Origin of the sequence: Massilia soli (genome assembly GCF_016809835.1) — a bacterium.
GTDB classification, from domain to species: Bacteria; Pseudomonadota; Gammaproteobacteria; order Burkholderiales; family Burkholderiaceae_D; genus Telluria_A; species Telluria_A soli.
On record NZ_JAFBIL020000002.1, the window covers coordinates 225,546 to 282,790 of the forward strand.

Consider the following 57,245-nt stretch of genomic DNA (forward strand, 5'->3'; position numbering starts at 1 on the left):
CGGCGTCTGCCGGCCCGTTCATCTTGATGACCAGGCGTTTTCCCGCCAGCGCTGCCGCCAGTCCGCCCGAGCCGTGCAGTTCGGCGTCAAGCGTGCCGGCCACCGTGGCCAGTTCGGCAGCGCCAGGGCCGCGGTTGCGCAGCGTGGCGTTGATGACCGCAAGGTGCGACGCATCGAGGTCGCCCGATCCGGACAGTTCGGCATGCAGCGCGCCGGTGCTGCCGGCCAGGTCGATATTGCCAGGACCGGACATCCGCACGCGCACATCGCGCGCGGCCAGGCCGCTGACCGACAAGTCGCCCGAGCCATGCACCTGGCCGTCGAATTTTTTCAGCTTGCCGGCGATGCAGCCATTACCCGGGCCATGCAGTTGCGCGCTGGCCGCTTCCACCGCCAGCGAGCAGGCTTCGAGGTCGCCGGAGCCGTGCACTTCAGCGCGCAGGTCGCCGGCGCTGCCTTCAATGCGCGCGCTGCCGGGGCCATGCAGGTCAACCGTGGCGCTTGCCAGGCGCAGGCGCCGCGCTTCGAGGTCGCCCGAACCGCTGACGCGCGCCGCAAGGGTGCCGCTGATGTCGGCGATGCTGACGTCGCCGGGGCCGGACATGGTTACGTTGGCGCGCACGGAGCGCATCAGGTGCAGGTCAAGATCGCCGCTGCCCGAGCTGTCGATCTGCAGTTCGCGCACCGCGCCGCTGGCGCGCACATCGCCCGGCCCGGTTTGCGAGATGACCAGGCGCTCGCCGCTGACCTGGTCGATTTCGACATCGCCGCTGCCCGAGTTGACCAGTCTGGCTAGCATCGGCGTGGTGATGTTGATGGTGACGCGTTCGTGCACCTTGTTGATGCTGAAGCTGAAGCCGCGCCGCTTCACCGGGCGCACCACCAGGGTGTCGCCGCTGACGAAGGCCTCGACGTCGGCCAGGTCCTTGCGTTGGCCGGACATGCTCAGCGCACTGCGTCCCTGCGCCTTGATGATTACGCGATAAGGGCCGGCCAGTTCGACCGACGTGAAGGCGCCGACCTGGCGCTGCACCGAGACCACTGGCGTGTCGTCAGGCGCGGCCTGCAGCGAAGGAGCGGCGAGGAGGCCGGCGGCGATGGCGACGGCGAGACTGGTTTGCTTGAGCATCGTTTTCATGTCTTCTTTTCGTGATGGGCCTGGGCGAAGCATGAGAATAGGGCAGCATCGCATCCTGCGCGACAGGAAACCGACAGACGTACGAAAACGTGGCCTCAAATGCAAAAGCGGCGGATAAACCGCCGCCTTCGATTCACCGGCGCCGCGCTCGCGGCGCGGGCGCTTAGTTCTTGTACTGCTCCAGTTGCACGGCCAGCGTGGTCTTGTGGTTTTTAACGAACTCGACGGCTTCGGCCTTGACGGCGGCGCGGTCGGCGCCCGAGGCGCTGCGGATGGTAACGGTCGGCAGGTTGAGCTTGTCGGCACTGACGCTGTTGGCGGCGGCGGTCGCTGCTGCCGCAGTCACGGCGGCGTTGGCCAGCGGCGCGTCGGCGGCGAATGCGGTACCTGCTGCGACGAACACAACAGCAGCGGCGAAGAATTTGGTGGCTTTCATGGTGTTTCTCCCTGTGAGTGAATGGCATCGCGGTATTGCTCGTCCAATGAACCCAGTCTACACATTGCGCAGGCAGCAAAAAAGGCGAATAATCGCAATGCTCCGTTGCGTATGGCGCAATAATCAAAGGACAATATGGACAGACTGCAATCAATGCGTGTTTTCGCCAAAGTGGTCGAAATGGGCAGCTTCGCCAAGGCGGCGGAGTCGCTCGACCTGTCGGCCACGGTTGTCACACGCAACCTTGCCGATCTCGAGACCCACCTGGGTACCCGGCTGCTGAACCGCACCACGCGCAAGCTGTCGCTGACCGAATCGGGGCAGGTGTACCTTGCCCGGGTGCGGCAGATTTTGGCGGATATCGATGACGCCGACGCCGAGGTGTCGTCGCAGTCGCGCAATGCCACCGGCACGCTGCGGATTTACTGCCATCCGGCGTTCGGCCAGGCGCAGCTTGGCCGGCTGCTGCCGCTGTACGCGCGCGCGATGCCCGATGTGGTGCTTGATGTGACCTTGTCGGACCATGGCGTCGACCTGGTGCAGGAGGGCTTCGACATCGGCATTTTCCTCGGGGTGCAGAAGTTCGACAGCAGCATGGTGGCGCGCAAGCTGGCCACCTCGAACCTGATCCTGTGCGCTTCCCCGGACTACCTGGCACGCCGCGGCGAGCCGTCCGCGCCGGCCGACCTGTCAAGCCACGACTGCCTCAACTTCGCGTATGAGCAGGTGCGCCACCACTGGCCGATCCAGTGGGACGACCAGCACGTGAATGTGCCGATCCACAGCCGGATGATCTCGAATAACGGCGGCCTGCTGCGCGATGCGTCGCTGGCCGGCATGGGCGTGGCGATCCGCTCGTCGTTCACGATCGAGGACGACCTGACCAGCGGACGGCTGGTGCAGCTGCTGAAGGGGCATCACCTTGGGCAGACCTCGGTGATGATGGTGTACCCGAGCCGCCGCCTGATGTCGTGGAAAACCCGCACCTTCATCGACTTCCTGGCCGCCCGCTTCCCGCGCCCGGAATGCGATCCGTGGCTGGCCGACGCCGAGGTCACCGGGCCGGCCGGGCCGTCTTGTTGGGCCAACCGGTAGCGGCAGGGGTGCCCGGGTGTCATAATGGCGGCAATGGCGCGGGCCCGAAGGCGCTGCGCGCGCAAGTGGAGAAAACTGCAATGATTCGTTATTTGGGGACGCATAAGAACCCGGACGGTGCAACTGTCTACGTATTCCTCGTAAACGGCTTGCAGAAGGAAGTGCGCGAAGGCGCGCTGAAACAGCACCCGGGCTGCTACGAAGCCTTGCCCGCTGCGGCCAAAGCCAAGATCGCGGCGAACCGTCAATGGCTGTCCAAGCTGTAGCAAGGCGCCGCCTTGCGGCGCTGGCCGTGGCGCTGGCCGGCTGCGCGCCGCCGCTGCTGCTGGCCGCGCCATCGACCTTCGGCCCGGTGATCGGCAGCGCGCTGCTGTGCCGCAGCCATCTCGATAACGCATACTTCCACTCCTGGCTTACCACTGCCTTCGGCCCGTCGTACAAGCATGAAGGCGGCGCCTACTGGTTCAAGGCCGAGGGCAGCCTGTGGGGCGCCCAGGTCACCGACATCATCGTCAGCGATGACACCACCGACCTGGTGTTCGTCGGCGCAGTTGCCGAAACCACGCCCGACAAGCTGGAACAGTCGATCCGCTCTGCCTCCGGCGTGCGCCATCTTGCCGCGGACAAGTCGGCCTTCCCGGTGCGCCGCTCGGTCCCGGGCAGCAGCATCGTCTACTTCAACGACAAGTCCAAGATTTACTGCGCACGCTACAAACCTTTGCATCCAACGCGCCAGCCGCCAGCCAGATAAGCATGTACACCCAATTCTTCAATCTGACCCAGCCGCCGTTCTCGATCGCACCCGATCCGCGCTACCTGTTCATGAGCGACCGCCATCGCGAGGCGCTTGCGCACCTGCTGTTTGGCGTCGGCAGCGGCGGCGGCTTCGTGCTGCTGACCGGCGAGATCGGGGCGGGCAAGACGACCGTGTGCCGCTGCTTCCTCGAACAGGTGCCCGAGCACTGCGAGCTTGGCTACATCTTCAATCCTCGCCTCAGCGTCGAAGAACTGCTGCAATCGGTATGCGAAGAATTTCATATCGCGCTGCCGGAAAGCGCCAGCGTCAAGGCGTATGTCGATGCGATCAACCGCTATCTGCTGGACTGCCACGCGCAGGGCAAGAACAATGTGCTGGTCATCGACGAGGCGCAGAACCTGTCGCCCGGCGTGCTCGAACAACTGCGCCTGCTGACCAATCTCGAAACCAGCGAACGCAAGCTGCTGCAGGTGATCCTGATCGGGCAGCCGGAGCTGCGCACGATACTGGCCGAACCGGGACTTGAGCAGCTCGCCCAGCGCATCATCGCGCGCTACCATCTTGGCTCCTTGTCGGAAGACGAAACCGGCAGCTATGTCAGTCACCGCATGGCGGTGGCCGGCGCATCGGGGCCGCCGGCGTTCCCGCCCGCGCTGACGCCGCTGATCCAGCGCCTGTCCAAGGGTGTGCCGCGCCGGATCAACCTTCTGTGCGACCGCGCGCTGCTTGGGGCTTACGTCGAGGGCACGCACCAGGTAAGCCGCGCGATCCTGCGCAAGGCGGCATCCGAAGTTTTCAGCGAAACCGATACGCCGGCGCCGAAACGCTGGGCGATGCTGGCCGGGGGAGTGCTCGCTGGCGCTGCGCTCAGTGCCGCCGCCCTGCAGTTAATTCCATCGCAGCCGCGCGGCACACCGGTGGCAGCATCGCCGGCGGCGCTGCCCGCGAAGCCTGCGGCTGCGCCAACAGGCCATGCGACGCCGGAGCCTGCGCTGCGCGAGCTGGCCGCGCTGTGGGGAGTCGCGCCTGGCGCCGGCGACCCGTGCGAGGCCGCGCAACAGCAGGAGCTGCGCTGCCACCAGGGCAAGGGCGGTTTGTACGAATTGCGCCAGCTTGACCGTCCGGCGGTACTGACCTTGCGCGACGGCCCGCAAGAACGCCACGCGGTGCTGGTTGCGCTGGACGACGACAAGGCGACGCTGGCGGTCGGCGGCGTGCGCCAGCAGGTGAGCGTCGCGTCGCTGGCGGCGCGCTTCGACGGCAGCTTCACCACCTACTGGCGCGTTCCGCGCGCGTTCCGCGACCACGTCCCGGCGGGCGGCGCGGGCGCCGATGTCGACTGGATCGCAGCGCGGCTGGCGCAGGTCGAGCGCAGCGCACAGCCGGCACAGGGGCAGCTTTTCGACGCGCCCATGCAGCAGCGCCTGCGCGCGTTCCAGGCGGCGCAAGGCCTGAAGGCCGACGGCATGGCCGGACCGCGCACCTACATGCGCCTGAACCAATTGGGTGGCGTCGCCGAACCGCGGCTGCTCGCCAACCGCAAGGAAAAATAAGCCGATGTCATACATCCTTGAGGCGCTAAAAAAGGCGCAGGCCGAACGCGAACGTGGCTCCGCGCCGACCATCCATGCAACCACCATTCACGCGGCGCCGGTGCGCTTCGCAACCAGCCGCAAGCCGCTGCTGATCGGCCTTGGCGCCGGTGCGCTGCTCGCTGGCGTAGCCGCGTTTGCGATGCTGCGCCAAAGCGCGCCGCAGCAGCAGCCGGTCGTCGTGGCCGCGGCAGCGGCGCCGCAGTCGCCGGTCGCGGCGCCCATGCCGCCGGTCGCGGCGCCCGTGCCGCCGCCGCCGGCTGTCGTTGAAGCGCCCAAGCCCGCACCCAAGCCTCCTCCGGTGGCAGCGGTGAAACCGCCGCAACCAGAACCGCAGCCCCAGCCGAAGCCGGACCGTGTCGAAGCGGCGCGGGCGCCTGAACCTGCGCCAATCGAGGACACCACGCCGCCGCTCAGCCAGCTGCCCGAAGCGATCCAGCGCGAAGTGCCGAAAGTCGCAGTCGGCGGCTACATCTACTCGGCCAACCCGGCTGACCGCCTGCTCCTGATCGACAAGGTGCTGCGGCGCGAAGGCGAGGAGGTGGCGCCCGGCCTGGTACTGGAACGGCTGCTGCCGAAAGCGGCGGTGATGAACTACCGCGGCTACCGTTACCGCCTCCCTTACTAGAAAGCGCCGAGATGCACAATGAAACGCCGCCTGGCCAGGTGCTGGGCGTGGTCGGATGGTCCGGCAGCGGCAAGACCACCTTGCTCGAATACCTGGTCGCGCAGCTGGCTGCGCGCGGGCTGCGCGTCAATGTGGTCAAGCACAGCCACCACGACATTCCACTGGAGCCGCCGCACAAGGATAGTGCGCGCCTGCGGATGGCCGGCGCGGCGGAGGTGATGATCGCCTCGCCATTCCGGGTCGCCATCATGCGCGAACTGCGCGGCGCCGCCGAGCCGCCGCTGTCCGAGCAACTGCAGCGCCTGGCCCCGGCCGATTTGACCCTGGTCGAAGGCTACAAGTGGGAGCCGATTGCGAAGCTGGAAGTGCATCGGCCGTCACTGGGGCAGCCGCCGTTGTATCCAGCCGATGGCGGCATCGTGGCCGTCGCCAGCGATGCCGCGCGGCCGCCCGGCCTGCGCGAGGGCCTCGAATGGCTCGACCTGAACGACGCGCCGCAAATACTGGCCTGGCTGATGTGCCGGATGGGCTAAAGTTATCGCGCCTTGCGCCGTTACCGAGGGATAGCCCCACCTACGGAGAATGCCATGGATGTCACTTCAATTGCAAAATTAGCAACATCGATCGCTGAAACCGGTAATCGCCAGGAAGTCCAGGCCGCGGTAATGAAGCGCGCGATGCAGATCGAAGGCTCGGTCGCGACCCAGCTGATCGACGCCATCAAGACCGCGCAGCCGGTGCAGCGGCTGCCGTCGAACCTCGGCAATAACATCAATACAACGGCTTGAGCCTGCTACAGTCGGAAATCGCGGTAAAATCCGCCATCCAACTCAGGAGAGCCCCATGAATAAACGTCAAGCAATGATCGCCGCTGCCCTTGCCGGCATGTGCGCAGCTGCAAGCAGCACCGCTTTTGCCCATAACCATGGCGAAAAAGGCGACAAGGCCGCTGATGTCGAGAAGGAAAAATGCTACGGCGTCGCGAAGGCCGGCGCCAACGACTGCGCCAGCTCGAATGGCGCGCACAGCTGTGCAGGCCAGGCCAAGACCGACAACGATCCTACCGAGTGGAAAAAAGTCGCCAAGGGCACGTGCGAAAAGCTCGGCGGCAAGCTGCCAGAGAAAAAGTAATACGCCACCGTGACACCCAACCAGCGCGCAGTCTCGGCGCCGGCTCTCCAGGCCGGCGTCGGGCTGCGCGCTCCGCATTACCGCGACGTCCTTGAGCAGCGGCCGGCAGTGGGCTGGCTCGAAGTCCATACAGAAAACTTTCTTGAGCGTTCGGGCTGGGACTGGCATGTCCTGACCGAGCTGCGTCGCGACTATCCGGTCAGCCTGCACGGCGTCGGGCTGGGCCTCGGCTCGGCGCGCGGGTTTTCCGAATCCCATCTTGAGCGAGTGCGCGCGCTGGTCGCCGCCGTCGAGCCAATGCTGGTGTCCGAGCATCTCTGCTGGGGCGCGGTGGGCGACCGCCACCTGAACGACCTGCTGCCCCTGGCGCTGGACAAGGCCGCGCTCGACTTGCTGTGCGAGCGGGTAGGGCGGGTGCAGGATGCGCTCGGGCGCCAGATTCTGCTGGAGAACGTCTCGACCTATGTGCGCTTCCGTTGCGACCAGATGAGCGAAGCGGAATTCATGGCGGCCTTGTCGCGGCGCACCGGATGCCGGCTGCTGCTGGACGTAAACAACCTGTACGTCAACCAGTGCAACCACGGCGAGGACGCGCTTGCCGCCATCGCCGCCATCGCACCGGGCAGCGTCGGCGAAATTCACCTGGCCGGGCACATGGTGACCCCGGCGGCCGTCATCGACCACCATGGGGCCGAGGTGGCGCCCCAGGTGTGGGCGCTGTACCAGGCTGCGCTGGCGCGCTTCGGGCGCGTTCCGACACTGGTGGAGTGGGATACCGACGTACCGCCGCTGGCAGTGCTGCTTGGCGAAGCCCGCAAGGCCGACGCGATCGCGGCGGCGTTCGCGCCGCTTGATGCCCCTGTTCCGGTGCCGGCGCTGGCGGCCACCATCGCGGCACGCGACTGCCTCGCCGACCAGCAGGCCTGGTTCGCCAGGGCGCTGTTCGACCAGGCGGCTGAAGCCGATGTGCTGGCGCATTTCAACGACGCCGGTGCGGGCCGCTTCGGCCTGTACCGCGGCAATCTCACGGTCACCTGGGACAAGGTCCTGTCCGCTGCCTACCCGGTCATCCGCCGGCTTGTCGGCGAAGAATTTTTCACCGCGCTGAGCCGCGCATACGGCATGGCCAGCCCCTCGACCGATGCCGACCTGAACAATTTCGGCGCCGGTTTCGCCGCTTTCCTCGCGCACTTCGAGCACGTTGCCCAATTTCCCTACCTGCCGGACATGGCGCGCTTCGAATGGGCGCTGCACCGCAATCATTTCGCGCCCGATGGCGCAGTCGTCACCGCGGCGCAGCTCGCTTCACTCGACCCGCTGCGTTTCGAACGAGCGCGTGCCCGTTTGCATCCTGCCTGCACGATGTTCGAGTCGCCCTGGGCAATTATTCCGCTCTGGCAGGCGCATCAGGCTGGCACCGAGGCCGCCTTCCCGCAAGACATGGCCGCGCCCTCGTTCGGCATCATCGCCAGGCCGCGCTGGAAGAGCGAGGTCGCCGCCATCCCCGCCAGCGCCCATGCCGCGTTGATGGTACTGGTCTCGGGCGGCACGTTCGGGGCCGCGCTGGATGCGGCCTGCGCGCTCGATGAGGACGTCGACGTGCCCGCCCATCTGGCGCAGTGGATCGCGCTCGGTGCGTTCGGTTCGCTGGAAGAGGGATCTTGAGGATGCGGCGCCGGGCCCTGGCGCCGCACGGGACTTGCTGGAACGATTCAGTGGAACGCGCGCAGGATGCGCGCTTCGCCGCTCTGGTCGGCGTGCTGGACTGCGGCGGCATTGGTCGCTTCGATCATCCGTGACAGCTGGGCGTCTTCGAAGCGCGCCAATTCCTCGGTCGCGGCATTGAGCGCATTGGCGAGCTTGGCGCGTGCGTTCTGGTAAATCACACTGGTGTACTGGTCGGTGTTCTTGAGTAGTTCCTCCGCATTTGCGATAACGAGTCGCAGGTCTCCGATGAGCCTTTCCTGCGTCTGAGACCTTTCTTGAGGGCTATTCATGGCGGCCTCCTCCAACGGTTGATCATGGTTACAATATAAACAAGCAAGAACGGCTGAGTTTGTCTCCGCGCAAATGAATGCGGGCACTTATTCTTGGGCCAAACACCCGCCAGATTCCCGCCTTGTTCCCTCGTTACCCCGTCAACCGCGACGCGTCGCCAGCGCTTACTGCACGCGAATACGCACGTCGCCGACACTGACGGTCTGGCCCGAGCGGATCTTCGCGGTCTTGCGCAATTCGCGCTTTCCGTCGACGGCAACAACACCGCTCGCGACCATGTTCTTTCCGGCGCCACCGCTGTCGCACAAGCCAGCCAGTTTCAGCAGCTGGTTGAGCTCGACGAACTCGCCTTCCAGATCAAAAGTGACGTTTTGCATTCTATCCTCGATTAAAATTGTTGGTTTTTTGATACTAAATCATGCTGATTGGGCAGGATGGGTCATGTCCATCGGAACGATCCACTGGCCAAATTCCTGCTCCGTGACGTAGCCCAGCGCCAATGCCGCTTCCTTCAGCGTGGTGCCTTCGTGCTGTGCCTTCTTGGCAATCTGGGCCGCGCGATCATAGCCGATGTGCGGCGCCAGCGCAGTCACCAGCATCAGCGAGCGCTCCATCAGCTCGCCGATGCGGAGGCGGTTCGGCTCGATGCCGCGCGCGCAATGTTCGTCGAACGAGCGCATGCCGTCGCCCAGCAATCGCGCGCTCTGCAAGAAATTGTGGGCGATCATCGGCTTGAACACGTTCAGCTCGAAGTTGCCGGACGCGCCGCCGATGGTGATGGCGACATCGTTGCCGAACACCTGGCAGCACAGCATCGTCAGCGCTTCGCACTGGGTCGGGTTGACCTTGCCCGGCATGATCGAGCTGCCCGGCTCGTTTTCCGGAATCGTGATTTCTCCCAGGCCCGAGCGCGGTCCCGACGCCATCCAGCGCACGTCGTTGGCGATCTTCATCAAAGCGGTGGCAAGCGTCTTGAACGCCCCGTGCGCGGCGACCAGCGCATCGTGGCCAGCCAGCGCGGCGAACTTGTTGGGCGCGCTCTTGAACGCCATCCCGGTGCGCGATCCCAGTTCGGCGGCGATGCGCGGCGCGAAATCGGGATGCGCGTTGAGGCCGGTGCCGACCGCGGTGCCGCCGGCGGCAAGTTGCAGCAGGCCCGGCAGCGTCGCCTTGATCATTTGCTCGGCATACTCGAGGTGCGCGACATAGCCGGAGAATTCCTGGCCCAGGGTCAGCGGTGTCGCGTCCTGCAGGTGGGTGCGGCCGATCTTGACGATGTCGTCAAACGTGCGCGACTTGACGGCCAGCGTGCTGCGCAGTTGCACCAGCGCCGGCAGCAGGTTCTTGACCACCGCCTGGGCGGCGGCCACATGCATCGCGGTCGGGAAGATGTCGTTGGATGACTGGCCAAGGTTGACATGGTCGTTGGGGTGCAGCAGGCGCGCCTCGCCGCGTTCGCCGCCCATCAGTTCGGAGCCGCGGTTGGCCAGCACTTCGTTCATGTTCATATTGCTCTGGGTACCAGAGCCGGTTTGCCAGACCACCAGCGGGAACTCGTCCGGATGCTGGCCTTCGAGTACTTCCAGTGCGGCGCGCATGATGGCCTCGGCCTTGTCGGCTGGCAGCAGGCCCAGCGACCGGTTGACAGCGGCCGCGGCGCGTTTGACCTCGGCCAGCGCGGTGACCAGTTCGGCCGGCATGCGTTCGCTCGAGATGTGGAAATGCTCCAGCGAGCGCTGCGTCTGCGCGCCCCATAAACGGCCTGCCGGCACGGCGATCGGGCCGAAACTGTCCTTCTCCATCCTGGTTTCCATGATGTTTTTCCTGTTATAAAGGGTTTTTGCTAAAGAGTTTACTCCAACGCTCGTTAATGTCGTCAGGGCCGCAAATTCGCGTTGCCACACTTTAGTCATTGGTCCAGATTTTATGCTTCGTCCTTGCCTCGCTGTTTTCCTACGCGCCGCCGGTATCCTGGCGCTCAGCGGTTCGCTGGCCAGTGCCTTTGCGGTCGAGCTTGGCGAGGTGGTCGTGCGCTCGCACCTCGGCCAGCCACTGGTGGCCGACATCGAACTGACCAGTTTTGCCGACGGCGCGATGCTCGACGCGCGCCTTGCCCACCCGGACGTCTTCAAGGGCGCGAACCTTGCCGTCAACCCGGTGCTGTCGAATGCGCGCATGGCGGTGACGCGGCGCGATGGCCGTCAGTTCCTGCGGATCACATCCGTCACGCCGGTCCAGACCCAGTACGTCCACCTGTTTCTTGACCTGGGCGAGGGCGGGCGCCGCAATGTGCGCCAGGTCAGCCTGCCGCTGACGCCTGATCCACGCCCGGCGTCACCGCCGCCTGCAGCTTTGCCCGTTGCCGCGCCGGTACAGCCAGTCGATAGCAAACCGGTCGCGCTTGTTGCGGCGGCTGCGCCCGCGCCGAAACTCGCGCCGCCTGTCGTCAAGCCGGTCGAGAAGCCGGCCGAGAAGCCGGTCGAGAAGCTGGCCGAGAAGCCGGTCGAGAAGCTGGCCGAGAAGCCCGCCAGCAAGCGGCCACTCGGCGCTGTCCCGGCCGCTGTGCCCGCTGCCTCCTGCCCGAAACCCCGCTACAGCGACGAGGAGGTGCGGGCCTGCGCAACGCGCGATTACAAGAACGCCATATTGTCAGCCCAGATCGTCGAACTCGAAGAGAAGGTCAAGGCCTTGCAGGCAGCGCTCGACGCGCCGCCCTTTGCCGCAGCCCCGGTGCTGCCGAAAGCCGTCGCCGCCAAGCCTGCCACGCTGGCGCCGCCGCCGATTCGCACCGTTGCGCGCAAGAAGGACAAGCCAGCCCCGGTGGAAGAGGGCGGCTTCCCATGGATGTGGCTGGGCGTCGCACTCGCCGCACTCGCCGCTGCCGCCGCTGTGGCGGCGCTCGTGGTGAAGCGCCGCAAGAAGGTCGATGTCGTCGCCCCGGTGCGGCCTAAGAGCAATATGATGGGTCGGCTGCGCGACGCGCTCAACCGTGACAAGCGTCCCGGCGAACGGCTTGAGCCGGTGGATGAGGCGTAAATGGTGCAACTTAGTTAATCTTAAGAAAAAATCAAAAATACTTTGTGCGTGCTCTGCATGAGCGAAAAATCTGGGCTATACTCTTTTCATGGTCTTTAAGGCCGATAACAGGGCATGGGCCTGGCGCAGCCACCACCGATAGCGTGGCGCGACAAACAGGTGACCGTTGAAGAAACGCCTGTCCTGGAAGCTGACTGCAAGGCAACGACGTCTCGCAGCCGCCGGATGCAACCGGCAACGAGGCGACACCAGGAGATACCTGGTGTTCGCTCTCCAGAATTCCTTCCCGTAGCAATCCCATTGTGTGATGCGCCAGCCCCTCCAGGGGCTGTCAGCCGTCGTCCGGCTTCAGCATGCCTTTCGCCCATAAAAAAAGCGCCCGCAGGCGCTGTCGATGTCTCGGCAGGGAAGGGCTTAGTGCGCCATCACATCCGACAACTGCCAAGGCTCGGTGACTTCGCGGATGGCGCGGTCGTTCGCCATGATCTGCTTGATCAGGTCGATCTTGCGCAGGCGGGCGGCGCCTGCCAGTTCCGGAACGCCGGTCTCGACACCGGCAGCTTGTGCTGCACAGGCCTTTTCCATCGCGGCCAAGCCATTCCAGTCGGCGGTTTTTGCGGCGCCTGCCATCTTGGCAGTGAGGCCAGCAATATTTTCGTACATCGAGAGGACTTCGTTGGAGGTCATGGGACACCTGGCCGATAGTGAGCGGATTACCGCGTGTCCCTCTATATCGGTACCCGTTTAGGAAACTTTAGGCGTTTTTTGAAAAAAATTGAAAATAATTGGCATTGCCGGTTTTATTGCTAATTAATCAATTCTTCCAGCCCTGCGCTGAGTTCCGTCAACGGCGGCATTTCCCCTAGCAACTCGCTTGGCTCGAGACCGAGCATCGCCGCGACTGCCGAGGGCACCTCGCCGGCCACGTCGTCCGGCGCTTCCCTGGCTTCGTTCAGCTGTGCGCGCCAGGCCGCGAGGTGAATGACCGCTGCCAGCCGGTCAGGAGGCGACCCGAGCAGCGGAGCGGCGACATCGCCGATCGTGTTGGTAAATACACTCGGGAATTTCCAGCGCTGAGCCAGGCCGGCGCTGACGTCGTAAAAGCTGAAGCCCAGCGCGTCGAGCTCATGGCGCATTCGTGCCGGATCGTAGGGTCCCGCCAGCTGGTCCAGCCTCTGCGCCTCGGCCGGCATGCCGGCGTGGATGATGACGAGTCCGATCGCATGCATCAGCCCGATGGTGAACGCCAGTTCGGCATCGTCGCCCGTTTTGCGCGCAATCCAGCGCGCGCTGCACGCGGTATTGAGGCTGTAGCGCCAGAAGCGGGGCAGGTCGAGGCCGGGCGGCGGACTCTTGAAGCCATTCACCAGTCCGCTGCTGATGACCAGCGTACGCACCGTCACAAATCCGAGCATGCGTACTGCGTCGTCAACGGTGGCAACGCTGCGCGAGACATTGTAGTAGGCCGAGTTGGCCAGGCGCAGCAGCTTTGCGCTCAGCACCGGGTCGGCCGACAGCGACCTGGCGATGTGCGCCGCCGGGACGCCGGGGTCGTCAAAATGTTGCAGGAGGTCGGCGAGAACCTTGGGCGCGGTCGGCAAGGCCTTGGGATTATGGAGCAGTTCATCCAGCGTCATTACGGCTCTCCTCGTTGTCGCAGCCACGTTCCCTTGACTATATCGCGCTTTCTCGCGGCGCGGTATAGCCTGTGGCAGCGCCGGCGTATTCCGCGTTTTCTGCATTCTGGCGCAGGATTTTCGCATCCTGTCGCAATTGCGTGGGTTGCCGCCCGCGCCTTCGCATACAGTGCAGTCTGGGGCGCTGCGGCATGTGGCGCGACCGTACAATAATAGAGAGGCGAGATGAGACATCCACACATGAAACAGCTGGCGCTGGCCGCCGCACTGGCGCTGGCCACCTTGCCGGCCCAGGCCGAAGCACCGTTCTCCTTCGCCGCCACGCCGGGCAAGCTTCCCAAGAACGTGGTGCCGGTGCTCTACACCGCCCACCTCGTCCCCAATCTCTCAGACAATACCTTCAGTGGGACGCAAACCGTCGACATCGATGTATTGACGCCGGCGTCGCGCATCATGCTCAACGCCGCCGACATGGCGTTCAATGGCGCCACCCTGTCGGGCAAGGGAATGACGGAGATTGTCCTGCGCCCGCAAGTGGACGCCAAAGAAGAAACCGTGACCTTCGAGCTGGGCCGCGAGCTTGCCCCGGGCCGCTACCAGCTGTCGCTGCAGTTCCGCGGGCAAATGAACCGCGAAGCGCGCGGCATGTTCCATATGGATTACAAGGTGGGCAGTGCCAGCAAGAAGATGCTGTCGACCCAGATGGAACCGACCGATGCGCGCCGCATGCTGCCAACCTGGGACGAGCCTGCCTTCCGCGCCGCCTACCGGCTGTCGGTCGACGTGCCGGGCAGTTTCAAAGCCTATTCGAATACGCCGGTGGACAAGCAGGAAGCGCTCGCCGGCGGCATGCAGCGCATCCATTTCGGCCAGACGCCGAAGATGCCGAGCTATCTGATGGTGCTGGTCGCGGGCGAACTCGAACGCATCAGCGAGCGCCACAAGGGCGTCGAGATCGGCGTCGTGACCACCGAGGGCAAAAAGGAGACCGGCAGGTTCGCGCTCGAATCGACCAAGCGCCTGCTCGGGTACTTCAACAACTACTTCGGCCAGCCTTACCCGCTGCCGAAGCTCGACCAGATCGCCGTGCCGGGCGGCTTCAACGGCGCGATGGAAAACTGGGGCGGCATCGTCTACAGCGAATCGACGCTGCTGTACGACCCGAAGAAAAGCCCGGACAGCGTGCGCCAGGGTTCCTTCGAGATCAACGCCCACGAAGTGGCGCACCAGTGGTTCGGCAACCTGGTCACGATGGCGTGGTGGGACAACCTGTGGCTCAACGAAGGCTTCGCCTCGTGGATGGCCACCAAGGCCACCGACCACTTCTATCCCGACTGGCGCCCGTTCCTGCACAGCCTGTCCGAGCGCGACTACGTGATGGAACTCGACGCGCGCAAGACCACGCATCCGATCCAGACACCAGTGCTGAACGAAGCGCAGGCGGCGGACGCCTTCGACGCGATCACCTATACCAAGGGCCAGGCTTTCCTGCGCATGCTGGAAGCCTACCTCGGCGAGCGCGACTTCCGCAAAGGCATCCGCAGCTACATGGAGAAGCACCAGTACTCGAACACCACGACGGGCGATCTGTGGGCCGCGCTGGAGAAGGCATCCGGCAAGCCGGTCGAAAAACTGGCGTCCGACTGGACCACCCAGCCGGGCTTCCCGGTACTCAAGGTCGCGCAGAGCTGCGAAGGCGGCAAACGCAAGGTCACCTTGTCGCAGCAGCAGTTCCGCCTCGATGAACCGGCCAAAGAACAGCGCTTGTGGAACGTGCCGGTGCAGGTCGGTACCGTCGGCGGCAAGGCGTATTACACGCTGCTGGCAGGGCCGAGTACCACCCTCACGCAGCACGGCTGCGACGCCGCGCTGGTGGTCGATCCGCACAGCGTCGGCTACTTCCGCGTGCAGTACGACGGCGCCTCGTTCGATGCGCTCGCCAGGCAGTCAGCCCAGCTTCCCGACACCACCCGCTTCAAGCTGCTGTCCGATACCTGGAGCATGGTGCAGGCCGACCGGCAGGACCTTGGCAGCTACCTGAAGCTGGTGTCGGGCTACCGCGACGAGCCGCGCCTGGTGGTGTGGTCGACCATCCTGGGCCACCTGAACACGCTCGACCGCATGGCGCAGGGCGAGCCTGAACAAAAGCTGATCCGCCGCTACCTGGTCGAGACAATCAAGCCGCGCTTTGCCAGGCTTGGATGGGAAGAGCGTCCAACCGACACGATCGAAGACAAGCAGCTGCGCGCGTCGATGGCCGCAGCCCTGGCACGCGCGGGCGACGCCGAGGCGATCGCGCAGGCGCGCGCGCGCTTCGCACGCTTCCAGGCCGATCCATCCAGCGTAAGCCCGGAGATGATCGACTTCACGTTCAGCGTGACCGGCCGGTACGCCGACGCCGCGACCTGGGAAGCCTTGTCGGCCAAGGCGATGACGGCGCAAACCGGGGAAGAGCGCAACCGCTACGGGCGCGCCCTGACCAACGTGCTCGATCCGGCGCTGTCGGCGCGCACGCTGGACAAGGCGCTGTCGCCCGACCTGCCGCCGCAGCTGGCCACGCAGATCGTGCCAGGGGTCGCGCGCAGCGAGCATATCGACCAGGCCTGGGCGTTCGCCGTCAACAACCGCGACGCGCTGATCAAGAACGAAGATTCCCTCGGCCGCAATCGCGCGTTCCCGAACATCGTCAGTTCGTCGTCAGAGGTGCGCCATGCCGACCGGCTTGAAGCCTATGTCCAGGCCAACTTCGGCCCCGACGCGCAGGCCGAGGCCCAGCGTGTGGCCAATGCCATCCGTACGCGCGCTGCGCAAAAGGCGCTGCTGCTGCCGCAAGTGCGCGCCGCCCTCAACTAACCGACCAAGGACCATGATGAAAACAAGCTGGAAGCCTGCCCGTACCGCCATTGCGGTGGCCCTGTACGCCACTTTCGCGATCGGCTCGGCGCACGCGCAAACGAGCGCCGCCAAACCTGTGCCTGCCGCATCGATGACGGTGCTGCCGGGCGACGACTTCTTCGCCTATGCAAATGCCGGCTGGCTGGCGAACACCGAGATCCCCGCCGACCGCAGCAGCTGGGGCGCAGGCGCCGCGCTGGCCGAAGAGACCAATCAACGCATCCGCAACATGATTGAAACGATCGCAGCGGACAAGAACGCCGGCGGCGACGCGCGCATTGTGGCCGACTACTATTCGTCGTTCATGGACGAAGCGGCGATCGAGGCCAAAGGCGCCGCGCCGCTCAAGCCGGCGCTGGCGAAGATCGACGCCATCAAGGACAAGGCGGCGCTGGTGCGCGCGCTGGGCGCGTCGGTGCGAGCCGACGTCGACCCGCTCAACGCCACCGACTTCTTCACCGAAAACCTGTTCGGCCTGTGGGTCGCGCAGGGCCTGAACGACCCGGCCCGCAATACGCCTTACCTGCTGCAGGGCGGCCTTGGCATGCCCGACCGCGCCTACTACCTGGCCGATAGCCCGCGCATGGCGGAACTGCGCACCAAGTACCAGCAGCACATCGCCGCGATGCTCACGCTGGCCGGCTATGCCGATGGCGGCGCCCGCGCCGCCAGGGTATTCGCCCTGGAGACCGCGATCGCGCAGTCGCACGCGCCGCGCGAAGACTCGGCCGATGTACAAAAGGCGAACAACAACTGGAGCGTCAAGGACTTCGCTGCCAGGGCCCCGGGCATCGACTGGAACGCCTTCTTCAAGGCCGCCGGTCTGGCAGGGCAGGACAAGTTCATCGTGTGGCACCCGAGCGCGATGGCCGGCGCGGCGAAACTGGTCGCCTCGACCGACGTGGCGACCTGGAAGGACTTCCTCGCCTTCCACGCGATCAACCACAACGCCGCCGTGCTGCCCAAGGCCTTCGCCGACCAGCACTTCGCGTTCTATGGCACCGCCATGTCCGGCACGCCGCAGCAGTCGCTACGCTGGAAACGCGCGCTGGCGGCGACCAACAATGCCGTCGACGAAGCAGTGGGCAAGCTGTATGTCGAGCGCTTTTTCCCAGCCGAGAACAAGCAGCGCCTGCAGCAAATGGTGAGCAACATCGTGACCGCATTCAGCAAGCGGGTCGAGAAGCTCGAGTGGATGGCGCCCGCCACCCGCGCCCACGCGCAGGAGAAGCTGCGCACGCTTTACGTCGGCATCGGCTACCCGGAAAGGTGGACATCGTATGCGGGCCTGAAGGTGGTGCGCGGCGACCCGCTCGGCAACGCGATGCGGGCCGAGGAATTCGGCTACGCGCAGGCGCTGGCCAAGCTGAAGAAGCCGGTCGACCGCACCGAATGGTCGATGCCGCCGCACGTCGTCAACGCCGTCAACATGCCGATGCAGAACGCGCTGAACTTCCCGGCGGCGATCCTGCAGCCGCCGTTCTTCGACCCGAAGGCATCCGACGCGGTCAACTACGGCGCCATTGGCGCGGTCATCGGCCACGAGATCAGCCATAGCTTCGACGATCAGGGCGCGCAGTTCGACGCCCAGGGCCGCCTGCGCGACTGGTGGACCAAGGAAGACCTGGCGCACTTCAAGACCGCATCGGACAAGTTGATCGCGCAGTACTCCGACTACAAGCCTTTCCCTGACCTGGCGGTCAACGGCCAGCTCACCCTGAGCGAAAACCTGGCCGACCTGGCCGGCCTGGCGGCGGCGTACGACGCCTACAAGGCCACCGGTTCGGACAAGGCATCGATGGTGGACGGCGACCGCGAGTTCTTCATCGGCTACGGGAACACCTGGCGCACCAAGATGCGCGAAGGCGCGGCCCGCCAGCGCATCCTGACCGACGGCCACGCGCCGGGCGAGTATCGTACCGCCACGGTGCGCAATCTCGATGCCTGGTACAAGGCGTTCGACGTCAAGCCGGGCCAGAAGCTGTACCTGGCCCCCGGGCAGCGCGTGCGCGTCTGGTAGGGCGCACGCGCGCCTGGCCGGCCCCGCGTCAGTGGTGCCGGACCGCGAGCGCGTAGCGGTGGATGTTGAGGTCGCCGCCGGGCCAGAAAATATTGCGCGAGACCTTGGCCAGCAGCGTCACTGGATTGCCCGACGTGTTGCGGTAGCTGGTGGTGGCCCTGGTGTTGTACGGGTCGGTGCTGGCCTGCGCCAGTTGCGCGCCGCTGGCGTTAACGATGGCCACAGCCCAGAAATCGGACGCGTAGCTGTCCGAGCGAATCAGGCGGCTGCCGACGAAGTCGAGCGTCAGGCTGGCGCCTGCCGCCACCTGGATCCGGAAGTAGTGATCGGTCCCGAAGCGCATTTGTCCCAGTGCGCCGGTCGCTGGCGCGTTCAGCGCGTCGGCGCTATCGATGGTGGTGTTGGTGCCCGAACTGGTGGCGACCGTCGCCGCGCCGGTCGGCGGTGTGCGGTACCAGACCGGCAATCCATTTGCCGTGCGCACCACCAGGTTGCCGTCGTTGGTGACCTGCAGCGACGATTCCGGATATTCCCAGGTTCCGGCGTGCCACAGCACCGCTTGCGGCGCGCGCAGCCCGGCCTTTTGCACGACCAGGTTGCCGTCCACTTGCATCGCGGCGTAGGCGCCATGGTGGCCGCCGGTGCCGCTGCTCCAGACCGCGGTGCCGGGGTGGCGGTATAGCGCCAGGTTGCCGTCACCTTGCATCGCCAGCCCGTACCGGCCATCGCACGAGCTGACCGATGATCCGCTGGACAGCTGCCTTCCCGATTCCAGCAGTCCGCACGTGGCGCCCGCGCTCCACGCCGGGCCGACGTTAATTGCCCGCATTGCATTCCACACCGCCTGTTCTTGCGGCGAGCCCGGGCCGAACAGGTCCTGGCTGGCGGTAATCAAGGCCTGGCGCGCTGCCACGTAGTCGCTCATCATCGTGAAGTAGTAGTTCATCGCCCGGTACCAAATGCGGAAGGCGCTGTCGTTGCCGATGCCGGTCATCCCGTCCGGCAGGTGGGGCGAGAAGCGCGAGCCGGAGAGCGCGGCGCCGTTGGCCAGAAAATAAAAGGCGCGGTTCATCGGACCGCTGGCCCGGTGCGGCCCGGCCTGGTGCAGCTTCGGCGTCCATTCGTCGATGCCGCCGGTCAGGCTCGGCTTGTACATGATGCGGTAGTTCGGGACCCTCGCTTCGTCGAGGATGGTCCAGTTGCCGCCGGTCTGGGGAATCGTTGCGGCGCCGGACGCAAGGCCGCCGCCGCGCACGTAAAATTCCACCATCGCGCCGAAGATGTCGGAGTTGGCTTCGTTCAGGCCCCCCGGCTCGGCGGCATACATCAGGTCGCCGGCGAACTGGTTGACGCCGTGCGCCATCTCGTGGGCGACGATGTCGAGCGAGGTGAGGTTGCGGATGCCGGACTCCGGGCTGCCGTCGCCATAGCGCATGCAGAAGCACGACGGATACCACGCGGCGTTGGCGCCGCCCGATTGCGACTGCGGGTCGTGGACCACGGCGAAGGTGGCCCAGCCATGGAGGCCGTCGATACCGCTGCGGTTGATGACGTTGCGGTAGAAGTCCCAGCTGGCCTGCATGCCGAAGGCGACGTCAACGCCCGCCGTTTGCTGGGTATCCGGGTTGCTCGATCCGGCCGTATAGTTGGCGCCATCGCCCCAGGTATTGGTCTCGTCGCGCATCGCATGGGAGGCGGCCGGGGTGTCGGCGACGTAGTCGAGCACCAGGTTGTTGGCGTACTGGCCTTCCGGCCGGCCGGGCTGGCCGGCTGCGCCGCGCTGCATGTCGCGCATCTCGTAGCCGCCGATGGTGCTGTTGGCGTTGATGCTGACCGTGCCGCTGTACTGCGACCTGGCGCCGTCGGCGCGTGCGTGCGCCGTCTGCAGGCTCGGCCAGCTGTCGAGGACCTCGCCGGAATGGGCGTCGACGATGACTTCCATCGAGACGTCGCCATCGACCCGGTTGCGCGTCTCGAGGTGCACATGGTAGGCCAGTGCGTTGCGCACCAGGCGCCGCTCCATCATGGTTGCGTCGATGTTGCGCGAGCCGCGGTAGCGGGCGGCGATTGCGCGCCTGGTGACCGGGTAGACCAGCAGTTCGGCCTGCGGCGCGACGGTGAAGCCGCCTTGGATGCCGGCCTTGGCGGCCGCGGTGCGGATCGCGGTGCCCTCGGAGACGCGTGGCGCCACATCGACCACAGGCGAGTGGTGCAGCGACAGCGAGTACGGCAGCACGCGGTTGCCGGCATCGACATGGCTGACCAGTTGCCCGCCCCAGACCTTCAGCCCGCGGTAGCGCTGCTGGAAGCGCACGTGGGTGATGCCGAACGGATCGACATCCGAACGGATCGGCACGAACTCGCTATCGGCCCCGATGCCGAGGATGCTGCGCGACGATTGCAGGGCTTGCGACGCGCGCGCCACCCGCTCGCTGCTGTCGGCGCGAATCCGCGCCACCACCTCTTTCGGCTGCGCCGCAAGCTGCGCCTGCGCCTGCGCCGCGGCCAACATGCCCAACACGACTACCCCCAAACCCCTGCTGATCGATGTGCCCATTTTTGTTCTTCTCCACATGAATAAATACGGGACGGCGGGATCGACGTCCTCGCTCACAAATGCTGAGTTAGTCAGACAGCGCAACGCCGCGGTTGTTCGCGTCATCTGTTAGGTATCGAACAGAGTCCCGTCGATAAGGGTTCTATCGTGTACCGGTCACATGCGTTATGTGGCCCTGACGTCAACGATTTACTCACTTAGCGAGGTACTCGACATGAACAAGGACCAGGTAAAAGGCAAGGCCAAGGAAGTTGCGGGCAAGGTTCAAAAGAACGTCGGCGATGTTGTCGGCAGCTCGGAGCAGCAGCTCAAAGGCATGAAGAATCAAGCCGAGGGCAATATCCAGCAAAAAGCTGGCGACGTGAAAGAAGCTGCCAAGACCAACCGCGGAAACCGTTAACGTTCCCGCTTATCGCGACAACCCGCCCGCGGTCACACGCGGCGCGGGTAAAATGCATTGATGGACCAACTACACGACATCGCCCAGCGCACGCTGGCGCACTACCAGGACAATGCGCGGGAATTTTTCAATGGCACCGTCGGGCACGACGTCAGCCAGAACATCGCCGCGCTGCTCGGCGCCATCGAAGCACCTGCGCCATACACGATTCTCGACCTGGGGTGCGGGCCAGGCCGCGACCTGAAAACCTTGAAGGGCATGGGGCACCGCGCCATCGGGCTTGACGGCGCCGGCCGCTTCGTCGAGATGGCGCGCGACTACAGCGGCTGCGAAGTCTGGCACCAGAACCTGCTGCACCTTGAACTGCCCGCAAGCATGTTCGACGGCATCTATGCCAATGCGGTGCTGTTCCACGTGCCGAGCCAGGCGCTGGCGCACGTACTCAAGCGCCTGTTCGACGCCATCAAGCCGGGCGGGGTGCTGTTTTCATCGAACCCGCGCGGCCACAACCAGGAAGGCTGGAACGGCGAACGCTACGGCAGCTACCATGACTACGACTCCTGGGCGCGCTTCGTCACTGCGGCCGGGTTCGCACCACTGCATCATTATTACCGTCCCGAAGGACTGCCGCGTGATCAGCAACCGTGGCTGGCCAGCGTCTGGCGCAAACCTGCCGAATGCTAGCAATGTGCGTGCGCGAACAGAAGAGTTCGATGCAAGCGGATATTCTGAACTCATCGCATCGGCCATGTGGCCTTGCACCTTTAAGGAGTTCACCATGAACAAAGACCAAGTCAACGGCGCATTGAAAGACCTCGGCGGTAAAATCCAAGAAGAGACCGGCAAGCTGACCGGTAGCCAAGAGCAGCAGGCAAAGGGCCTGGCGAACCAGGTCGAAGGCAAAACCCAGGAAAAAGTGGGCGATGCAAAAGAAGTCATCAAGGATGCACTGAACTAAATCGTTCAGTTTCAGCCAAAAAAAAGCCGCTTTCCCAAGCGGCTTTTTCCGTTGCGCGGCTGGAAATCAGCGCGCGTCGCTGCCGAGGTGGCGGCGGAAGAATGCTTCGATGGTGCTGTACACGTGACGCTGGCCCGGGCGCGACGAGATGCCGTGCTTGGCGCCAGGATAGGTCATCAGGTCGAACTTGATGCCGCGGTTGACCAGTGCGTCGATCAGCTGCGTGGTGTTGCTGAACAGGACGTTATCGTCGGCCATGCCGTGCACCAGCAGCAGCGGCGACTTCATGCCGTCGAGGTGGGCGAACACGCCGCTGTCCTTGTAGGCCTCCGGATTCGACTTTGGCGTCGCGCCGACGAACTGTTCGGTGTAGTGGGTGTCGTACAGCGACCAGTCGGTTACCGGCGCGACCGATACGCCGGCGGCGATCTTGTCCGATGCCTGTGCCAGCAGGCGCAGCGTCATGAAGCCGCCGTAGCTCCAGCCGAATACGCCGACACGCTTCGGATCGACGAAGCTCTGCTTGCCGAGCCATTCGATACCGGTCAGCTGGTCTTCCACTTCATGCTTGCCCAGGCCGCCGTAGATGGCATCGGTGAAGCTGCGCTCGCGCCGCGACGAGCCGCGGTTATCGAGGCGGAACACCACGAAGCCTTGCTGCGCCATGTACTGGTCGAAGTTATTGCCCCACTTGCGCGCAACGTGCTGGGCGTGCGGGCCGCCGTAGGTCGACAGATACACCGGATGGCCCTTGCCCGCGTCGAAGCCGGCTGGCTTGATGATCGAATAGTGCAGCGTATGGCCGCCGTTCCCCGTGAGCGTGCCGTATTCGGTCTTCAGGTGATCGGCCTTGTATTTGCCGTACGGGTGGCTGTCATTGAGCTCATTTTTTTCGAGCCATTCAACCAGCGAACCATCGGCGCGGCGGATTGCCACTTGCGGCGGGGTCGCCGGGTCGGAGAACGTGTCGACGAAGATCTCGCCGTTGTTGGCGAACGAAGCTTCGTGCCAGCCGTCGGCCTTGGTGATGCGCACCGGCTTGTCGGCGCTGCTGCCATCGAGCTTGAGGGCGTAGACCTGCTTGTCGATGATCGCGTCCTTGTTCGAGGCGATGAACACGCGGCCCGATTTCTCGTCGACCGCCAGGATGTTATCGACACCCCATTCGCCGCGCGAGATCGGATGCAGCAGCTTGCCGTTCATGTCGTACAGGTACAGGTGATTGCGGCCGGTACGCTCCGACGCCCAGATGAACGCCTTGCGCTTCTTGAGGAACTTCAGGTCGTCATGGATGGTGGTCCAGGTTGGCGAGGTTTCGGTCAACAGCGGGCGCTGCGCCAGGGTGGCGGCGTCGACCGCGATCAGGTCGAGGCGCTTCTGGTCGCGCGTCTGGCGCTGGTATACCAGCTGTTTGGCGTCGCTGCTCCAGTCGGCGCGCACCAGGTAGATGTCCTTCTCCGCGCCCAGGTCGATCTTGCGCTGCTCGCCGGTGACGGGCGAGACGATCATCAGATCGACCAGCACGTTCGGGTCGCCGGCGGCCGGGTAGCGCTGCTCGACGACTTCGGTGCGGTCAGCGAAGATTTCGAAGCGGCGCACCACCGGCACCGGTGCTTCGTCGTAGCGCTTGTAGGCGATCGCGGAATCGTCCGGCGCCCAGTAATAGCCGGTGCGCTGGCCCATTTCTTCCTGCGCGATGAATTCGGCTTCGCCATTGTGGATCGTGCCCTTGCCGTCGCTGGTGAGCTGCTTCTCGGCGCCGCTGGCCAGGTCGATCACGAACAGGTTCTGGTCGCGCACGAACGACAGGTAGCGGCCCTTCGGCGAAATCTTCGGATCACCCACATTGCCCGATGCGACCTTGCGCGCCGCTTCCGGCTTGTTCGCGTCGACCAGGTACAGGTTGCCGGCGATCGGCACCAGCAGCTGCTTGCCGTCGGGCGACCAGCTGTAGCTGATGATGCCGTTCAGGCTCGCGGTGCGCGCGCGTTCGCGGCGCGCTTTTTCTTCAGGCGACAGGGTCTCGTTCGGCACCAGCACTTTGGAGTCGACCAGCCGCTTGGTGGTCTTGTCCTTCATGTTGTATTCCCAGAGGTCGAGCTGGAACTGGTTGTCGGGACGGCCGCGCAGGAAGGTCACGCGGGCGCCATCGGGCGATACGCGCAGGTTGCGCACGCCAGGTCCCGCCAGCGCCGGGTCGGCGTGGATGCGGTCCAGCGTCAGGCGTTCCGCGGATGCGGGAACGCACGACAGTGCGGCTAACAAGGGGAGTAGAAAACGCATGGATGGTCTCGAAGTATTGATTAATTGGATCGGAACAACTGCGAGACGATACCAGAGTCGCTGCCAAAACGCTGTAAATACCCCCTGCTTATTTCAGCTTCGCGACTGCAGCACGCGCTCGCGCGACAGGTGCTGCAGCGACCATGTAAGCAGCGCCGCGGCGATGGTCAGTCCCAGCACCAGGCCGATCCAGTAGCCGCTGGCGCCCATCGGCGCGGCCGGCGCCCAGGGGAACCACGACGGTGCGCGTCCCAGCAGGTAGCCGACCGGCAGCGAGAAGCCCCAGAACGCCAGCAGCTGGATCTGCATCGGCTGGCGCGTGACGCGGTAGCCGCGCAGCGCGCTGGCGGTGGCCACCTGGGTGGCGTCGGACAGCTGGAACAGCGCGGCAAACAGCAGCAGCTCGGCGCACATCGCCTGCACCGCGAGATCGGAGGTGTAGGCGCGCGCGATCTCCCAGCGGAACAGGGCGATGAAGGCGGCCGACAGCACGCCGAATGCGACCGACATCGCCACGCCGATCCACGACGCGAAGCGCGCGCGCGCCGGGTCGCCTTGGCCCAGCGCCTGGCCGACCCGTGTGATCATGCCGATGCCGAAACTGAGGGGCACCATGAATACCAGCGCCGAGAAGTTCAGCGCGATCTGGTGCGCCGACACCTGCACCACGCCGAAGCGCGCGACCAGCAGGCTGATGGCGCCGAACGCGCTGGCTTCGGCAAAGTAGGTGATCCCGATCGGTACGCCCAGGCGCAGCATGCTGGCGATCTCCGGCAGGTGCGGCCATTCCCAGTGGGTGAACGGGTAGGTGGCGCGGTAGACCGGGGCCACGCGGATCCAGGCGATCATCGCGGCCAGCATCAGCCACATGCCGGTGGCCGTGGCCACCGCGCAGCCGATGCCGCCCAGCCGGGGCATGCCCCAGTTGCCGAACACCAGCAGCCAGTTGACGAAGACGTTGAACAGCAGCCCGAGGATGGCGATCACCATCACCGGCTTGGTGGCGTTGAGACTGGTGGTGTAGCCGTACAGCGCGCGGTAGCAGCCAAAGGCCGGCATTCCGAGGCTGATGACATGGACGAACAGCGCGGCGCGGTCGGCGACCGCCCGATCGAGCCCGATATGGTAGAACAGCAGCGTCGCCAGGTTGGTCAGCAACATGGCGACGACGCCGACGCCGAACCCTTTCCACAGGCCCTGGCGCACCACGTGCGGAATCCGCTCGAACTGGCCGGCCCCGGTTTCATGGGCCACCAGGGTGTTCATCGACATCATGGTGCCGATCACCGCCACCAGCAGGATCGACCACACCGAGGTGCCGATCGACACGGCCGCCAGTTCGCCGGCGCTGACGTGGCCCGTCATCGCGACGTCCGCCACACCCATGCCGACCGTCGCCAGCTGGCCGACCAGCATCGGCCAGGACAGCTGCCACAGGGCTTTGACTTCGGATCTTGCGGAATGACGGGGACTGGCGGTGTTGGCTTGCATGGCTGCGCGGAGGAGGCGAAACCGTCGATTCTAACGGCTTTGCCCGCGCCGCGGGCGGTGAACTCATTGCTGGCCGGCGGCGCGCGGCGGCAGCGAGGACAAGTAGGCGTGCAGCGCGTCGACGTCGACGTCGGTCATCTCGCCCAGCGACGCGAACGGCATGATCGGGCTCACCGCGCTGCCATCGGGCCGCCGTCCGCTACGCAGCATCGCCTTGAACGCGTCCGCCGTCGCGTAGCGCGGCATCACGCTGCCTTTGCCTGGCGTGAGGTTGGCCGCGTGCGGCCAGTCGGGCGGCGAGCCGGGGATCTTGCCCCCACTGAGGTTGGCGCCATGGCAGCTGATGCAGCTGTTGGCCACGTAGGCGCCGTGCACCACGCTGGCGGCCACCACGTGCGGGGTCGCCGGTGCCAAGGCATGGTCGATCTTCTCGGCGGCGTCGCGGATCATGCCGAAGCCGTACTGCACCTTGTAGAGCCACGGCAGTTCGATCACCGCGCCTTGGCCATCCACCGGCGGCAGCTGCCGGGCGTAGCTGATGATGGCGGAGGTGTCGTCGTCGGTGAGGCGGTTGTAGTCTTCGCTGGGCATGACCATCACCGGCGTGCCGTCCGGCTTGACGCCGTGGCGCAGGGTGCGCACCCAGTCGATCGTCGCGTAGTGCGCGGTGGCGCTGCCTGCGCCGCGCGTGATGTTGGGCGAGATGACCAGGGTGCCGGCTTCAGCGACGACCTCCTTGCCGGCGCCGTTGGCGCCATGGCAGTCGGCGCAGCCGCGGGTTGAAAACAGGTAGCGGCCATTTTCAAGGTGCGCGGCGTCGGTGCGCAAATCGACCTTCGACACCGGAACGGTGATGAGACGCGCCATCTTGCGCTCGCCGAGCACCACGCCGAGCACCAGCCCGGCAACGCCCAGCAGCACCAGTGCGGCAATGGCCGCGGCAACCGACTTGATCCAGGTTTTCATGCTATGCCTCTTCGTGTTGCTGGCCGCTGATAATGCGTGACGAACGGAAAGAAAACAGCGCGGAAACGTGCGCCTCCGGACGCGGCTGCGCTGTACGATTGTTCAAACCGATTCCGGAGTGCCGACCGTGGAATACAAGGACTACTACCAGACGCTTGGAGTCGAAAAAAGCGCATCCGCCGATGACATCAAAAAGGCGTACCGTAAACTGGTGCGCAAGCACCATCCCGATATCAGCAAGGCGAGCGACGCCGAGAAAAAAACCAAGGAAATCAACGAAGCCTACGATGTGCTGGGCGACGCCGAAAAGCGCGCGGCCTACGATGAGCTCGGTCGCGGCCAGCGCCCCGGCCAGCCGTTCCAGCCACCGCCGGACTGGGGCTCCAGCTATGATTTCGGCGCCGGCGGCGGCAGCGCCGACGACTTCTTCTCCGACCTGTTCGCCCACGCCGGCCGGCGCGCCGGCGCGCGCGGCGGCGGCGCGCAGTTCAAGATGCGCGGCGACGATATCCACGCAGGCATCACCGTTCCGCTGCACGACGCCTACCATGGCGCCACCCGCACCATCACGTTGCGCGCACCCGAGCGCGACGCCAGCGGCCGGGTCGTGACGCGCGAGCGCTCGCTCAGCGTCGATGTGCCGAAAGGAATTGTTCCCGGGCAGCAATTGCGGCTGGCCGGCCAGGGGCACCCCGGCGTCAACGGCGGTGCGGCCGGCGACTTGTTCCTGGAGATCCAGTTGCAGCCCGACGCGCGCTACCGCGTAGAAGGGCGCGATGTGTATGAAAATGTTCCCGTGGCGCCGTGGGAAGCGGCGCTCGGCGCGCAGATCGATGTGCCGACGCCTTCCGGACCGGTGCAAGTGAGCGTGCCGGCCGGTTCGCAATCCGGGCGCAAGCTGCGCCTGCGCGCGCGCGGCATTCCCGGTCACCCGCCCGGCGACCTGTACCTGATCCTCGACCTCGTGCTGCCGCCTGCAAGGGACGAACGGGCGCGCGAGTTCTACCAAAAAATGGCGCGCGAACTGGCATTCAATCCGCGCGCCGGCATCGGAGTGTGAACCATGCGCAGCGATTCCATTGCCGCCCAATTGCTGGATGAAACTGCGCTGACGCTGGAGGAACTTGCCCATGCCTGCGGCGTCGAACCGGACTGGGTCATCCAGCATGTGCGCGCAGGTGTGCTGGGCGATAACGTGGAAGTCGAACTGACCCAGTGGCGCTTCGGCGGCAGCGAACTCGGGCGAGCACGGCGCCTGCTGCGGATCGAACAAGACTTCGACGCCAACGAAGACCTCGCGGCGCTGGTGGTTGACCTGGGCGACGAAATCCGCCGCCTGCGGGCGCGGCTCGCCGTGCTGGGCGCCCGATAAGCACCCCTGCGGCATCCAGTGGCGACCATGCGACATGCAACCTCCCTCGAACCGGGCTGATGTACGGACTATGCTACTGGCGCTATTCCGGGGCTTGATGCACAACAACTCAGCTGCTTGCGTGGCGGGCATTCATCCGGGCGACGCGGTTGCCGGATGAACCTTACACTTCAATATCAAGACAACAAGACTAGCAAAAAGGAAAAATGATGCAAACGAACATAGGAAACGCGCTGAAAGGCAAACGCGTCGCCGTGCTGATGACGGACGGGGTAGAGCAAGTGGAATACACGCAGCCGCGCGAGTTTCTCGAGAAGAACGGCGCGGTCGTCACCCTGATCTCGCCAAAAAGCAAAGGCGACGTTGTGCAAGGCAAAAACCACGACGCCGACGGCGACACCTTCACGGTGGACATGAATGTCAGCGACGCCAAGCCTGGCGACTACGACGCCCTGTTGCTGCCCGGGGGCGAAGAGAACCCGCGGAAGCTGCGCCAAAGCATTGCAGCCATCGATTTCATCCGCGCGTTCGCGCTGGAAGACAAGCCGATCGCGGCAATCTGCCACGCTCCGCTGGCGCTGATCGACGCCGGCATCGCCGAGGGCGCCCACCTGACCAGCTGGCCGGAAAGCAAAGATGAACTGATCGACGCGGGCGCCGAGTGGAGCGACGTTGAAGTCGTGATCGACGCCAGGCTGATCACCAGCCGCACGCCGGCCGACATTCCCGCCTTCAATGACGCGCTGTTCAGGGAGCTGCGCATTGACGCGCAAGTGGCCGACATGGGGCCCTCGTCGTAAGCAGCCGATGACGGCGACACGCTGGCCTTGCGTACCGCACGGCCAGTTTGGCGCGCGCACTGGCCAGGCAGGCGCGTCAACAGCCCCAGCTGACCGAAAAATTAATACGGGCGCATCATTCGTATCGATTGTCTAATTTAAATTGTGTCTTTAGATAATTGATTACTTGCAATCATATTCCGAAGCCGATAGCCTTGCTGCACAGCCGTACCGTCTAAAAATTTTACAAGGCTTGCAGTGTCCACTGACTCCAATCTCGATCCGCAACAACTGCGCACCTGGCTGCTCGCCGCCGCCCGCCGCGACGCCAAATCCTTCCGTTTGATGTACGAAGCGACGTCGCCGAAACTGTTTGGCTTTGCGCTACGTATATTACGTAAGAGGGAGCTGGCGGAAGAGGCGATGCAAGAAGCATTCGTCTCGATCTGGAACAACGCCGGCAACTATAATGCGCAGCTGGCCGCGCCAATGACCTGGATGGCGACTATCGTGCGCAATAAAGCCCTGGATATCGTAAGACGTACCGACGACGCGGTCGAGATCGACGCCGCGCAATTCGACAGCGAAGTGCTCAACGCCTTCCGCGACCCGGCTGCGACGCCGATTGAGGCGCTGCAGATCAGCAGCGACGCGCGCGCGCTGGCCTACTGCATGTCCACGCTGGAAGGGCAGCATCGCCAGGTCGTCGGCATGGCCTTCTTCCACGACCTCTCGCACAGCGAAGTCGCACAGAAGATGGCAGTGCCGCTGGGCACAGTCAAAACCTGGATTCGCCGCAGCCTCGAGCGCCTGAAGACCTGCCTGGCGAAACGGGAGCAAGCATGAACATCCGCGACAACCTGCCGTTACGCGAGAAGCTCGCCGCGGAGTACGTGCTCGGCACATTGAAGGGCCACGCGCGCCGCCGTTTCGAAGGATGGATGCACAACGACGCGGCACTGCGCCGCACCACGGCGGAGTGGCAGGACCGCTTGATGCCGATGGCTGAATTCTCCGGCGCGGTCAAGCCGCGTGCCCAGGTGTGGACCGGAATCGAGCGGCGCCTGAACCTGAAGACGGAGCGCAGCGCCTGGCAGTTGTGGGGCGCTGAAGCAGTTGGCTTCTGGCGCTCGCTGGGCCTCGCGTCCAGCGCCCTGGCCGCGGTGCTGGTGGTGGTGCTGGCAACCAGGACGCTTGACGCGCCGGCGATTGACCATGTGGCGACGCTCACCGATGCGCAATCGCAGACTGCCTTGCTGGTCACAGCCGACACCCGCCGCAAGACCATCGCCGTGCGCGTGATGGACAACGTTGCTGTGGCAAGCGACAAGGTGCTGGAGCTGTGGGCGATTCCGAAGCAGGGTGCACCGCGCTCGCTTGGCCTGGTATCCAAGGATAAGACCGTGGAACTGGCGCTCACCGACCGCGCGATCGGCGGCGACGTGGTGATGCTGGCGATCAGCCTGGAGCCGACCGGCGGATCGAAGGATCCAAACGGGCCGACCGGTCCGGTGTTGTACAAGGGCGCATGGGTGAGAATGTAGCGGCTCGACCGATTCGGCAGCAGCCACGCCTATCCGCCCTCCGTAATCGATACCGGTAGGGCGGATAAGCGGAAGCGCATCCGCCGAATCGACGTTTAGCCGAACGTGAAGGCGGCCGGCAGGTGCGCCATCAATTCAACATCGAGCGCGCGTTCACCGAGCCACACCGCCGCCAGCAGCGCAATCGCCGCCGATCCGCCAACCAGCACCATCCTCCGGTAGAACCAGCTATCCCTGGCCGCAAACGCCAGCGGCAGGAACACGGCCACAATCGCCAACTGTCCCAGCTCGACACCGGCATTGAATCCGATCAGCGCCAACGCCAGCGAACCTTGCGGCAGCCCCAGGTCGGCCAGCACGCTGGCAAATCCGAACCCGTGAATCAACCCGAACACAAACGCGGCAATCCAGCGCTTCCCGTGCACGATCGGCACCACGTTGTTGAGCGCGGCAATCACCACCGACGCCGCTATCGCGCTCTCCACCCAGCGCGAAGGCAGCGATACCAGTCCCAGCGCGGCCATGCTCAGCGTCACTGAGTGCGCCAGCGTGAACGCGCTGATGATCTTCAGTACATCGATGGCGGCGCTGCGGAAGTCGGGCGCCTTTTCCCAGCGCGCGCCGCGCCATACCAGCACCGCCGGGAGAAGCAGCGACAGCAGGAACAGGATATGGTCGAAGCCAATCCAGATATGCCACACCCCATGCTTCACATAGTCGAAAAACTCGCCGATGCGGCTTGACGCGCCGGAAAGCACGAACGTTTGCTCCGGCTTGTCGACACCGAAAATCGCGGTCCGGGTCGCGCCGTTGGCAGTGATCTTCAGCAGGCCTTTGTGCTGCGGATCGGTATCGGCAAACAGCCGGTAGCCGATCGCCAGCTGCTTTGGCGCTGCGCTGCACGCTGCCGTGAAGCGCAGCACCGTGTACGCGCCGTCGGTATGGTTGTCGATCAGCTGTTCGCCAGCAGTGACGGGGCAGCCCGCAATCGTCAGCCGTGCCAGCGCATACGCCGCAATCGCCTGGTGCTGCGCGCGGATTTCGTCCCAGGTCAGCTGGCCGTCGCCATTGCCATCGACGCCGATGGCAAACTCCAGGTCGCGCAGGGCGATGTCCCACTGGCCGCGCACCGTCTCGCCTTCCACTGCCAGGGTCAGGTAACTGTCGCTGGGTTTGTGCGCCGAGGCGGGCAGCACGGCGCCGAGCAGCAGGGCCAGGATGGCAAGCACGCGGCCGATCATGCCGGCACCCTCAGGCGCTGCATCAGCGCGCCGATGGCCACGTCTTCAAGCCGGTGCTTCTCGATCCACCGCATCACCGGTTCGGCGGCTTCGCGATTGCCTTGCGCCAGCGCAGCTTCGAGCACCAGCCGGGTGTCGGCGGGTTCTTTTTGCACCAGCCAGTTCTGCTGCGCGAGGACGAGGGCCGTCTTCGCGTCACGTTTCAGAAACAGCGTGTAGCGCGCCTGCTCGCGCTGGTGGACGCTGTCGCCGCGCTGCATGGCCGCGCCGAAGCGGGCGTCGAGCTCCTTTACCGCCGCGTCATAGTCAGCCTTGCGCGCCGCTTGCGGCTGCAGTGCCAGCGCATAGCGCAGCAGCAGGGCGTCGATGCGCTGGTGATCGCGCAGCAGGTCCGCCGCTTCGCGCGGACGCTTCTGGTCGAGCAGGAAGTCGGCGTAGGCGCCTAACAGATAGCTGTCGCGCGGACTGATCGCCAACGCGCTGCGGAAGCGCGCTTCGGCGCTTGCGGGGTCGCCGCGGCGGGTTGCCATCTCGGCCAGCAGGGTCAGTACCCAGGCTTGTTCTTCGCGCGGCGCGTCGCTGTTGCGGGCCAGCGTTTGCGCCAGCAGTTGTTCGCTCGCGGCGAGTCGGCCGGTGACGCCGGCGACATTGCCCACGCATGTGAAGCTGGCCAGCTGCGAGGCGATCGACGACAGCCGCGCGCAGCTTGCCGTGGCGCCATCGAAGTCGCCGCGTACGGTCTGCACTGTCGCGCGCGTCAGCCATGCCTGGGCATTGCCCGGGTCGGCGGCTGTGATGGCGTCGAGGTCGTCCATCGCTTCCTGGAAGTGGTGGGTCGATTGCATCAACGTGGCGCGCAGCAGGCGCACTTCATGCGGAGGGGCTTTGGCATTCCACCATGGCGCGAGCGCCGCTTGTGCATAGCCGAAGTAGCGTGGATCGGTTTCCGCGCGGCCGATATCGATGTAGCGCCGTGCGAGCGTTGTCGCGAGCCTGACGTCGTTCGGGGATGAGCGAACTTGCTTGCGCAGCCGCTCGATGTCTTGTTGTACTGGGTCTGCGCGGCGCGGCAGGGTCTCGATGACCTGCGATCCGGACGAGGGCAGGTACGGCGCCGCGTGGGCAGCCAGCGCGGACAGGCATAGCGCGAGAAGCAGGAGTAGTTTCATGGGAAGCGAAATCGACATTGACGATGAATGAAAAAAGCCGGGCCATGCGTCGTGCATGGCCCGGCCTGACTGCTTACTGCACCGGCTCGGTATTCTCGGGCGCGGTAACTGCGACTGCGTCAATCGATACCGGCTCGGTGTCCTCCGGAGCAGAGGCGACCAGCGCCTGGACTGCGGCGAAGAACGCGTCGACCATCGACATCGGCGGTGGCGTCGGCGTTGGCGTTGGCGCAGGCGGAGGCGAACTCTCCGAGTAGCTGCTGCCGCCGCACGCGCTTAGCGTGGCGGCGATGGCGGCAATGAGTAGAAGCTTCTTCATGGCGATCTCCTTATTGCTGCGGCGAGCCAGCCAGCGGCGTTTTCAGGTAAGGGAAGCCCGCGGTGAAGAAGGTCTCATCAAGGTAGGCGCCGTCGGTAAAGCGAATCGCGCCGGCCGGTGCGTCGGCAGGTACGCAGCCCAGGTTCAGCGTGCACAGCTTGCCCATGACGACGCGCAGTGCGATGTCGACCACGTCGTCGCCAGGGCGGCGGCCGTTCGGGAAGCCGGCGTTGTCGCCATCGATCACGCCAAGGCGCTTCTGCGAACCGACCGCGGTCGCGGCGATCGAGGTGTTCAGGCGCAGCATTTCTGCAGGCGTGACGGTGGCCGGCTGGTTGACGCCCTTGACGCCGGTGAGGAAGGCGGCAATCAGGTCGTTACGCGGGAAGTTGGTCGGCGCCTTGGCGCCGGCGGCGCCGTACAGCACTTCAACCAGCGCAGGCAGCGTCGGGTTGGTGACGTAGTCGGCAAACTGGCCATCGCCCGATGGTTTGCTGGCGTTGAACTTGTCCTTGTCCTTCAGGCCGATAACGACTTCGTTCACCAGTGGCATGCCGAGGCGCGAGACCTGGGTCCATGCGCCGCCTTCTTTCGAAGGCGCGTTGGCGCCTGGGGTCGGGTTCAGCAGGCGGCCCTGGCGCATGCTGGCGGTGGTCCATCCGCCGATCACCGGGTCGGCGCCGGCGGTCAGGCACGATGCGGCTACTTCAAGCTCGATCGAGGTGACGTTTTTGCCAGCGAGGTCGTCGCGCGCGTTGCGTTCGGCGTTGGCCAGGAATTCGACAGCAGGTGCCTTGATGTTGATCAGGTCGAAGGTCTCGCCAAGATTGACTACGAACGGATCCTTGCGCTGGCCGACGAACATGCGCGCAGGAGTCGAGCAGCCCGGGATATTGACCGCGTAGACGTGCTTGGCCGCGTAGCCGGCGTAGTCGGGGATCGACTTCTTGCCGATGTTATCGATCGGCTTGTCGAAGGTGGTCGTGCCGCCGGTGGCATTGGTAACTGCGGTGCGGGCGCCCGAACGGCGGTCGCCGCGCACCACGTTGACGGTGTAGGTCTCGCGCACGTTGGTGCCAGCGGCGTTGACGTCGGAGATCGGCCCGCCGTTGATCACCAGCGGAATCGACACTTTCTTGCCGCCGATGGTGAACTGCGCGTCTTTGCCGGTGTTGGTAAAGCGGAACTGGAACGTCAGGTCTTCTTTTGCGTCGCCGTTATTGTCGACGTGGATCTCATACAGCGCGTCGGGGTCCATCTGGAAATAGTTCGGGCCCGCGCCTGGATCCTGCAGCGGAATGTAGTTGGCGATCAGGGTGACGAACTGCGAGCGGCCCGCTTCGTAGCTGCGGAACATGTAAAAGTCGGTCGCGTCAATCTTCGGACTCTTGGTGATGAAGGGCGCTTCGCGGTGGCTCGATGCCATCGCATTCGGCGCCGCGATGGCGGCCAGCGCTACCCCGGCCAGCATCGCCCGCAAGGACTGCTTGATTATGTGTGACATGTTATCTCCCCCAATAGGTTTATGTGCGTGTGCAAGGGCTTGTACGTGAGAAGTTGACAATCAGATTCACCCATTCAGGTATTTTTTTATAAGTTGTTGCAGGGAGGTTGCGCAGGCATCGACCGCGCGCACCGGATAATGTTTCCCAAGTAAAATAAGGATCGCCATTCAAAAAAAATCGGTATGCGCATATCCAAACGAATCGCCTCCGCAGCCCCGCTTGCCACCACCGCAATGCACGGGCGGGTCGACCAGATGAAGCTGATGGGCCAGGAAGTGATCGACTTCTCGATCGCCATCTCTCATTTCGCCGCGCCGGAATCGGTGCGCGATGCGGTGTCCGAGATGGCGCTCAGGACGGTGTTGCCCTATACCGCTGTGGGCGGCGCGCATGGCTTGCGCGTACGCCTTGCGGAGAAACTAAGTACCGAGAATTCTGTCGATGCGCGGCCGAGCGAAATCATCGTGACCAATGGCGCCAAGCAGGCGCTGTACGAGGCGATGTATGCGATGACCGATCCGGGCGACAGCGTCATTGTTTTCCGCCCCTACTGGCCGGCCTATCTCGCCACGTCACGGCTGCTGGGGCTGGAAGTGGTGCTGGTCGACCTGCCGGAGGTGTTGACCGGCGCCGTGCTGGACGCATTGCCGCCGGCCCGCTTGCTCATCTTGAACAACCCGCACAATCCAACCGGCAAGGTGTTCACGCGCGACGAACTCGATGCGCTGGAAAGCTGGCTCGCGCGCACCGGTTGCGCTGCAATTGTTGACGAGAGCTACGAAAAGCTGCTGTACGAGAAGAGCCACCACAGCCTGTCGAGCAGTGCGCGCTGGCGCGAGCTCGGCATCGTGACCTTGTTCTCGGCGTCGCAAAGCTACGCCATGATGGGTTGGCGCTGCGGCTTCGCGGTCGGGCCTGCCGACGTGGTGAGCGCGATGGAAACACTGCAAGGCCCGATCACGGCGGCGCCGTCGGCGCTGACGCAGGTTGCCTGCGAGGCGGCGTTCTTCTCGGGCGAGCCGCATCGCCTTGTGAGCGACTACCGGGCGCGCTGCGCGCTGGTGATGGATATGCTGTCGCCGGTGCCCTGGATGAGGGTGCGCAGTCCGGAGTCGGGCCCTTATATCTGGGTTGACGTGACCGCGCTCGGGTGCGATACCGTCGCGTTTGCCGAAAGTCTGCTGACGGAAAAGCACGTCGCCATCATGCCGGGCGATGCGCTGGGCATGCCAGGCTTCATTCGCATGGGATTCATTTCCGATGACATTGCCACCTTGCGCAAAGGCCTGGCAGCGATTATCGCCTTCGGACCGCAGATGAAACAGAACAACAGGTAAGCACAATGGCGCGTTCACGATGGTCTTTCCCAGGGTTCGATACGGCGCGGCTGAATAGCCTGCGCTGGCGGCTCCTGTTGCTCGTCGGCCTGGCGATTGCGCCGATGGTGGCAATGACGGTGGCCGCCGGCATCCAGGAGCGCGAGAACGCGCTGGTGAATGCGCGCCAGAACCTGCAGCGCCTCGCCAACCTGGCGGCTGCGAACGAGGCGCAGTCGCTGGCGGGGGCGCGCCAGATCCTGCGCGACTTGTCGAGCGTGTCGGACATCACCACCGACACCGACAAGTGCAATGAGTTACTGGCCGATATTCTTTCCAAGAATACGATCTATACCAACTTCGGCCTGATCGAAATGAACGGCAACGTCAGCTGCAGCGCGGTGCCGCTGGCCGCGCCGGTGAACCTGGGCGACCGCCTGCATTTCAAGCGCGCGGTGACCGAGCGGGGCTTTATCGCCAGCCGCTATGTGTTCGGGCGCGTCATCCAGAAGCATACGATCAACCTGACCTATCCGGTGATTAAGCGCGGGCAAGTCGTCGGGGTGCTGTTCGCGGCGCTCGACTTGACCGAGCTCGACAAATTTGTCGCCGATGTGAAGCTGCCTCCGGGTACGCTGCTGTGGACCCTGGACGACCAGGGGACCGTGATCTCGCGGCGGCCTGACTCTGCCGAATGGCTGGGCAAGAAAACCACGCCGACGCTGCATCAGGTGGCGCGCAGCGGCCGCGCGCCGGTGATCGTGCGCGACTTCGACGGCGTCGAGCGGCTGTATGCGTCGGCTGGCGTCGGGCAGGGCGAGCTCAGCGATTATCGGGTGCTGATCGGTGTTCCGGAAAATGATTTCCTTGCATCCGCCGAGCAGGACCAGCGATTCGTGATTATCGGCTTGATCACCACCGTGTTGCTGGCGGGCCTGGCTGCCTGGTTCGGCGGGAATATCCTGATTGTCCAGCGCATGCGCAGGCTTGCCGTGACCGCGAACCTGATCGCGTCCGGTTCGCTGGCCACGCGCACTGGCATGCGTTACGGGAATGAAGAAATCAGCGAGCTGGCGCGCTCGCTCGACGAGATGGCCGAAGCGCTGCAGCGCAAGGATGCCCAGCGCGATGAGAGCGAAGCCGCGCTGAAGGCGGCGGATCGGCGCAAGGATGAATTCCTGGCCATGCTCGCGCATGAGCTGCGCAATCCGCTGGCGCCGATTTCGGCCGGCGCGGAGATCCTGAAGCGCTCGGCGACGGCCGACACGTCGACGGCGCAGGCGGCGCTGATCATCGCGCGGCAGGCCGAGCACATGACGCGCTTGATTGACGATTTGCTGGACGTGTCGCGCGTCAATCGGGGCTTTATCGAGTTGCATAACGAAACGCTGGAGCTTGGCGATATCGTCAACGACGCCGTGGAGCAGGTGGGACCGCTGATTGCGCGCAAGACACAACAGCTGACCCTCGATATCTCGCCGGAACCTTGCCGCGTGAGCGGTGACCGCAAACGGCTGGTGCAGGTGGTGGCGAATTTGCTGAACAACGCGGCGAAGTACACGCCGGTTGGCGGACGGATCAATCTCAATGTGGGATGCACCAAGGATCTGGTGTTGCTCGCGGTGACTGACAACGGCATCGGCATGGCGCCTGACTTGCTGGCACGGGCGTTCGACTTGTTCGCGCAGGGCGAGCGCGCGTCGGACCGTTCCGATGGCGGCCTGGGCCTTGGCCTGGCGCTGGTGAAGAAGCTGGTTGGCTTGCATGGCGGTACCGTGACCGCCGAGAGCGATGGCTTGGGGCATGGCAGTACCTTGACGCTTGAACTGCCACGCGTGGCCGGCGATGTGGTGCGGCGCGAAGGTGAAGCCGGTGCGGTGATTGCGCCGATCCCTGCGGGCGCGCGGTGCCTGGTGGTTGACGATAACAAGGATGCGGCGCACATGTTGTCGATGTACCTTGAGGCTTCAGGATTCGACGTGACCGTTGCCTATACCGGCGAGCAGGGGCTGCTGGCCGCGTGCGAGAAGCCGCCGGCATTTTGTCTGCTCGATATCGGGTTGCCGGATCTTGATGGAAACGAGCTGGTTGGCAGGCTGCGTAGCCTGCCCGAGGCGGCGTCCGCGGTGATGATCGCCATCAGCGGGTATGGCCGGGTCGAGGATCGCGATCGGTCGCTGGCGGCGGGGTTCGATCATTATTTTGTGAAGCCGGTGGATATCGCGGCACTGAGGGAGTTGCTGACTGCGGCTAAGTGAGGGGCTCGGCTACGTGACAGGGCCTCATCGCCCTCCGCGTCGTTCCCGCGAAGGCGCGCTGCTGCCCGGAATAATCTTGTTGACAATGCCATCGCATCATCGGGTTCGGGGCGCTCACAGAAATCGCGATATTGAGACTTGGAATGCAAGACTTAGCGTCGCCCCTGCCTGCGCAGGGGCGACGCTGGCCTGCATTGCCGATTTCGTTGTGGCTATAGCTTCTAAAACGGCGCTTGGCTGGCGAGCGATTCGTGTCGCGACATTCAGGAGTCGCCAAGATTCGATCGGCGCGCGGCGTTGAACGGTGTTGCGCAAAACCGCTCTGCAAAGCGCCAATTGGATCAAGAAGCGTAGCGGCATCGAGGGCGGCACCGTCACGACCGGGTCGCGCCGCGCCCGGTGATTAAGGTACGCCTAGCCCAGGCGGGCCGCCACCGCGTCGAGCAGCGCGCTGACCTGGGCAAAATCGGCCGGTTTGGTCAGATGGTGATCGAAGCCCGCCGCGGTCGAGCGCAGCTTGTCCGATTCCGCGCCCCACCCGGTCAGTGCGACCAGCGTCAAGTCTCCCATCCCGTGCATATTGCGCAGGATCGGCGCCGCATCGTAACCGCTCATGTCGGGCAAGCCGATGTCGAGGAAGACGACCTGCGGCGGATCGGCTGCCACGCTGGCCAGCGCCGAGGCGCCATCGTGTACCACGGTCACATCGTGGCCGCCAAATTCCAGCAGCGAGGCGAGCACGTCGGCCGCGTCGACATTGTCGTCCACCACCAGGATGCGCAAGCCACGTTGCCCCGGCGCTGGCGCTGCCGGGGCGGCCGCCGCTTCCGGCTGCGGCGCGAGTTCCTCGCCTTGCAGCGGCAAGGGCAGCCACACGGTAAAGCGGCTGCCCTGGCCGGCGCCGCCGCTCTCGGCGCTGACCCGCCCTTCATGCAGCTGTACCAACCGCCGTACAAGATTGAGCCCGACGCCCAGTCCACCCTGGGCCATGCCCTGGCCGGCCGGTGCTTGCGCATACATGTCGAACACGACGGGCAGCAATTCCTCATCGATGCCGATGCCATTGTCGGTGACGGTGATGGCCAGTTCGCCCTGCTGCCGGTGCGCGGCCACCTCGATATGCCCGCTTGCCGGCGTGTACTTGGCCGCATTATTGATCAGGTTGCTCAGCACCTGGGCAATGCGGTGGCGGTCGATGTGCAGCACCACGGGCGCGCTTGGCAGCTGCACGGTCAGACGGTGGCGCGCGGCCTCGATCAGCGGCATGCTCATGTCGACCGCATCCTTGACCACGTCCGCGAGCGGCACCCCGGCGCGCTTGAGCGTGACCTTGCCTTCCGTGAGCCGGGCCATGTCGAGCAAGTCGTCGACCAGGTGCACCATGTGGTCGACCTGGCGCCGCATCACGTTCTGGATATGGGCCGCAGCCTGGGCGGTGGGGGCGGTGCGCATCACTTCCAGGCCGGCCCGGATCGGCGCAAGGGGGTTGCGCAGTTCGTGGGCCAGGGTGAACAGGAACTCGCCCTGCAGCCGGTTCTTCTCGGTCAACTCGTGGGTCAGGCGGCGCTGCTCTTCCTGCAGCAAAATGCGGTCGTGGATGTCGATCACGGTGCCGACATAGCCGTCGGGGCGTCCTGCCTCGTCCACGTGCGGCATGCCGGTATCGACCGCCCAGCGATACTCGCCGTCGCGGCGCCGCAGCCGGTAATCCATCGAAAACGGCACCCGGTCGCCAGTCGCCTGCAGGAAGATCGCGGTGCAGCGCGCCAGGTCGTCCGGATGCAGGTTCTCCAGCCAGCCGGTGCCCAGGTCCTGCTCCGGCGTGCGTCCCGTGTACTCGTACCAGCGCTGGCTCAGGTAGGTGCACTGGCCGTCAACGTCGGTCGTCCACAGCGTGGCCGGTGAAGCGTCGATCAGCGAGCGTACATAGGCGCTGCGGTTGGCGGTCTCGCGCTGCTGCTGCAGGCGGGTGCGGCCGAGCACAATCTGGCGGCGCACGCGCGCCAGCAGCTCGCTGGTCGAAAACGGCTTGACCAGGTAATCGTCGGCGCCGGCCTGCAAGCCTTCGACCTTGGCTTCCTCGCCGGCGCGGGCGGACAGCAGCATGATCGGCAACTGGCGCAGCGTGTCGGTCGCGCGGATGCGCGCGATCAGGCTGAAGCCGTCCAGGATCGGCATCATTACGTCGCTAAGCAGCAGGTCCGGCATATCGGCCAGCAGGTGCGCGAAGGCCGCTTCGCCATCGCCGCACACCGTCACGTCTGCGTGCGGTTCGAGCAACGATTTCAGATAGCCGCGCATATCGCTGTTGTCGTCCGCGATCAGGATACGCGGGCGCACCGCTTCCGGCTGCAGGGGCGAGTCGGCCTCGCGCGGGGCGGGCCTGGGGCGCCCATCGTCCGCGTCCGGCAGCCAGCGCATCGCTTCTTCCACGAAGGCGGCGCTCAGGCGCGGCGCGTCGGCCCCGCCAGCGGCGATGCGCTCGGCGGGCAGGTGGGCATGGCCCAGCGGGATGTCGACGATGAACTCGGACCCGGCGCCGACCACGCTGCGCGCGGTGATGGTGCCGCCGTGCAGGCGCACCAGCTCCTGGATCAGCGCCAGGCCGATACCGCTGCCTTCCAGGCTGCGACCCGGCGCGCCTTCGATGCGGTGAAAGCGCTCGAACACGCGCGGCAGTTCAGCTTCGGCGATGCCGCTGCCGGTGTCGCGCACGGACAGGCGCGCCATGCCGTCGTGCTCGCGCAGAGTCACCGTGACGCCGCCCGAGAGCGTGAATTTGAACGCGTTCGACAGCAGGTTGAGCATGATCTTTTCCCACATGTCGCGGTCCACCCAGGCCGGCTGCGAGAGCGGCTGCAGGTCGAGCGTGTAGCGCAGGCCGCCCTTGGCCATCGCCGATTCGAACACACTGGCGATGTCGGTGGACAGCCGCGCAAGGTCGACCTGCGCGTAGAGCGCCTGCACGCGGCCGGCCTCGATGCGCGAAAAATCGAGCAGCGAATTGACCAGCTTGAGCAGCCGCAGGGCGTTGCGGTGCGTCGTCTCAATGTGGCGCCGCTGCGCGGGGGCCAGGCCGTCGGACGCCAGCGCGTCGTCGAGCGGCCCGAGGATCAGGGTCAGCGGCGTGCGAAATTCGTGCGAAACGTTCGAGAAGAACGTCGTCTTGGCGCGGTCGATGCGTGCCAGTTCTTCGGCCCGGCGCTGCTCTTGCGCGTAGGCCGTCACATTGTTGATCGCCGTGCTGAGGGCGGCGCCCAGCAGGGTATAGAAATTGAGATAGTCGGCGTCCAGCGCCCGGCGCGCGCTGGCGCCGGCGACCACGAAGCCACACGGTTGTTGCTGTCCTGGCATGATTAGTGGCAGCACCAGTGCTGTCGACGGTGGCTCTTCATAGGGACCGCAGGGGGTGCCCAGCCGGCCGGCCAAGCCGTCCACGCGCTGCGCCTCGCGCGTGCTGGCGGCGCTTGCGAATGGCCAGCAGGCGTCGTCCAGCGTGAGCGAGGGGCTCGCCAGTGGATGGTCTGCTTCAATCCCGGCTTTGCCGCGCAGGTGCAGCGTCCCCGTATCCGCATCGAGCTGGTAGAACAGCAGGAACGGGAGGTCCAGCGTCATGTCCATGCCGAGCGTGCCGAGCTGGTGGCCGATCTGCTCCACCGTGCGGGCGCCATCGATAGCGGCGCCGAGGTCGCGCAGGGTTTGTGTGCGGCGCGCGTTCAGTACCTGCGCGGTCGTCTCCGTGATCGGATGGAAGATACCGCCGACCTCGCCCGATTCGTCGCGGATCGGCGAAAAGGAAAAGGTCATGAACGCTTCTTCCAAATAGCCGTAGCGATCCAGAAACATGCGCTGGTCTTTGATATAGGTGCCTTCGCCTTGCTGGGCGCGGTCGAACTTGTCGCCGACGACAGGCAGGGCCGTTGCCCAGCATACCTTGAAGGGTTCGCCCATCGAGGCTGGATGCTTGCCGCCACAAATAGGGCGGTAGGCATCGTTGTAGATCTGGATGTATTCCGGACCCCAGGCCACCAGGATGGGAAAGGTCGACGACAAGCACAGGCTCACCGAGGTACGCAGGCTCTGCGGCCACGCGTGCAGGGGACCGAGCGGCGTCTGCGACCAGTCGATGGTTCCGATCAGCGCCGCCATTTCACCGCCACCGGACAACCAGTTGACGTCTGAGTGGGTGATTTGCTGCGCGGTGGACTGGGGCATCGGAAGTAGGGTGGTGGTGCGACTATGCACAATACGTTATTTTAAGACATAAGTCAGTGTTCACGGAAACAGGGCTGGGGTCAGTGCCGACTAACGTACATCGGCTCGGTAGCAATGCCGGAGCGACCACGTCCCTTTCTCGATCTTCCCCACATCACTGCCGTGAGCGGTACTGGACGATGAGCAGCGTGGATCCTTGAAAGCTATCCACCACTTGGTAAAGCAATCCTAACTGTTCGCCGTGCTAGGCTCGACATCGATGTCGTGTATTTCGCTGCTGGCGTCCGCACCCTGCGGCATGTCGTGCTTTTGGTTAGCGAAGGAATTGTGGTTCTGGGAGTTGAACCAGGGGTTGTGATATGCGTTGATGCAGTTGGTTAAGTTTTTGGAAGTGAAATCGCCTTCGGCGATTTAAGGAAAGGCAGGGGAGGCGGAAGGCAAGAAATCGCACAGCGATTTCCCCTAGTCAGATGAATCGGAGAGCCTTGCCTTGCCAAGGAGGTCTGCCTTGCAAGGCAGACCCGTTCCGCAGGGGCGCGGCATGCCGCGCCAATTCCCTGCTCCACCGCTTGCAAGCGAAAGGCGGATTCCCGGCGCCGAGCGGTGCTCGGCGAAACCCCGAAAATCCCCCGCGACGCGGGTTCGAGTCCCGCCGCCCGTTGGCGCAAACGAAAAAAAACCGCCATCGGCGGTTTTTTAGCATACTTGGTGGAGGCGGCGGGAATCGAACCCGCGTCCGCAAGCACTCTACAGACAGTTCTACATACTTAGCACTGCCATTTAATTTAACCGGTACAACGCGGACGTGCACGCTGTGTACAAGCGAGTTACCTATTATTTAGTCCGGAACTAAGTAACCCAGTTCAAGACGAGTCCCTGTAAATGACTCTAGAGCTTTTGACGGCCCACCCCAGGGACGAGGTGTTCTAGAGCTAGCAGCAATTAAGCTGCGAGTGCGTACGAGTTATCGTTTGCAGTTAAGTTTTTCAGGTTGTATTTACGAGGTAGCCCGCCCTCGGTATGCCCTGCTCTGCTTTGCAACCCACGTCGAAACCAGGTCGCCCCCTACAGTCAGCATTGTAGCAAACTCCACGTCTCAGCGCCGGTTTGCTACAGACACTTACAAGTTCCGTCTGATCTATTGATGCCAGATAACCCCGAAAACCACTAAAAATCTATTCTCTACCGCTTGCGTAGCCGATTCAGCGAATGGTTCGCCCCAAATCTGGCTTCCCGGCGGGAGTAGCGATGAACTGCATAGTGTGCGGAAGCATGACGTCGAACGGCCTGGCGCCGTGGCATACCACCTGCCGTTATTGCGACTATGAGAGCGCCGACCTGGCCGCCGGTATCAATGAACGGAACACGCACGCCGGGCTTGACGAAGGGGACCGCGAGACGGCGTTGCGCGCGCTGCGGGTCGAAAATTTCGAGGCTATCCTCGACGAGACCATCCACTTCGCGCCGGCCGGCGCCAATGCGATCCTCGATGTGGGATGCGCGCACGGCTGGTTCCTCGAAGCCGCGCGCGGCCAGTTCAAACACGTTCTGGGTATCGAGCCCGATGCGGCGCTGAGCGAACAGGCGATGGCGAAAGGGCTGCCGGTGCGGGCAGGGTTTTTTCCCGGCGTGCTGGAGGAGGGCGAGGCCTTCGATGTCATCGTGTTCAACGACGTGATCGAACACATCACGGATATTCATGCTGCCCTGGCAGCGTGCCGCGAGCGGTTGACGCCGGATGGACTGCTGATCCTGAACCTGCCCAGCAGCCGCGGATTTTTCTACAGGCTGGCGTCCGTGCTTGCGCGGCTTGGCGTGCGCGGCCCGTTCGAGCGCCTGTGGCAGAAGGGACTGCCGTCACCGCACGTCCACTATTTCAATCACCGTAACCTGAGCCGGCTGGTGAGCAGCAGCGGTTTCTTCCCGGTTCACTTTTTCGAGCTGCCTGCCCTGCGCATGCGCGGCTTGATGGAGCGGCTGCGCTTTACCGGCCAGTCCAACCGGGCGATCCTGTGGGCGCAGTACGTATCCATTGTCTGCGCGATTCCGGTCCTGAGCATGTTCCCAAGCGACGCCGTGGTCTGCATGTTCCGCAAACGCTGACCGGCGCCGCTGGCCGCAGCTTAGCGGTTGCTGTTGCGGTTCTGGATCTCGTTGCCGATCATGCCGCCGCCGATGATGCCGGCCAGCGTGGCGAGCTTCTTGCCGTTGCCGCCGCCGACCTGGTTGCCGAGCAGGCCACCGATCACCGCACCGGCGCCGATGCCCACGTAGTTAGGCTGCTTTGGGGCTGGCTGCACTGCAGGCGCCTGGTAGGTCGGCGCGTCGTTGCGTGCCACGTGATGGTGATGAACTTCCTTTACCTGCGGACGTGGACGCGGCTTCGGCCGTGGTTTCGGCGCAGGCTCTTCGTCGTAGGCGGCCAGGCGCAACGGCGCCGCAGGCTTGACGGCCATCGGCAGCGGCGCTGGCGCGGCGGCGATCGGCGCGGCGTAGTACGCAACCGGAACCGCGTTGGCTGGCATTTGCAAGGCGTTGGCCTGCACCAGCGGCGCGGTCGCGGCGAGCGGCGCGTTGGCCTTGGAGGTTGGCAGCAGGCCAGTGATGGCCGCGGTGCCGGCGATGCTGACGGTGATGACGGACAAAGCCGCCGCTGCCATCAGCGGGTGAATGCGAGTCGCGGTTTTGATTGATTCCATGGTCTGCTCCTGTAACGTTGGTGTGTCGTGCAGGAGTAGATTAAGGGCCTTGCCGGTTCAGGGATAGACGTGCGGCTGTATCAATCGTAAGGATGTGTAAGCCAGCCCCCGGGGGATTCAGGCGACCATTGCGTTGACCTGTACCGCGCCGATCGCCTGGATCGCGCGCAGCAGGTCGAGCGGCGTTTCAACCAGGTAGTCGGCGCCCCAGCTGAGTGGTTCGTGCGCACCGCAGTAGCCCCATGCGCATGCCACCGTCACCATGCCGGCCGCGCGGCCAGCTTCGATGTCGCGCAGGTCGTCGCCAACGTACCAGCATTGCTCTGGCGCGATAGCAAGGCGGTTCGCGCCTTCGAACAGCGGCGCCGGGTGCGGCTTCGAATGCGGGGTCGTGTCGCCCGACACGATGCAGCCAGCGTGGGCCAGGCCAATCTGCGGAATCAGCGGATCGGTAAAGCGCGCTGGCTTGTTGGTGACGATGCCCCATGCAATGCCCGCCGCAGTCAGTGCTTCAAGCAGTTCAGGCACGCCGTCGAACAGCGTGCTTTCCACCGCCATCGCGGACTGGTAGCGGTCGAACCATTCAAGACGCAGCGCTTCGTAGCCGTCGTCGGCCGGCGTCAGGCCGAACGCCGCGCCGATCATGCCGCGCGCGCCAGCGGACGCCGTCGGACGCAGGATAGCGTAGGGCGTCGGCTCCAGGCCGCGCACCTTGCGCAGGTAATTGACCGCCGCCGCCAGGTCGGGCGCGGTGTCGGCCAGGGTGCCGTCGAGGTCAAACAGAACGGCACGCGGTGCCTGCGTTGGAGTGCGAGTCATGGAATAAAAAGGGTGGATTTTTACAGCGGACGGCTGCAGGCAACCATGTAGTTGACGTCGGTGTCCTGGTTCAGCGCGTAGATCTTGGTGAGCGGGTTGTAGCTGAGGCCCTTGAAGGCGTCAACGTGCATGCCCGCTTCGCGCACGAACTGCGACAGTTCGGCCGGCGTGATGAATTTGGCGTAGTCGTGGGTGCCCTTGGGGAGCATGCGCAGCAGGTATTCCGCGCCGACCACCGCGAACAGGTAGGCCTTCGGGTTCCGGTTCAGGGTCGAGAAAAATACCAGCCCGCCTGGCTTCACCAGGGCGGCCGCGGCGCGCACGATCGATGACGGGTCAGGGACGTGCTCCAGCATTTCCATGCAGGTGACGACGTCGTACTGGCCCGGTTCCTGCGCCGCCATCTCTTCGGCGGCGATGTGCTTGTAGCGCACGCTCACTTCCGATTCGAGGCTGTGCAGGTCGGCGACCTTCAGGGCTTTCTCGGACAGGTCGATGCCGGTGACGTCGGCGCCCTTGCGCGCCATCGATTCTGCCAGGATGCCGCCGCCGCAGCCGATGTCGATCACTTTCTTGCCGCGCAGGGGCGCGCGCGCATTGATCCATTCAAGGCGCAGTGGGTTGATCTCGTGCAGCGGGCGGAACTCGGACGTCGGGTCCCACCAGCGGTGGGCGAGCTCGCTGAATTTCTGGATTTCGTGTGGGTCTGCATTCATAGCGGGAATAATAGCGGGAAAATTGCGCACGCGACGGACGGGTGCATAAAAAAAGATGATGTCACTGCTACGTGAAGAGCGTCGTTCCCGCGTAGGCGGGAACCCATACTGCGAGCGAATGGTGGACCTGATTCTCGCGGCCGCAGCCTGCTGCGTATGGGTGCCCGCCTGCGCGGGTACGTCGTTGTGGTGGCAACGCTGCTTTCCACACTTAACGTTGGTAGAGCCATAAAAAAACCCCGCCGAAGCGGGGTCTGGTCAGGCCGGTGAGGCTTAGTTCGTCGTGGTGGTGCGGGTGCCCACAACTTCGATCTCTACGCGGCGGTTCTTGGCGCGGCCGGCGGAGGTCTTGTTGTCTGCAACTGGCTGCTTCTCGCCCTTGCCTTCGGTGTAGATGCGGTTTGCATCGATACCCTTGCCGCGCAGGTAAGCCTTGACCGATTCAGCACGGCGCATCGCCAGCTTTTCGTTGTACGCGTCAGTGCCGATCGAGTCGGTGTGGCCGACGGCGATGATGACTTCCAGGTTCATGCCTTCGAGCTTGGTGGTCAGCTCGTCGAGCGATGCCTTGCCAGCTGGCTTGAGCACGGCCTTGTCGAAATCGAAGAACGCATCAGCGGCGTACGATACTTTTTCAGTGGTCGGTACTGGCACTGGTGCAGGCGTTGGCGCAGGGGTTGGCTCAACCGGCGCTGGTGCCGGTGGTGGCGGCGGTGCTACGCATTTGCCATTTTCGAGCTTTTCCGGCTCGACGCAGATCGGCAGGTCGCAGCCTGGCACCGCGTCGGCCGGGGTCCAGTAGCCAGTGCGCCAGCACAGGCCGAACGGGTTGCGGACGATGACGCCGCGGGAGTCCTGAACGTAGGCGCTGTGAGGCGTCTTGGCCTTGATGTCGGTGGTGATTGGAGCGAACGGAGGCGAGGACTGCGCGAATGCACTACCCGCAATCGCTGCAAAGGCGGCAAGCATGAGCGTAATTTTCTTCATTTTATGGTCTTCCTTTCGGGGGTTGTCTCCGCAGCGATTTCTGCGCAACTGTTCGTCTTCATTGTGAAACATGCAATTAACTTCTCGGCCATTTTGCCACATACGCACAAATAGCACGAACAGCGTTAAATCAAACTCCCACGCAATTGCCAGCCACGTTGTTTTCGTGCAACATATTGCTTGAACGGCACAATTTCATCATGCGGTCATCAAAATGTGCTGCGCAAGGCGAAGGGAAGCAATTGCGCTGCCACTATACGGCGCATGCTAAAATCCCACGCTTGTCTGCCACGTTCCGTGCAGTTTCGCGACCACCCATCAACAAAGCCTGAGAGCAGTCGACCCGCCAATGGATCAATTCGCCAAAGAAACAATCCCTATTTCCCTCGAAGAAGAGATGCGCAAGAGTTACCTCGATTACGCGATGAGCGTGATCGTGGGGCGCGCCTTGCCGGATGTGCGTGACGGTCTCAAGCCGGTGCACCGCCGCGTCTTGTTTGCCATGCACGAGATGAACAATGTGCACAACCGCCCGTACGTCAAGTGCGCGCGCGTGGTCGGCGAAACGATGGGTAAGTACCACCCGCACGGCGATGCGTCGATTTACGACACGCTGGTGCGCATGGCGCAGGACTTTTCGCTGCGTTACACGCTGGTCGATGGCCAGGGCAACTTCGGTTCGATCGACGGCGACGGCGCCGCGGCGATGCGTTACACCGAGTGCCGCCTCGACAAGATCGCCAGCGAAGTGCTGGCCGATATCGACAAGGACACGGTCGATTTCCAGCCCAATTACGACGGCAAGGAAAAAGAGCCGACCGTCCTGCCTACCCGCATTCCGAACCTGCTGATCAACGGCTCGTCCGGTATCGCGGTCGGCATGGCGACCAACATCCCTCCGCACAACCTGTCGGAAGTGATCAAGGGCGCGCTGTACGTACTGAATAACCCTGACTGCTCGATCGACGAACTGATCGAACTGATTCCGGCGCCTGACTTCCCGACCGCCGGCATCATCTACGGCGTATCGGGCGTGCGCGATGGCTACCGCACCGGGCGTGGCCGCGTTGTCATGCGCGCCAAGACCCACTTCGAAGAGTACGGCAAGGACGGCGGCCGCATCGCGATCATCGTCGACGAACTGCCGTACCAGGTCAACAAGAAGTCGCTGCTGGAGCGTATCGCCGAGAACGTGCGCGACAAGAAGCTCGAAGGTATTTCCGATATCCGCGACGAGTCCGACAAGTCGGGCATGCGCGTGGTAATCGAATTGAAGCGCGGCGAAGTTCCTGAGGTTGTGCTCAACAACCTGTACAAGCAGACCCAGTTGCAAGACACCTTCGGCATGAACATGGTGGCGCTGGTCGACGGCCAGCCGAAACTGCTGAACCTCAAGCAAATGCTGGTGTGCTTCCTGCAGCACCGCCGCGAAGTGGTCACGCGCCGCACCGTGTTCGAGCTGCGCAAGGCACGCGAGCGCGGCCACATGCTGGAAGGCCTGGCGGTGGCGCTGGCGAACATCGACGACTTCATCGCCATCATCAAGGCTGCGCCTTCGCCGCCGATCGCGAAGACCGAACTGATGCAGCGCGCCTGGGATTCGTCGCTGGTACGCGAGATGCTCAGCCGTACCGAGACCGGCGCGGCCGGCGGTATCGAGGCGTTCCGTCCCGAGCACCTGCCGAAGCACTACGGCATGCAGCAGGACGGCTTGTACAAGCTGTCGGACGAACAGGCGCAAGAGATCCTGCAGATGCGCCTCCAGCGCCTGACCGGCCTTGAGCAGGACAAGATCGTCAACGAGTACAAGGAAGTGATGTCGCACATCGCCGACCTGCTCGATATCCTGGCACGTCCAGAGCGCGTCACCGCCATCATCACCGACGAGATGGGCCAGATCGTCAACGAGTACACGGCCAACGGCAAGGATGCGCGCCGCTCCGTCATCGAGCACAATGCCACCGACCTGGAAACCGAAGACCTGATCACGCCGCAGGACATGGTCGTGACCTTGTCGCACACCGGCTACATGAAGTCGACGCCGATTACCGAGTACCGCGCGCAGAAGCGCGGTGGCCGCGGCAAGCAGGCGATGATGACCAAGGACGAGGACTGGATCGACCAGCTGTTCATCGCCAACACCCACGACTACATCCTGTGCTTCTCGAACCGCGGCCGCATGTACTGGCTGAAGGTATGGGAAGTGCCGCAAGGCTCGCGCAATTCGCGCGGCAAGCCGATCGTGAACATGTTCCCGCTGCAGGACAACGAGAAGATCACCGTGGTGCTGCCGCTGTCGGGCGAGAACCGCGTCTTCCCTGAAGATCACTATGTCTTCATGTCGACCAGCCTTGGCACCGTCAAGAAGACGCCGCTGAAGGACTTCTCCAATCCGCGCAAGGCCGGCATCATCGCGGTCGACCTGGATGACGGCGACTTCCTGATCGGCGCCGCACTTACCGATGGCAAGCATGACGTGATGCTGTTCTCAGACGCAGGCAAGGCAGTGCGCTTCGACGAGAACGACGTGCGTCCGATGGGCCGTACCGCGCGCGGCGTGCGCGGCATGAACCTGGAAGATGGCCAGAACGTGATCGCGCTGCTGGTGGCCGAAAACGAGCAGCAGTCGGTGCTCACCGCAACCGAGAACGGCTTCGGCAAACGTACTCCGATCACCGAGTACACCCGCCACGGCCGCGGCACCAAGGGCATGATCGCGATCCAGACCAGCGAGCGTAACGGCCGGGTCGTCGCCGCGACCCTGGTCGAGCCAACCGACGAGATCATGCTGATCACGACCGGTGGTGTGTTGATCCGCACCCGTGTCGCCGAGATCCGCGAGATGGGCCGCGCTACCCAGGGCGTGACCCTGATCGCGGTGGAAGACGGCACCAAGCTGTCGGGCCTGCAGCGCGTGGTTGAAACCGACCTGGAAGAAGTCGAGCTGTCGCCGGAGAATTCCAGCGGTTCGGCTGACGCCGCCGACTCGACCGATTCGAGCGACGCCGCCGAGTAAGCACGGTGCTTGGAAAGGCCAGGCTGTTCTCGCCGCGAGGTGAGACGCCTGGCTTTTTTATTGCCCGTCGTTCCCGCGAAGGCGGGAACCCATACGTCATTTGCATGCGCGCGCAGCTTGGGTTCCCGCTTTCGCGGGAACGACGCTGGTCGCAGCTGGCCGTTCATTCGACCGCCTTGGCGATTTCATGCGAAAATCTACCTGTTCAACCTACAGAGGACCCGTCAGTGACCCAGATCTTCAACTTCTCCGCCGGCCCGGCCGTTCTGCCGAAGGAAGTGCTGCAGCAAGCCGCTGACGAAATGCTGGACTGGCATGGCAGCGGCATGTCGGTCATGGAGATGAGTCACCGCGGTCCCGAGTTCATCTCGATCTACCAGCAAGCGGTGCACGACCTGCGCGAGCTGCTCAACGTCCCCGACAACTACCGTATCCTGTTCCTGCAAGGCGGCGGACTGGCTCAGAACGCGGTCATCCCGATGAACATGGTCGGACGCAATGCGCAGCCAGCGACGATCGACTTCGTCCACACCGGCAGCTGGTCGGGCAAGTCGATCAAGGAAGCGGCGCGCTACGCGAACGTTAATGTCGCGGCATCGGCCGAAGCGGGACAATTTACTTCGGTGCCGCACCAGGAAAGCTGGAAGCTGACGCGCGACGCCTCATACCTGCACATCTGCACCAACGAAACCATCGACGGCGTCGAATTCAACTTCGTGCCGACGGTGCAGGGCGACACGCCGATCGTCGCCGACATGTCGTCGCACATTTTGTCGCGCGTGATCGACGTGTCCAAATACGGTGTCATTTTCGCGGGCGCGCAAAAGAACATCGGCCCGGCCGGCCTGACCCTGGCCATCGTGCGCGAGGACCTGATCGGCCACGCGCTGCCGATCTGCCCTTCGGCGTTCGACTGGAAGCTGGTGGCCGACGCCGATTCGATGTACAACACGCCGCCAACCTACGGCATCTACATCGCGGGACTGGTGTTCGCTCACCTGAAGCGCCAGGGCGGCGTCGCGGAGATCGAAAAGCGCAATATCGCCAAGGCCGAGCTGCTGTACGCTGCGCTCGATGCCGACGACTTTTACCAGAACCGCGTGGCGCAAGACTGCCGCTCGCGCATGAACGTGCCGTTTTACCTGCGCGACGAATCACTGAACGAACAATTCCTGGCCGGCGCCAAAGCGCGCGGGCTGCTGCAACTGAAGGGCCACAAGTCCGTCGGCGGTATGCGGGCGTCGATCTACAACGCGATGTCGATCGACGGGGTGCAATCCCTGGTCGATTATTTGAACGAGTTCGCCGGCCGTTAGAATAGGCGGCGACGCATAATTCACCGTCGTTCCCGCGCGGGCGGGAACCTATACTTGGCATGCTCAGTATGGGTTCCCGTTTTCACGGGAACGACGTTACCGTAGTGGCAGACGATGACAGACAAACTAAAACCCCTTCGCGAACAGATCGACGCCATCGATGTGCAGATCCTCGACCTGCTGTCGCGCCGCGCGCGGCTGGCGCAGGACGTCGGCCACGTCAAGGCGGAAACCAACGCGCCGGTGTTCCGGCCCGAGCGCGAAGCGCAGGTGCTGCGCGGCGTCGCCGACCGCAACGCGGGGCCGCTGAAGGATCCCGAGATCCAGACCATCTTCCGCGAGATCATGTCGGCGTGCCGCTCGCTCGAACGGCGCGTCACGGTGGCATACCTGGGCCCGGCCGGCACATTCAGCGAGCAGGCCGTGTACCAGCAGTTCGGCCGCGCGGTCGAAGGCCTGCCGTGCGTGTCGATCGATGAAGTGTTCCGCGCCACCGAAGCCGGCACCGCCGATTTCGGCGTGGTTCCGGTAGAGAATTCCTCCGAAGGCGCGATCAACCGCACCCTCGACCTGATGCTGGCCACCACCACCGTCATCAGCGGCGAAGTGGCCATCGCGGTCCATCACAGCCTGATGACCAAAACCGGCAGCATGGACGGTGTCGCTGTCGTCTGCGCGCATTCACAGGCGCTGGCCCAGTGCCAGGTGTACCTGAACCAGCACTATCCGCATCTCGAACGGCGCGCCGTCGCCTCGAACGCCGAAGCGGCCGTCATGGCCAGCAAGGACCCGTCGATCGCGGCGATCGCCAGCGAGATGGCGGGCCAGCAGTACGGCCTGGCGGTCGTGGCTGGCCACATCCAGGACGACCCGCACAACCGCACCCGCTTTGCCGTCATCGGCCAGCTGCACACCAATCCATCGGGCCAGGACCAGACCTCGCTGGTGCTGGCGGTGCCGAACAAGGCGGGCGCGGTGTATAACCTGCTGGCGCCGCTGGCCACGCACGGCGTGTCGATGACGCGCTTCGAGTCGCGACCGGCGCGCATCGGCACCTGGGAATACTACTTCTATGTCGACATCGAAGGCCACGAGCAGGACTCGGCGGTCGCGCGCGCGCTGGTCGAACTGAAAGATAACGCTGCATTCTTCAAAGTGCTGGGATCGTACCCGCTCAGCCTCTAACCACTTTTAATCGAGATTTACATGTCCAAGCATTTCGGTCCAGATTACGTACGTGCCATCGCTCCTTACCAGGCCGGCAAGCCCATCGCGGAAGTGGCGCGCGAGTTCGGCCTCGACGAGGCCAACATCGTCAAGCTCGCATCGAACGAGAATCCGTTCGGCGTGCCCGAGTCGAGCAAGAAGGCGATGGCCGCGGCGGTCGCCGACCTCGGGCGCTATCCGGATGCCAATGGCTTCGACCTGAAAGCGGCGCTGGCCAAGCGCTACGACGTGCCGGCCGACTGGATCACGCTGGGTAACGGCAGCAACGACATCCTCGAGATCGCCGCCCACGCGTTCGTGCAGAAGGACCAGGCGGTGGTCTATTCGCAGTATTCGTTCGCCGTGTACGCGCTGGCGACCCAGGGCGTTGGCGCGCGCGCCATCGTGGTGCCTGCAACTGAATACGGACATGACCTCGACGCGATGGCCGCCGCCATCGATGCCGACACCCGGCTGGTCTTCATCGCCAACCCGAACAACCCGACCGGCACCTTCATCCCCGCCGCGCAGGTCGAAGCATTCCTCAACAAGGTGCCTGAAACGGTCATCGTGGTGCTGGACGAGGCGTACAACGAGTTCCTGGCGCCGGAACACCAGTTCGAGTCGGCGCAGTGGGTGCGCAAGTATCCGAACCTGGTTGTCTCGCGCACCTTCAGCAAGGCCTATGGCCTGGCTGGCCTGCGCGTCGGCTTCGCGATTGCGCAGCCGGCTGTGACCGACCTGATGAACCGCATCCGCCAGCCGTTCAACGTCAATTCGATGGCGCAGGCTGCCGCGATCGCGGCGCTGAACGACAAGGCGTTCCTGGAAGAGGGCGCACGCAACAATGCTGCCGGCTACCAGCAGTTTGTCGAAGCCTTCGATGAACTTGGCCTGGAATATGTGCCGTCGTTCGGCAACTTCGTGCTGGTGCGCGTCGGCGACGACGACCAGGCTGGCGCACGCGTCAACCTCGCCTTGCTCAAGCAGGGCGTGATCGTGCGCCCGGTCGGCAACTACGGCCTGTCGCAATGGCTGCGCATTTCGATCGGCCTGCCGAAGGAAAACGCGGTCTTCATCGCTGCGCTCAAGCAGGCGCTGGGCTGACGTGGCGGCCAAGGTCGTCATCTTCGGCGTCGGCCTGATCGGCGGCTCGTTCGCGCGCGCGCTCAAGGGCGCTGGCGCGGCCGCGACCCTGGTTGGCGTCGGCCGTTCGCCCGAGGCGATGGCGCGTGCCCTTGAACTTGGCATTATCGATTCGGTGGCCCAGTCACCGCAGCACGCCATGCGCGGCGCCGACCTGGTGCTGATCGCCGCGCCGGTGGCGCAGACCGGCGCGATCCTCGCGTCGATACTGCCTTTCCTGGAAGCGGGAACCGTGATCACCGATGCCGGCAGCACCAAGTCCGACGTGGTGCTGGCCGCGCGCGAAGCGCTGGGCGAGCGGGTCGGGCAGTTCGTGCCCGGCCACCCGATTGCCGGCCGCGAGACCAATGGACCGGATGCCGCGATTGCCGACCTCTACGTCGGCAAGAAAGTCGTCCTGACGCCGCTGCCTGAAAATACGGCGGCCGATGTCGAGCGTGTGGCCGCGGCCTGGCGCGCCTGCGGTGCGCTGATCCATCAACTGTCGCCCGCTGAACACGACAAGGTGTTCGCCGCGGTAAGCCACCTGCCGCACCTGCTGGCCTACGCGCTGGTCGACGACATCGCCAGCAAGCCCCACGCCAAGCAGCTGTTCCAGTACGCGGCCAGCGGTTTTCGCGACTTCACCCGCATCGCCGGCTCGTCGCCCGAAATGTGGCGCGACATCAGCCTGGCCAACCGCGACGCCCTGATCGGCGAGCTTGACGCATATCTGGCACAATTAACCGGCCTGCGCGCGATGCTGGCGTGCGCCGACGGCGCCGCGCTGGAATCGGTCTACGCCAACGCGCAGCAGGCCCGCCGCCAATGGATCGAAGCCATTGAAGCGGCCGAAACGCCGCCCCGCCACGGCAGCCCAGAATAAACATCAAGGAATCCGGCATGACGCAGCAAAAGCAATACCCGCATTTCACCGACCTCGAACCTGTCATGCACGTGGAGGGCGTGGTGCGGTTGCCGGGATCGAAAAGCATCTCGAACCGCACGCTGCTGCTGGCCGCGCTGGCCGAAGGCAGCACCACCATCCACGACCTGCTGGCGTCCGACGACACCCTGGTGATGCTGGGCGCGCTGCGCTCGCTGGGCATCGCCTGGGAGCAGGTCGACGAACGCACCCACATCGTCCACGGCCAGGGCGGCACGCTGCCGGTGCATGAGGCCGACCTGTTCATGGGTAACGCGGGCACCGCGATCCGCCCGCTGACCGCGGCGCTGGCGGTCATCGGCGGCGACTACACGCTGCATGGCGTCTCGCGCATGCACGAGCGTCCGATCGGCGACCTGGTCGACGCGCTCAACGCGGTCGGCGCACAGATCGAATACACCGGCGTGCAGGGCTTTCCGCCGCTGCGCATCCGCCGCGGCCATATCCATGCGCAGCAGCGCATGAGCGTGCGCGGCGACGTCTCCAGCCAGTTCCTCACCGCGCTGCTGATGTCCGCGCCGCTGATGGCGAAAGAGCACCCGGTCGTCATCGACGTCGAGGGCGAGCTCATTTCAAAGCCCTACATCGAGATCACGCTGAACCTGATGCGCCGCTTTGGCGTGACGGTGGTGCAGGACGGCTGGCAGTCGTTCACGGTGCAACCGGGCCAGCGCTACGCCAGCCCGGGCAGCATCCACGTCGAGGGCGACGCCTCGTCGGCCTCGTACTTCCTGGCGGCCGGCGCAATCGCCGGCGGCCCGGTGCGGGTCGAGGGAGTAGGGCGCGACAGCATCCAGGGCGATGTGCGCTTTGCCGAGGCGCTGGAGATGATGGGCGCCACCATCACCCGCGGCGACAACTGGATCGAGGCGAGCTCGAACGGCGTCTTGAACGCCATCGACGCCGACTTCAACCACATTCCCGACGCCGCCATGACTTTGGCGGTGGCGGCGCTGTACGCCGAAGGCACTACCACCCTGCGCAATATCGCCAGCTGGCGCGTGAAGGAAACCGACCGCCTGGCGGCGATGGCGATCGAGCTGCGCAAGCTCGGCGCGACCGTCGACGAGGGCCCGGACTACATCAGCGTCACCCCGCCAGCGGAAATCCAGCCGGCCAGCATCGACACCTACGACGACCACCGCATGGCGATGTGCTTCTCGCTGGCGACGCTCGACGGCAAGGCGCGGCGCGGTAACCGGATGCGCATCATGGACCCGAAATGCGTGGCCAAGACTTTCCCCGATTACTTCGAGGCCTTTGCCGCCATCGCCCGCAACGAGCTGTTCTAAGCGTTCGCGCCGCAGCAATCACTCATAAGACACCATGCCAAATTCGCACATTCCCGTCATTACCATCGACGGCCCGACCGCCTCGGGCAAGGGTACCGTGGCCCACAAGGTGGCCGACAAGCTGGGCTTCCATTTCCTCGACTCCGGCTCGCTGTACCGCCTGACCGCGCTGACGGCGCTGCGCCGCGGCGCCGACCTGCGCGACGAGCACGGCATCGCCAAGCTGGCCGAGCACCTTCCGGTCAGCTTCGCCGGCGGCGAAATCCTGCTGGCGAACGAAAATGTCTCGCAAGCGATCCGCGCCGAAGAGGTTGGTAATCTTGCATCGCAGATCGCCGCCATGCCGACCGTGCGCCAGGCGCTGTACGCGCTGCAACTGGGCTTCCG

Annotated in this window: 50 protein-coding genes and 1 other RNA gene (2 of these 51 cut by a window edge); 30 read left to right on the plus strand and 21 right to left on the minus strand. The window is 64.5% G+C overall.

The features are described 5' to 3' along the window. Positions 1-1,138, minus strand: partial view of a GIN domain-containing protein gene (locus tag I4X03_RS05500; RefSeq protein ID WP_223466886.1) — the 5' portion only. The gene continues 218 nt to the left of window position 1, outside the view; 1,138 of the gene's 1,356 nt are visible here — the first part of the coding sequence; it begins with the start codon at positions 1,136-1,138; its stop codon lies beyond the left edge, outside the window. Positions 1,139-1,301: 163 nt separating this feature from the next. Then, positions 1,302-1,574 carry a hypothetical protein gene (locus I4X03_RS05505; protein ID WP_223466888.1) on the minus strand — a complete coding sequence of 91 codons (273 nt, stop codon included), beginning with the start codon at positions 1,572-1,574 and terminating at the stop codon, positions 1,302-1,304. A gap of 135 nt (positions 1,575-1,709) precedes the next feature. Between I4X03_RS05505 and I4X03_RS05510 the strand changes: the two genes are divergently transcribed. From I4X03_RS05510 to bufB, 9 genes are all read left to right on the plus strand, one after another. After that, entirely contained in the window at positions 1,710-2,669 is a 960-nt protein-coding gene (locus I4X03_RS05510) for a LysR family transcriptional regulator (protein ID WP_223466890.1), read from the plus strand. Positions 2,670-2,749: 80 nt separating this feature from the next. After that, a complete protein-coding gene (locus I4X03_RS05515) occupies positions 2,750-2,935 on the plus strand; it encodes a hypothetical protein (RefSeq protein WP_223466892.1) in 186 nt (61 codons plus the stop codon). Then, positions 2,917-3,420 (plus strand): hypothetical protein, encoded by a 504-nt coding sequence (locus tag I4X03_RS05520; protein ID WP_223466894.1) that lies wholly within the window; start codon positions 2,917-2,919, stop codon positions 3,418-3,420. The genes I4X03_RS05515 and I4X03_RS05520 overlap by 19 nt, the downstream gene beginning before the upstream one ends. A 2-nt stretch (positions 3,421-3,422) precedes the next feature. Further along, a complete protein-coding gene (locus I4X03_RS05525; protein ID WP_223466896.1) occupies positions 3,423-4,979 on the plus strand; it encodes an AAA family ATPase in 1,557 nt (518 codons plus the stop codon). A 4-nt stretch (positions 4,980-4,983) separates the two neighbouring features. Beyond that, on the plus strand, positions 4,984-5,646 hold the full coding sequence (locus I4X03_RS05530; protein ID WP_223466898.1) for a general secretion pathway protein GspB: 663 nt from the start codon (positions 4,984-4,986) through the stop codon (positions 5,644-5,646). 11 nt (positions 5,647-5,657) lie between these two features. Beyond that, positions 5,658-6,179, plus strand: a complete 522-nt coding sequence (gene mobB, locus I4X03_RS05535) for a molybdopterin-guanine dinucleotide biosynthesis protein B (protein WP_223466901.1) — start codon at positions 5,658-5,660, stop codon at positions 6,177-6,179. A 54-nt stretch (positions 6,180-6,233) separates the two neighbouring features. Next, positions 6,234-6,434 carry a YjfB family protein gene (locus I4X03_RS05540; RefSeq protein ID WP_223466903.1) on the plus strand — a complete coding sequence of 67 codons (201 nt, stop codon included), beginning with the start codon at positions 6,234-6,236 and terminating at the stop codon, positions 6,432-6,434. Positions 6,435-6,489: 55 nt separating this feature from the next. Further along, entirely contained in the window at positions 6,490-6,777 is a 288-nt protein-coding gene (locus I4X03_RS05545) for a BufA1 family periplasmic bufferin-type metallophore (RefSeq protein WP_223466905.1), read from the plus strand. 9 nt (positions 6,778-6,786) lie between these two features. Continuing rightward, positions 6,787-8,442: an MNIO family bufferin maturase gene (bufB, locus tag I4X03_RS23285; RefSeq protein ID WP_223466907.1), complete on the plus strand. Its 1,656-nt coding sequence runs from the start codon at positions 6,787-6,789 to the stop codon at positions 8,440-8,442. A gap of 47 nt (positions 8,443-8,489) precedes the next feature. On the opposite strand, the gene I4X03_RS05555 is transcribed toward bufB, so the two are convergent. The 3 genes from I4X03_RS05555 to fumC all read right to left on the minus strand — a co-directional run bounded on the left by I4X03_RS05555 (position 8,490) and on the right by fumC (position 10,589). Continuing rightward, on the minus strand, positions 8,490-8,774 hold the full coding sequence (locus tag I4X03_RS05555) for a DUF883 family protein (RefSeq protein ID WP_223466909.1): 285 nt from the start codon (positions 8,772-8,774) through the stop codon (positions 8,490-8,492). Positions 8,775-8,939: 165 nt separating this feature from the next. Continuing rightward, positions 8,940-9,152: an RNA-binding S4 domain-containing protein gene (locus tag I4X03_RS05560; RefSeq protein WP_131428688.1), complete on the minus strand. Its 213-nt coding sequence runs from the start codon at positions 9,150-9,152 to the stop codon at positions 8,940-8,942. A 39-nt stretch (positions 9,153-9,191) separates the two neighbouring features. Next, entirely contained in the window at positions 9,192-10,589 is a 1,398-nt protein-coding gene (gene fumC / locus I4X03_RS05565) for a class II fumarate hydratase (RefSeq protein WP_223466911.1), read from the minus strand. 112 nt (positions 10,590-10,701) lie between these two features. On the opposite strand from fumC, the gene I4X03_RS05570 reads away from it, so the two are divergent. Next, positions 10,702-11,811, plus strand: coding sequence for a type IV pilus assembly protein FimV (locus tag I4X03_RS05570; protein WP_223466914.1), 1,110 nt, complete (start codon positions 10,702-10,704; stop codon positions 11,809-11,811). A gap of 414 nt (positions 11,812-12,225) precedes the next feature. Here the strand turns inward: I4X03_RS05570 and I4X03_RS05575 are convergent, their stop codons facing one another. Next, positions 12,226-12,498, minus strand: a complete 273-nt coding sequence (locus tag I4X03_RS05575) for a flagellar protein FliT (RefSeq protein ID WP_223466916.1) — start codon at positions 12,496-12,498, stop codon at positions 12,226-12,228. Positions 12,499-12,617: 119 nt separating this feature from the next. Next, entirely contained in the window at positions 12,618-13,448 is an 831-nt protein-coding gene (locus I4X03_RS05580) for an HDOD domain-containing protein (protein WP_223466918.1), read from the minus strand. Positions 13,449-13,673: 225 nt separating this feature from the next. Between I4X03_RS05580 and I4X03_RS05585 the strand changes: the two genes are divergently transcribed. Continuing rightward, a complete protein-coding gene (locus I4X03_RS05585; RefSeq protein WP_223466920.1) occupies positions 13,674-16,301 on the plus strand; it encodes a M1 family metallopeptidase in 2,628 nt (875 codons plus the stop codon). Positions 16,302-16,314: 13 nt separating this feature from the next. Next, positions 16,315-18,363 (plus strand): M13 family metallopeptidase, encoded by a 2,049-nt coding sequence (locus I4X03_RS05590; protein WP_223466923.1) that lies wholly within the window; start codon positions 16,315-16,317, stop codon positions 18,361-18,363. A 28-nt stretch (positions 18,364-18,391) separates the two neighbouring features. On the opposite strand, the gene I4X03_RS05595 is transcribed toward I4X03_RS05590, so the two are convergent. After that, the gene (locus tag I4X03_RS05595) at positions 18,392-20,875 is read right to left on the minus strand and encodes a M4 family metallopeptidase (RefSeq protein ID WP_223467578.1); all 2,484 of its coding nucleotides are present in this window, start codon (positions 20,873-20,875) and stop codon (positions 18,392-18,394) included. Between the two features lie 259 nt (positions 20,876-21,134). Here I4X03_RS05595 and I4X03_RS05600 point away from each other — a divergent pair, with 259 nt between their 5' ends. The 3 genes from I4X03_RS05600 to I4X03_RS05610 all read left to right on the plus strand — a co-directional run bounded on the left by I4X03_RS05600 (position 21,135) and on the right by I4X03_RS05610 (position 22,278). Beyond that, positions 21,135-21,320, plus strand: a complete 186-nt coding sequence (locus I4X03_RS05600; RefSeq protein WP_223466925.1) for a CsbD family protein — start codon at positions 21,135-21,137, stop codon at positions 21,318-21,320. A gap of 60 nt (positions 21,321-21,380) precedes the next feature. Next, positions 21,381-22,004: a class I SAM-dependent methyltransferase gene (locus I4X03_RS05605; RefSeq protein ID WP_223466928.1), complete on the plus strand. Its 624-nt coding sequence runs from the start codon at positions 21,381-21,383 to the stop codon at positions 22,002-22,004. A gap of 94 nt (positions 22,005-22,098) precedes the next feature. After that, positions 22,099-22,278 (plus strand): CsbD family protein, encoded by a 180-nt coding sequence (locus I4X03_RS05610; RefSeq protein WP_223466930.1) that lies wholly within the window; start codon positions 22,099-22,101, stop codon positions 22,276-22,278. A gap of 66 nt (positions 22,279-22,344) precedes the next feature. Here the strand turns inward: I4X03_RS05610 and I4X03_RS05615 are convergent, their stop codons facing one another. The 3 genes from I4X03_RS05615 to I4X03_RS05625 all read right to left on the minus strand — a co-directional run bounded on the left by I4X03_RS05615 (position 22,345) and on the right by I4X03_RS05625 (position 27,018). After that, positions 22,345-24,561 (minus strand): S9 family peptidase, encoded by a 2,217-nt coding sequence (locus tag I4X03_RS05615; protein ID WP_223466932.1) that lies wholly within the window; start codon positions 24,559-24,561, stop codon positions 22,345-22,347. Positions 24,562-24,654: 93 nt separating this feature from the next. After that, positions 24,655-26,052, minus strand: a complete 1,398-nt coding sequence (locus I4X03_RS05620; RefSeq protein WP_223466934.1) for an MATE family efflux transporter — start codon at positions 26,050-26,052, stop codon at positions 24,655-24,657. A gap of 63 nt (positions 26,053-26,115) precedes the next feature. After that, positions 26,116-27,018 (minus strand): cytochrome c, encoded by a 903-nt coding sequence (locus I4X03_RS05625; RefSeq protein ID WP_223466936.1) that lies wholly within the window; start codon positions 27,016-27,018, stop codon positions 26,116-26,118. A gap of 127 nt (positions 27,019-27,145) precedes the next feature. Between I4X03_RS05625 and I4X03_RS05630 the strand changes: the two genes are divergently transcribed. The 5 genes from I4X03_RS05630 (at position 27,146) to I4X03_RS05650 (ending at position 30,713) form a co-directional block, all read left to right on the plus strand. Then, positions 27,146-28,078, plus strand: coding sequence for a DnaJ C-terminal domain-containing protein (locus tag I4X03_RS05630; RefSeq protein ID WP_223466944.1), 933 nt, complete (start codon positions 27,146-27,148; stop codon positions 28,076-28,078). A 3-nt stretch (positions 28,079-28,081) separates the two neighbouring features. Further along, positions 28,082-28,390 (plus strand): chaperone modulator CbpM, encoded by a 309-nt coding sequence (locus I4X03_RS05635; protein WP_223466946.1) that lies wholly within the window; start codon positions 28,082-28,084, stop codon positions 28,388-28,390. Between the two features lie 209 nt (positions 28,391-28,599). After that, positions 28,600-29,190, plus strand: coding sequence for a type 1 glutamine amidotransferase domain-containing protein (locus tag I4X03_RS05640; RefSeq protein WP_223466955.1), 591 nt, complete (start codon positions 28,600-28,602; stop codon positions 29,188-29,190). 237 nt (positions 29,191-29,427) lie between these two features. Continuing rightward, a complete protein-coding gene (locus I4X03_RS05645; RefSeq protein WP_223466957.1) occupies positions 29,428-30,015 on the plus strand; it encodes a sigma-70 family RNA polymerase sigma factor in 588 nt (195 codons plus the stop codon). Next, on the plus strand, positions 30,012-30,713 hold the full coding sequence (locus I4X03_RS05650; RefSeq protein ID WP_223466960.1) for an anti-sigma factor: 702 nt from the start codon (positions 30,012-30,014) through the stop codon (positions 30,711-30,713). The genes I4X03_RS05645 and I4X03_RS05650 overlap by 4 nt, the downstream gene beginning before the upstream one ends. 95 nt (positions 30,714-30,808) lie before the next feature. Here I4X03_RS05650 and I4X03_RS05655 read toward each other — a convergent pair whose 3' ends face one another. The 4 genes from I4X03_RS05655 to I4X03_RS05670 form a co-directional block, all read right to left on the minus strand. Next, on the minus strand, positions 30,809-31,954 hold the full coding sequence (locus I4X03_RS05655; RefSeq protein WP_223466962.1) for a HupE/UreJ family protein: 1,146 nt from the start codon (positions 31,952-31,954) through the stop codon (positions 30,809-30,811). Further along, complete coding sequence (locus I4X03_RS05660; RefSeq protein ID WP_223466964.1) at positions 31,951-33,123, minus strand: tetratricopeptide repeat protein; 1,173 nt, start codon at positions 33,121-33,123, stop codon at positions 31,951-31,953. Before I4X03_RS05660 ends, I4X03_RS05655 begins: the two co-directional genes overlap by 4 nt. Positions 33,124-33,196: 73 nt before the next feature. Beyond that, positions 33,197-33,442: a hypothetical protein gene (locus I4X03_RS05665; protein WP_223466966.1), complete on the minus strand. Its 246-nt coding sequence runs from the start codon at positions 33,440-33,442 to the stop codon at positions 33,197-33,199. Between the two features lie 10 nt (positions 33,443-33,452). Next, positions 33,453-34,946, minus strand: coding sequence for a DUF4331 domain-containing protein (locus tag I4X03_RS05670; RefSeq protein WP_223466968.1), 1,494 nt, complete (start codon positions 34,944-34,946; stop codon positions 33,453-33,455). A 183-nt stretch (positions 34,947-35,129) separates the two neighbouring features. Here I4X03_RS05670 and I4X03_RS05675 point away from each other — a divergent pair, with 183 nt between their 5' ends. Together I4X03_RS05675 and I4X03_RS05680 are read left to right on the plus strand one after the other, a co-directional pair. Further along, positions 35,130-36,284, plus strand: coding sequence for a pyridoxal phosphate-dependent aminotransferase (locus I4X03_RS05675; protein ID WP_223466971.1), 1,155 nt, complete (start codon positions 35,130-35,132; stop codon positions 36,282-36,284). Positions 36,285-36,289: 5 nt separating this feature from the next. Further along, positions 36,290-38,521 (plus strand): hybrid sensor histidine kinase/response regulator, encoded by a 2,232-nt coding sequence (locus I4X03_RS05680; protein WP_223466980.1) that lies wholly within the window; start codon positions 36,290-36,292, stop codon positions 38,519-38,521. 414 nt (positions 38,522-38,935) lie between these two features. Here the strand turns inward: I4X03_RS05680 and I4X03_RS05685 are convergent, their stop codons facing one another. Next, positions 38,936-42,736 (minus strand): ATP-binding protein, encoded by a 3,801-nt coding sequence (locus I4X03_RS05685; protein ID WP_223466984.1) that lies wholly within the window; start codon positions 42,734-42,736, stop codon positions 38,936-38,938. 706 nt (positions 42,737-43,442) lie between these two features. Further along, positions 43,443-43,802, minus strand: a transfer-messenger RNA (tmRNA) gene (gene ssrA / locus I4X03_RS05690). 182 nt (positions 43,803-43,984) lie between these two features. Between ssrA and I4X03_RS05695 the strand changes: the two genes are divergently transcribed. After that, a complete protein-coding gene (locus I4X03_RS05695) occupies positions 43,985-44,839 on the plus strand; it encodes a class I SAM-dependent methyltransferase (protein WP_223466986.1) in 855 nt (284 codons plus the stop codon). A gap of 20 nt (positions 44,840-44,859) precedes the next feature. Here I4X03_RS05695 and I4X03_RS05700 read toward each other — a convergent pair whose 3' ends face one another. The 4 genes from I4X03_RS05700 to ompA form a co-directional block, all read right to left on the minus strand. After that, positions 44,860-45,435, minus strand: coding sequence for a glycine zipper 2TM domain-containing protein (locus tag I4X03_RS05700; RefSeq protein ID WP_223466988.1), 576 nt, complete (start codon positions 45,433-45,435; stop codon positions 44,860-44,862). A gap of 117 nt (positions 45,436-45,552) precedes the next feature. Next, positions 45,553-46,254: an HAD family hydrolase gene (locus tag I4X03_RS05705; RefSeq protein ID WP_223466989.1), complete on the minus strand. Its 702-nt coding sequence runs from the start codon at positions 46,252-46,254 to the stop codon at positions 45,553-45,555. A 20-nt stretch (positions 46,255-46,274) separates the two neighbouring features. Next, positions 46,275-46,970 (minus strand): bifunctional 2-polyprenyl-6-hydroxyphenol methylase/3-demethylubiquinol 3-O-methyltransferase UbiG, encoded by a 696-nt coding sequence (ubiG, locus tag I4X03_RS05710; RefSeq protein ID WP_223466999.1) that lies wholly within the window; start codon positions 46,968-46,970, stop codon positions 46,275-46,277. A gap of 273 nt (positions 46,971-47,243) precedes the next feature. Further along, positions 47,244-47,957: an outer membrane protein OmpA gene (ompA, locus tag I4X03_RS05715; protein WP_223467001.1), complete on the minus strand. Its 714-nt coding sequence runs from the start codon at positions 47,955-47,957 to the stop codon at positions 47,244-47,246. A gap of 349 nt (positions 47,958-48,306) precedes the next feature. Between ompA and gyrA the strand changes: the two genes are divergently transcribed. The 7 genes from gyrA to cmk form a co-directional block, all read left to right on the plus strand. Continuing rightward, complete coding sequence (gene gyrA / locus I4X03_RS05720) at positions 48,307-50,973, plus strand: DNA gyrase subunit A (protein ID WP_223467003.1); 2,667 nt, start codon at positions 48,307-48,309, stop codon at positions 50,971-50,973. Positions 50,974-51,200: 227 nt separating this feature from the next. Further along, positions 51,201-52,289, plus strand: a complete 1,089-nt coding sequence (gene serC / locus I4X03_RS05725; RefSeq protein ID WP_223467006.1) for a 3-phosphoserine/phosphohydroxythreonine transaminase — start codon at positions 51,201-51,203, stop codon at positions 52,287-52,289. Between the two features lie 114 nt (positions 52,290-52,403). Next, complete coding sequence (gene pheA / locus I4X03_RS05730) at positions 52,404-53,474, plus strand: prephenate dehydratase (protein ID WP_223467017.1); 1,071 nt, start codon at positions 52,404-52,406, stop codon at positions 53,472-53,474. A gap of 21 nt (positions 53,475-53,495) precedes the next feature. After that, positions 53,496-54,602 (plus strand): histidinol-phosphate transaminase, encoded by a 1,107-nt coding sequence (hisC, locus tag I4X03_RS05735; RefSeq protein ID WP_223467019.1) that lies wholly within the window; start codon positions 53,496-53,498, stop codon positions 54,600-54,602. A 1-nt stretch (position 54,603) separates the two neighbouring features. After that, entirely contained in the window at positions 54,604-55,506 is a 903-nt protein-coding gene (locus I4X03_RS05740; protein WP_223467021.1) for a prephenate dehydrogenase, read from the plus strand. 17 nt (positions 55,507-55,523) lie between these two features. Next, the gene (gene aroA, locus I4X03_RS05745; protein ID WP_223467023.1) at positions 55,524-56,858 is read left to right on the plus strand and encodes a 3-phosphoshikimate 1-carboxyvinyltransferase; all 1,335 of its coding nucleotides are present in this window, start codon (positions 55,524-55,526) and stop codon (positions 56,856-56,858) included. 34 nt (positions 56,859-56,892) lie between these two features. Further along, a protein-coding gene (cmk, locus tag I4X03_RS05750; protein ID WP_223467027.1) for a (d)CMP kinase crosses the window boundary here: on the plus strand, positions 56,893-57,245 show its 5' portion. 313 nt of this gene lie beyond the right edge of the window; 353 of the gene's 666 nt are visible here — the first part of the coding sequence; its start codon is at positions 56,893-56,895; its stop codon lies off the right edge, out of view.

Coding starts and splice junctions, on each gene's coding strand:
- I4X03_RS05505 (WP_223466888.1), bottom strand. CDS start 1,574: ATGAAAGCCACCAAATTCTTCGCCGCTGCTGTTGTGTTCGTCGCAGCA.
- I4X03_RS05510 (WP_223466890.1), top strand. CDS start 1,710: ATGGACAGACTGCAATCAATGCGTGTTTTCGCCAAAGTGGTCGAAATG.
- I4X03_RS05515 (WP_223466892.1), top strand. CDS start 2,750: ATGATTCGTTATTTGGGGACGCATAAGAACCCGGACGGTGCAACTGTC.
- I4X03_RS05520 (WP_223466894.1), top strand. CDS start 2,917: ATGGCTGTCCAAGCTGTAGCAAGGCGCCGCCTTGCGGCGCTGGCCGTG.
- I4X03_RS05525 (WP_223466896.1), top strand. CDS start 3,423: ATGTACACCCAATTCTTCAATCTGACCCAGCCGCCGTTCTCGATCGCA.
- I4X03_RS05530 (WP_223466898.1), top strand. CDS start 4,984: ATGTCATACATCCTTGAGGCGCTAAAAAAGGCGCAGGCCGAACGCGAA.
- mobB (WP_223466901.1), top strand. CDS start 5,658: ATGCACAATGAAACGCCGCCTGGCCAGGTGCTGGGCGTGGTCGGATGG.
- I4X03_RS05540 (WP_223466903.1), top strand. CDS start 6,234: ATGGATGTCACTTCAATTGCAAAATTAGCAACATCGATCGCTGAAACC.
- I4X03_RS05545 (WP_223466905.1), top strand. CDS start 6,490: ATGAATAAACGTCAAGCAATGATCGCCGCTGCCCTTGCCGGCATGTGC.
- I4X03_RS05555 (WP_223466909.1), bottom strand. CDS start 8,774: ATGAATAGCCCTCAAGAAAGGTCTCAGACGCAGGAAAGGCTCATCGGA.
- I4X03_RS05560 (WP_131428688.1), bottom strand. CDS start 9,152: ATGCAAAACGTCACTTTTGATCTGGAAGGCGAGTTCGTCGAGCTCAAC.
- fumC (WP_223466911.1), bottom strand. CDS start 10,589: ATGGAAACCAGGATGGAGAAGGACAGTTTCGGCCCGATCGCCGTGCCG.
- I4X03_RS05570 (WP_223466914.1), top strand. CDS start 10,702: ATGCTTCGTCCTTGCCTCGCTGTTTTCCTACGCGCCGCCGGTATCCTG.
- I4X03_RS05575 (WP_223466916.1), bottom strand. CDS start 12,498: ATGACCTCCAACGAAGTCCTCTCGATGTACGAAAATATTGCTGGCCTC.
- I4X03_RS05580 (WP_223466918.1), bottom strand. CDS start 13,448: ATGACGCTGGATGAACTGCTCCATAATCCCAAGGCCTTGCCGACCGCG.
- I4X03_RS05585 (WP_223466920.1), top strand. CDS start 13,674: ATGAGACATCCACACATGAAACAGCTGGCGCTGGCCGCCGCACTGGCG.
- I4X03_RS05590 (WP_223466923.1), top strand. CDS start 16,315: ATGATGAAAACAAGCTGGAAGCCTGCCCGTACCGCCATTGCGGTGGCC.
- I4X03_RS05595 (WP_223467578.1), bottom strand. CDS start 20,875: ATGTTGGCCGCGGCGCAGGCGCAGGCGCAGCTTGCGGCGCAGCCGAAA.
- I4X03_RS05600 (WP_223466925.1), top strand. CDS start 21,135: ATGAACAAGGACCAGGTAAAAGGCAAGGCCAAGGAAGTTGCGGGCAAG.
- I4X03_RS05605 (WP_223466928.1), top strand. CDS start 21,381: ATGGACCAACTACACGACATCGCCCAGCGCACGCTGGCGCACTACCAG.
- I4X03_RS05610 (WP_223466930.1), top strand. CDS start 22,099: ATGAACAAAGACCAAGTCAACGGCGCATTGAAAGACCTCGGCGGTAAA.
- I4X03_RS05615 (WP_223466932.1), bottom strand. CDS start 24,561: ATGCGTTTTCTACTCCCCTTGTTAGCCGCACTGTCGTGCGTTCCCGCA.
- I4X03_RS05620 (WP_223466934.1), bottom strand. CDS start 26,052: ATGCAAGCCAACACCGCCAGTCCCCGTCATTCCGCAAGATCCGAAGTC.
- I4X03_RS05625 (WP_223466936.1), bottom strand. CDS start 27,018: ATGAAAACCTGGATCAAGTCGGTTGCCGCGGCCATTGCCGCACTGGTG.
- I4X03_RS05635 (WP_223466946.1), top strand. CDS start 28,082: ATGCGCAGCGATTCCATTGCCGCCCAATTGCTGGATGAAACTGCGCTG.
- I4X03_RS05640 (WP_223466955.1), top strand. CDS start 28,600: ATGCAAACGAACATAGGAAACGCGCTGAAAGGCAAACGCGTCGCCGTG.
- I4X03_RS05650 (WP_223466960.1), top strand. CDS start 30,012: ATGAACATCCGCGACAACCTGCCGTTACGCGAGAAGCTCGCCGCGGAG.
- I4X03_RS05655 (WP_223466962.1), bottom strand. CDS start 31,954: ATGATCGGCCGCGTGCTTGCCATCCTGGCCCTGCTGCTCGGCGCCGTG.
- I4X03_RS05660 (WP_223466964.1), bottom strand. CDS start 33,123: ATGAAACTACTCCTGCTTCTCGCGCTATGCCTGTCCGCGCTGGCTGCC.
- I4X03_RS05665 (WP_223466966.1), bottom strand. CDS start 33,442: ATGAAGAAGCTTCTACTCATTGCCGCCATCGCCGCCACGCTAAGCGCG.
- I4X03_RS05670 (WP_223466968.1), bottom strand. CDS start 34,946: ATGTCACACATAATCAAGCAGTCCTTGCGGGCGATGCTGGCCGGGGTA.
- I4X03_RS05675 (WP_223466971.1), top strand. CDS start 35,130: ATGCGCATATCCAAACGAATCGCCTCCGCAGCCCCGCTTGCCACCACC.
- I4X03_RS05680 (WP_223466980.1), top strand. CDS start 36,290: ATGGCGCGTTCACGATGGTCTTTCCCAGGGTTCGATACGGCGCGGCTG.
- I4X03_RS05685 (WP_223466984.1), bottom strand. CDS start 42,736: ATGCCCCAGTCCACCGCGCAGCAAATCACCCACTCAGACGTCAACTGG.
- I4X03_RS05695 (WP_223466986.1), top strand. CDS start 43,985: ATGAACTGCATAGTGTGCGGAAGCATGACGTCGAACGGCCTGGCGCCG.
- I4X03_RS05700 (WP_223466988.1), bottom strand. CDS start 45,435: ATGGAATCAATCAAAACCGCGACTCGCATTCACCCGCTGATGGCAGCG.
- I4X03_RS05705 (WP_223466989.1), bottom strand. CDS start 46,254: ATGACTCGCACTCCAACGCAGGCACCGCGTGCCGTTCTGTTTGACCTC.
- ubiG (WP_223466999.1), bottom strand. CDS start 46,970: ATGAATGCAGACCCACACGAAATCCAGAAATTCAGCGAGCTCGCCCAC.
- ompA (WP_223467001.1), bottom strand. CDS start 47,957: ATGAAGAAAATTACGCTCATGCTTGCCGCCTTTGCAGCGATTGCGGGT.
- gyrA (WP_223467003.1), top strand. CDS start 48,307: ATGGATCAATTCGCCAAAGAAACAATCCCTATTTCCCTCGAAGAAGAG.
- pheA (WP_223467017.1), top strand. CDS start 52,404: ATGACAGACAAACTAAAACCCCTTCGCGAACAGATCGACGCCATCGAT.
- hisC (WP_223467019.1), top strand. CDS start 53,496: ATGTCCAAGCATTTCGGTCCAGATTACGTACGTGCCATCGCTCCTTAC.
- aroA (WP_223467023.1), top strand. CDS start 55,524: ATGACGCAGCAAAAGCAATACCCGCATTTCACCGACCTCGAACCTGTC.